Genomic DNA, 57,671 nt, shown 5'->3' on the forward strand with positions numbered 1-57,671 from the left:
ATACTCGCAGTCGCCGCACTTTTCGACACAGTCTCTGGTTGTATGCCAGCATTCTTTCAAAGGAGCACCAGTAAGAACGTCTCGGAGCGAAGTATGCAAGATGTTACCGCAGACCATGCTACGGGCAAAAATGCAGGGAATAACATCACCGGCTGCGGTGACAGCGATTTTGCCAGCAAGGCAAGGGTTTACTCGTTGGGCTTGAAAAAACGCTTCAGGATCAACGGCGAAGGGAGGCTGAACCGGTAACCGGCAATAAGTCTCAGGCAATAGACCCTCATCGTCGCCGCGTCCAGTTGGGCGCACAACATCAGGCGGTCCTGATTCAACCCCCAACTCCTCGCATAACCGCATGATGTTTTCAACTTCTCCCTCGTTGGGTTTCATAATGATTGACGCTATTCGCAAAGGAATACCTGCTGCGACAATGCTGCGGGCAGCTGATAACGTGCGTTCAAAACTGCCAGGATTCTTTGTTACAGTATCATGAATGGCGGCGTTGTCGGCGTAAATTGTTGTCGCTACTCGGACCTGATGGCGTTTGAAAAACTCGATATCTGATTCGCGAACTAGGGTTGCGTTGGTAAAAATCTCGATATACTCATACTTCAAAGAAGAGGCTTTTTCCACTAAATCACGCCATTGGGGATAGAGCAGAGGCTCACCACCGATAAGTTGTATGCCGGTCGCGCCTTCAGCGTGCGCTTCCTCAAGTAACTTTAACCAACGTTCATGTGGCACAGTCGTCTCTTCACAATTCATGTGGCTTTCTGAGTAACAATGCAGGCAGCGATTGTTGCATTTTGCAGTCAACTCCAGCCAAATAAACTCAAGTTTAGGTGGTGCAATAAGGGGATCATCTGCTCTAGCGGCAGGCTCAACCATGTAAAAGGAACCTAATTGTTTTTCCACTAGAGTATTTAAGAAAGTTTGAAAGACTGCCGCGTTGGGTAGCTCAGCGAGAACATCTTCAACCGAGCGCGCCTGGCAGGCGATAAGCAGGTCAGCGGCTCCGCCGTTGACAGACAAAACTTTGCCACTGTTGAGGTCATAGATGGCAGCCCGGAAAGCGCCCTCCACCAGTCGGCAATGGCTTAATAAACGAAAAAACATGTCGAATCCTCCCGGTCTGTCAGAAATGGCATCACTGGATCAATACATCATATGCATAGTGGTTATGTTCGGTGAATTATTACCGTATCAGCCCTAATCCTGTGTATACTGGCGGTGGCTTTTCCGCAAGACTGATTTGTCGTCAATCAGCATACGTCCGATATGCCTCACTCCTCCGCATTGTCTTGCAAAATCCCATCGCCGTTCTACTTACAGTTTTAGAGTTGACACGGTACTACAGAAAAAAATACAGAAGAGGTTGACAAAACACGACAGTCTGTGTAGAATATAAAAGTGCCCCAAACAGAATAAACAGCGATTGATGCGGAAGTAGCTCAGCGGTAGAGCATCGCCTTGCCAAGGCGAGGGTCGCGAGTTCGAATCTCGTTTTCCGCTCCATGAATTTGCCCCCAGCAGACTTGCTGGGTTTTTTGCTTATCACTTGTTTTTGGTGTACAATTATGGTAGTATATAGTGCATGACATTGCGCCCATGCTTTTAAACCTTCTTTCGGTACACTACGAAGGGCTAACTTGGAAGCTTACGGGCAGTAAATAAGGAGGCTATCTGTAACTGTGAGAGTAACTGCTGAGAAAATAGACAACCACAAAATCGTTCTGGAAGTGGAAATCCCCCAACCCGAAGTGGACAAGGCCTTTGATCGGGCTTATCAACGATTGGCCAACAAGGTCAATATCCCTGGGTTTCGTAAAGGTAAAGCCCCCCGCAAAATTCTTGAAGCCCGTTTAGGTAAAGAAGCTTTGGCTGACGAGGCCTTTGAATTGCTGGCACCCCAAGCGTACTCAAAAGCGCTTGATGAACAGCAGATCGAGCCAGTAAGCCGTCCGCATATTGATGTTGTTCAACTCGAACAAGGTCAGCCGTTCATTTTTAAGGCAACTGTTGTCGCTAAGCCGGAAGTTACGCTTGGCGAATATAAGGGTTTGAAGGCGGTCATGGCTCCGGTTGCAGTCAGTGAAGAGGAAGTCAATCAAAAAATTGAAGAATTGCGTGAACGTCATGCGAAAATGATCGTCGTGCCTGACGCTGCGCTGCAAAATGGTGATTTCTCGATCATCGATTTTGAAGGTTTTGTTGATGGTCAGCCGTTTAAAGGCGGCGACGCCAAAGGCTATCCGCTGGAACTGGGATCAGGCAGCTTTATTCCCGGTTTTGAAGAACAATTACTTGGCGCTAAAGCTGGCGAAAGCCGCGAAGTCAAAGTTTCCTTCCCAACCGATTATTTTGTTCCTGAATTGGCTGGCAAAGAAGCTAAATTCGATGTTGTTATCCAGGACGTTAAGCGGAAAGAGCTGCCAGAAGTGGACGCCGACTTTGCTAAAGACGCGTCTAACTTTGATTCTGTAGAGGAATTAAAGGCTGACATTAAGAATAAGTTAGAAGTGACGGCCAGTCAGAAAAGCGAGCGCGACTATCGTAACGAAATCATGAAACAAGCGGTAGAAGGCGTCAAAGTTGATTTGCCTGAGGTTATGGTTGAAGCCAAGATTGATCAGATGATCGAAGACTTGGATATCAATCTGCAGAACCGCGGTTTGAAGCTGGAGAACTATTTGCAGTACATGGGGACCGATGCAACCGGTTTGCGCGAGAAATATCGCGAGTCGGCTGATATCGCTGTCCGCACCGATCTGCTGCTTGATGAGATCGCCAAGGCAGAGGCTCTCAAGGTAGAGAATGAAGACTTGGATCAGGAAGTTCATGAGATGGCGCAAAGCTATAACGCACCAGTGGATGAAGTTCGCAAGATCGTGATTGAGCAAGGTCGCGTCGGGGCGCTTTCGCAGAATGTATTGCGTAAGAAAGCAATGCAAGTGATATTTGACAGCGCTGTAAAAGCAGAAGCTGGCGAATAATTTTCTGATAAAATGGTCATATAAAACTGGAAGAACCAAATCTTCCTTCAAGTGAGGTGTCTAGTATGAGTTTTGTTCCTATTGTCGTAGAACAGTCAAACCGCGGCGAGCGTGCATATGATATATACTCCAGGTTGTTAAAAGATCGTATTGTCTTTATCGGCGGTCCGATTGACGATACGATTGCCAATCTGGTCATTGCGCAGCTACTGTTCTTGGAGTCAGAAGATCCTGACAAAGATATCCATTTGTATATCAACAGTCCGGGCGGTGTTGTTACCGCTGGATTGGCAATCTATGACACCATGCAGTATATTAAACCTGACGTATCCACCATTTGCCTGGGATCTGCGGCTAGCATGGCTGCAATCTTATTGGCGGCTGGTGCGAAGAACAAACGGTTTGCTCTTCCCTACGCCAGAGTAATGATCCATCAGCCCCACGGCGGAGCGCGTGGTCAGGCGACAGATATCGAGATTCACGCCCGTGAAATCCTTCGGTTGCGTGAAATCGGTAATGAGATTCTAGCGCGTCATACTGGTCAAACCGTCGAGAAGATTCAACGCGATGTGGAGAGAGACTTCTTCATGTCTGCTGAGGAGTCCAAGGCGTATGGCTTGATTGACTCTGTCGTGACCCGGGCAGACCGACCTACAGATTCACAACCGAAATAAGGTTGCATCAGGCTGAGCTCGGCTTAGGCTTCAGGCTCACTGATCAGCGAACCGGAAACGAGGTGACGCCATGTTAAAGTTTGGGGATGACAAAGGGCAATTGAAGTGCTCCTTCTGCGGGAAGCTGCAGGAACAGGTGAAAAAACTGGTTGCCGGTCCCGGAGTCTATATTTGTGATGAATGTATCGAACTTTGTAACGAAATTATAGAGGAAGAACTGAACGAAGACATGGAGGTGGAGCTGCGGGATGTGCCAAAGCCTAAGGAAATCCGCAGTATTCTTGACCAATATGTTATCGGCCAGGATGAAGCCAAAAAGAGCCTGGCAGTCGCCGTTTATAACCACTATAAACGCATTAATCTAGGCGCTAAAATGGATGATGTCGAACTGCAAAAATCAAACATTGTGATGCTTGGGCCGACTGGCAGCGGCAAAACGCTGTTGGCGCAAACTCTGGCTAGAATTCTCAATGTACCTTTTGCTATCGCTGATGCGACCTCTTTGACTGAGGCTGGCTATGTCGGTGAAGATGTTGAAAACATCTTGCTGAAGCTGATTCAAGCAGCTGACTATGATGTGGAAAAAGCTGAAAAAGGCATTGTCTATATCGATGAGATTGATAAGATTGCTCGCAAGTCTGAGAATCCATCAATTACTCGCGATGTCTCCGGTGAGGGAGTTCAACAAGCTCTGTTGAAGATTCTGGAGGGTACGGTTGCCAGCGTTCCACCCCAGGGTGGGCGTAAGCATCCGCATCAGGAATTCATTCAGATAGATACCACCAATATTCTCTTTATCTGCGGTGGCGCTTTTGACGGAATCGATAAGTTGATCTCAGCCCGTACTGGTAAGAAAAGCATGGGCTTTGGCGCTGAAGTGAAGAGCAAAGAGAAAAAACTGGTTGGCGAAGTGCTGCGAAAAATCCTGCCAGAAGACTTGCTGAAATTCGGCCTGATTCCAGAATTTGTTGGCCGACTGCCTGTCATTGTGACGTTAGATGCGCTGGACGAAGACGCGCTAGTGCGGATTCTGGTTGAGCCGAAGAATGCTTTGGCCAAACAGTACCAGAAATTCCTTGAGCTTGACAATGTGCAGCTTGAGTTTAAGGATGAGGCACTGAGAGCGATTGCTGAAGAAGCGCTAAAGCGCAATACTGGCGCCAGAGGACTGAGGGCCATCATTGAAGCGATTATGCGTAACGTGATGTATGATATCCCTTCCCGCTCTGATGTGACCAAATGTATTGTGACAAAAGAAGTGGTCGTTAACAAAGAGGAGCCGATTTTAGTCACAGTTGATAGAAAATCGAAGAAAAAAGAAGAATCAGCGTAAGGGAAAGAGGTTTTAACCTCTTTCCCTTCTTTTTTGGCCATATTCGGAATGCTAACAATTTATACTCAGGATAAAATCAATTCGTCTGCCTATACTAATCTTGAACAAAGACGAAGATATTTTCGTTGCAATCGAGACAAGAGACTAGTGAAAAAGCTCCAGTTGCTAGGAATAGCGAGGCATGCGCCGCGCCGCGTACATAAATAAGGTACGCAAGCAAACGTAGTCGTGATTGCGCAACTCTTGGCGCTTTAGCGCCTTTCACCGCTCTGGCCATTCATGGCCTTCGCGGCACCTGACGTCCTGTCCAATGGAGTTGGCGGCATACCCCTTACGGGTGAAACGGTACGAACGCTATGTCATCCTTGGCGCATACGGCACTAACGCATCCATACGCGTCGCAGCTGGACTTTGCAACAGTCTCATAGGAGGTAGGACGAATGGATTACGCGATCAATATTATCACAGTGATCCAGTTTCTCTTCGCGGTGATCATCGGTCTGTATTTTTGGAATTTGCTGCGATCACAGCAGGGCAGTAAAGTAGCTGTTGAACGGGAATCGAAGAAGGAAATGGACAAATTGCAACGTTTACGCGACATCTCCCTAACTGTACCGCTTGCCGAAAAGACCCGTCCGACAACCTTTGCCGATATTGTTGGCCAGGAAGAAGGTCTTAAGGCGCTTAGGGCTGCCTTATGTGGACCAAATCCGCAGCATGTTATTCTATACGGCCCGCCAGGAATTGGGAAAACCGCCGCCGCCCGTCTGGTTCTTGAAGAAGCCAAAACAAATCCATTATCGCCATTTCGCACCACAGCTAAGTTCGTTGAGCTGGATGCAACAACAGCCCGCTTTGATGAACGCGGCATTGCTGACCCGCTAATTGGCACTGTGCATGATCCGATTTACCAAGGCGCAGGACCACTGGGCATGGCTGGCATACCGCAGCCAAAGCCTGGCGCAGTTACGAAAGCACATGGCGGCGTTCTGTTTATTGATGAAATTGGTGAACTGCATCCCATCCAGATGAATAAACTACTTAAAGTACTGGAAGACCGCAGAGTATTCCTAGAAAGCTCATACTACAGCTCAGAGGACACAAACGTACCGACCCATATCCACGACATCTTCCAAAATGGTTTGCCTGCGGATTTTCGTTTGGTCGGTGCAACGACTCGTATGCCTTCTGATATTCCCCCAGCCATTCGCTCCCGCTGTGTGGAAATCTTTTTTCGCCCGCTTATGCCTGATGAAGTTCGCCGTATCGCAAAAAATGCCGCACAGAAAATCGACTTTGTTATTGATGATTCTGCGTTAGAGACGATTTCCCGTTATGCGACCAATGGACGCGAATCTGTTAACATTGTTCAGATTGCTGCCGGGGTTGCACTTAATGAACGTCGTCAAGCAGTGACCGGGGCTGATATCGAATGGGTCGTAAACTTTGGACAATATAGCCCCCGCCCTGACCGCAAAATTCCGCCTAAGCCGCAAGTCGGTTTTGCTAATGGATTGGCTGTCTATGGCCCTAATGTCGGCACAGTTATGGAAATCGAGGTAACCGCCGACCTAAACCGCTTTAGCAACGGTCGACTAACCATTACTGGCGTAGTGGATGAAGAAGAGTTTGGCACTCCTGGTCGAACCATGCGCCGCAAAAGCATGGCAAAAGGGTCACTCGAAAATGTGCTCACAGTCTTGTCTAGCCAGTTTGGTATTGAATGGCAGAAGTATGATATACATGTCAACTTTCCCGGCGGCGGTCCAGTTGATGGACCATCGGCAGGCATCTCTGTCGCAACCGCCATTTACTCAGCCATCAAGAAGATACCTATTGATAATACTGTCGCCATGACTGGCGAGATATCGATTCGCGGATTTGTTAAGCCGGTTGGTGGTGTTTCGGCAAAGATTGCCGCAGCTATTCATGCAGGTGCGCGGAAGGTTATCATCCCCAAAGAAAATTGGCAAGAAATCTATAAAACGATGGACATTGAAGTAATTGCGGTGGATACCTTGGAAGAGACACTTCGCCATGCGCTGGTTAAAGCGGCCGACCCGGTTCGACTCGAGATTGTGGTGCCGCAGACAGATCTATTAACTGCAGCCGGCATTAAAATGTAGTTTCGGGCTTCGATATGACCCCATCTGCGTTTCTTCAATACGGCCCCGCAAACCCATTGCTAGCGTACTTCCAGTACGCGTCGCTGCTTGGTTTGCGGGGTCGCCTAGCACCTGGGGCCATCTCGACGCCCTTGATTCGACGAACCGAACTAAAACAAGATCATGTCGAAATTTGCAAAGGAATGATTTTCCCCGCTTGGCAAGAAGAGGATTTTTGCGATTGTCTGAGAATATTTATAAAATGAGAAGCTGAAACTAGAGAAGCATACAGTTTTTTTCAAATAGAGTGAACCGAAGGAGGCCTGACATGGCTACCAATACACGTCAAATACCAATGCTGCCGCTAAGAGGCATACTTGTTTTCCCGTATATGATTATTCATCTCGATGTCGGCCGTGAAAAATCGATTAGCGCCCTGGAAGAGGCAATGGTGCATGATCGTCTGATCATGCTGGCTACGCAAAAAGATGCGCAAAATGATAAGCCGGCTCCCGAAGATATTTACACAGTTGGCACAGTGGCCGAAGTCAAACAACTATTAAAACTTCCGGGCGGGACGATCCATGTCCTGGTAGAAGGACTGCGACGGGCCGAGATTGTCCGCTACACTGACCATGATTCCTTCTATATGGTGGAAATCGCTGAGCATGAAGAAACCGAACAAAAGACGCCGGAGATTGAAGCTCTGGTTCGGACTGCTGTGCATCAATTTGAACAATGGGTCAAATTAAGCAAAAAGATTCCACCAGAAACGCTGGTCTCAGTTGTCATGGTTGAGGAGCCTGGTCGCTTATCTGACCTCATTGCCAGCCATTTGACGCTGAAGATCGAAGACAAGCAGGCTTTACTGGCGGCTATTCCAGTCAAGGATCGAGTCGAAATTCTTTGCGATATCCTGGGACGTGAACTGGAGATTCTTGAGCTTGAGAAAAAGATTAATGTTCGCGTCCGCAAACAAATGGAGAAAACGCAGAAGGAATATTATCTGCGTGAACAATTAAAGGCTATCCAAAAGGAACTTGGCGACAAGGATGACCGAGCGGCAGAAGTTGATGATTACAGGCAACGTCTGAAAGAACTGGATTTGCCGAAAGATGTCGCCGACAAAGTGATCAAAGAAATTGAGCGTCTGGAAAAGATGCCGCCAATGGTGGCTGAAAGTGCGGTTATTCGGACTTATCTCGATTGGCTGCTCTCACTGCCATGGACAACGGAGACGAATGATCGTATCGATGTCGATCTGGCTGAAACCATCCTGAATGAAGACCATTATGGCTTGGATAAGGTTAAAGAACGCATTCTCGAGTATCTTTCCATCCGTAAACTAGCCGAAAAGATTAAGGGTCCGATTCTATGCCTAATCGGGCCGCCGGGAGTAGGCAAGACTTCTTTGGCTCGCTCTATCGCTCGGTCAATGGAACGCAAATTTGTCCGTGTCTCGCTTGGCGGGGTGCGTGATGAAGCAGAGATTCGCGGCCACCGCAGAACCTATGTGGGCGCATTGCCGGGACGTGTCATTCAGGGGATGCGTACCGCTGGCTCAAAGAACCCGGTTTTCTTGCTTGATGAAATTGATAAAATGAGTGCAGACTTCCGGGGCGATCCTTCAGCCGCGCTGCTTGAGGTGCTCGATCCGGAACAGAATAATAGTTTTAGCGACCATTATGTTGAACTGCCGTTTGATTTGTCTCGCGTGCTCTGGGTAGTAACCGCCAATGCGCTGCATAATATCCCCCGGCCGCTATACGACCGAATGGAAGTTATCACTATTGCTGGTTATACAGAGGAAGAAAAAGTCCAGATCGCTAAACGCTACCTGATTCCGAAACAAATGAGAGACCATGGCCTGAGCGACAAACAGATTATTTTCTCAGAAGGAACCGTTCAGAAGGTGATCCGTGATTATACCCGCGAGGCAGGTGTTCGCAGCTTAGAACGTAATATTGCCGGCCTTTGCCGTAAGGCAGCCCGGCAGATCGTGCAGGAAAAACGGGCTAGCGTCCGGCTGACTGCACAGAATTTGCATACATTTCTTGGCGCTCCCAAGTACCGTAAAACGCAAGCTGAAATGGAACCGCAAGTTGGCGTGGCAACAGGTCTCGCTTGGACTGAGGTTGGCGGCGACGTGTTGGCTGTAGAAGCTTCGATCATGAAAGGTAAAGGACAACTGACTCTCACTGGTCAACTTGGCGATGTGATGCGCGAGTCGGCTCAAGCAGGCTTTACCTATATTCGCACCCGGGTAAAGGAATTCGGCATTGCCGAAGACTTCCACGAGAAAACAGATATCCATATCCATCTTCCAGAGGGTGCTATTCCGAAGGACGGTCCTTCCGCAGGTATCACCATGGCGAGCGCTTTGGCATCGGCATTGACAGGTAAGCAACTGAGAAGCGATATTGCGATGACTGGGGAGATCACCTTGCGGGGACGGGTTCTGCCTGTAGGCGGTATTAAAGAGAAAGTACTGGCAGCCCATCGTGTGGGTATAAAAAAGGTGATTTTGCCGAAAGAAAACAAACGTGACATTGATGACATTCCAGTCAACGTGAAGCGTAATTTGGAATTCATTTTCGTTGAGCATATGGACGACGTTGTGAAAAACGCGTTTGTGCAAGAAAATGGCTGAGTTAACGCCTGATATTATTCAGGCCGATTATCTCGCTTCCGCTGTCAGGCAAGATCAGTATCCGGCCATTGACTGGCCGGAAATTGCCTTTGTCGGACGTTCAAATGTTGGAAAATCATCGCTGATTAACTCGCTTTGCCGGCGCAATGGGCTGGCTCGAACCAGTGGTACACCAGGCAAAACGCAGACTCTCAATTTTTATCGCGCCTTAGTGCGCTTAAATCCAGAGGATGACCGCCGGGAGCTCTGCTTGGTTGATCTGCCCGGGTACGGCTATGCCCGGGCCGGGCAGGCTTCAAAGAAACAATGGGGAAAGTTTATTGAAGAATATTTAAAGAAATCCACGCGTCTGAAACTAGTATTTCAGCTTATTGACATTCGCCATCCCCCGATGGATAGCGATATTGCCTCCTATTCATGGCTGGTTGCTCATGGACTGCCAGTGCAAATAGTTGCCACAAAGGCGGATAAACTTTCCCGTAGCCAGATGCAAAAACATTTATCTCAGATCTGTGACAGTTTAGGTGCAGCTCCAGCCGATATTATCGCCCATTCCAGTTTATCTGGGGCTGGGAAGGCCGAGCTGCTGAAGTTAGTGATTGAAGTGGCAAAGGAGTAGACAATGCTTACAGACTTCGACCGGCAGTTGCTGAATTTGGCGCAGACGGGATTAGCGTTGTCACCGAGACCTTATGTCGAATTAGCTCGTAAACTCAATAGTGATGAGCAAACAGTGATTGCCCGGCTGGCTTGGCTAAAAGAGCAGGGATATATCCGTCATATTGGCGCGTTTTTCGATTCGACTCAGTTGGGTTATATCGGAACATTGGTGGCTGTGAAAGTACGTCCCGAGTGCCTAGAAAAGGTTGCTCAGTCAATCAACTCCTATCCTGGCGTCACCCATAACTATGAGCGGGAAGGGGAGTATAATCTCTGGTTTACCCTGCTAACTCCTAATTTGACATCCCAGCAGCAAGCTCTGGCAACTGTCCGCGAACTCGATGGAGTCGAGAAGCTATTAAGCATGCCAGCAACGAAAAAATATAAGGTGAATGTATCCTTCAAATTATAATAGAGATGTTGAAAACTGTTCAAAGGCTAGGCGCCAGAGTCTGTGAGACCGGAGGCGACAACAAGAGTACGTTGAGGATCTCTCCAGCTTTGATGAAGTGGATATGACAGTTTACAACGCCTCCAGAGGTGATTTATGTTTGATTCACTAGATACAGCCATCATTGCCGCCATGCAAGTTGAATTAACGCTGACTGAGGAACCTTACCAGAAAATTGCTCAATCACTAGGAATCAGCCAGGAAGAGCTGCTTACCCGCCTTCAAGGCTATCGTAATGATGGTAAAATTCGCAAACTGGGTGCTGTTCTTCGGCATCGTAAGGTTGGCTTTTCCGCTAATGCACTTTGCGCCTGGATAATCCCAATGGAACGACTGGACGAGGTGGGCATCAGGCTAGCAGCTGAACCGTATATTTCCCATTGCTATGCGCGAGAGTCCCATCCTGACTGGCCCTATAATCTGTATACCATGCTGCATGCCCATTCGCGAGCCGAATGTGAAGCCAGCGCTCAGGAATTGTCCAGGTTGACTGGCATCACCGATTATGTCTTGCTTTATAGTCATAAAGAGTGGAAGAAGACCAGTATGCGCTACTTCAGTGAAAACGGGCGCTAAACCACAGGCTGGGTAGGAACATAACCTCGATCCATCAAAAATGACCGCCGTAGCGCTTTTTCCTTACGGCGGTTACTTTTTGACTGAAAACTTTTTGGCAGCAGCAGGAATTTCTGGCTACGAAGCGAATAAATTAAGCGGTCAGACCACCTTACCATTAGAGAATTGAGGCTTTTTTCGGGCAAATTATCTCAGGTATGGTTTGGTCTATCTTGCCAAGCTGAGTTGTATAGACTTTTTCAATGGATGTTAAAATGATCAGGAGGTGCTCTTATGGCCGAAGTTTCACTGAAAGGTGAACAACGTGTATTCATGACAGGCAATGAGGTAGTTGCCTGGGCTGCCGTGGCAGCCAAAGTCGACATCATGTATGGCTATCCAATCACTCCGCAGAACGAGATCATGCACTACTGGACTCGCCTTGCGCCGAAATACGGCAAAAAGTTTCTACAAACTGAAGATGAAATTTCTGCAGGCTTTACTACGTTGGGCGGTATCCTTACCGGACGCAAGGCGTTTACTGCTACCGCTGGTCCTGGCAATGTGCTCATGCAGGAATCTGCCGGTATGGCGGAAATGATGCGTATCCCGGTCGTTTATGTCATTCAACAGCGCGGCGGCCCCTCCACTGCCACAGTTATTTATGCGCAGCAGGAAACCACGCTGACAGCTTTTGGCGGCAATGGCGAAGGTCATCGCATTGTATATTCCACCGCAACCCACCAGGAACTGTTCGACTATACCATTAAAGCCTTTAACTCGGCTTGGACATATCGTTTCCCCACCTTCCTATTAGGCGACGGCTATCAAGCTAAAATGCGCGAACCGCTTACCATTTATGATCCGGAAGAAAAAGGCATGAAGCTTGTACCAGCCGAGGCGACTGTCGGTGATATGGCCGAGTCTGGACGTTCCTTCCGTCATCTGCGCAATACATACAATACAGAAGACGAACTATATGAAGTCGTTATGGCCAACCAACGCGACTGGGACGCGATGGCTCCTAAAGTTGTAGAATGGGAAGAAAAAGGCTGTGAAGATGCTGACGTTATTATCGTCAGCCATGGCATTGTTTCCCGTGCTGCGCTCGGAGCGTACAATCAGCTGCGAGCAGAAGGCAAAAAAGTTGGCTATTTCCGTCCAATCACTATTCGCCCCTTCCCCGGCGAACAGCTGACCAAAGCAATGAAGGGCGCTAAAAAACTGTTAGTCGCTGAATCCGCTTACGGCCAATTGCTCAAGATGGTTCAGAATGGCACCTATGACAACGCTATTGAGATTGCACCGATGCTGCGTCCCGGAGTTGGCATCACCACTGAAGAAATCGTGCAAGAATACAATAAATTGTAAGAATAGGAGGGAAACATATGCAAGAGCTCAAGGAAAACAATGTTCTGCAACCAGCAATGCCTACGAGCTGGAATGAGGAAACAAAGCCACATAAATTCTGCCCTGGCTGCGGTCATGGCATGATCTTGAAAGTTCTCGGCGAAGTCATCGATGAATTAGGCATTAAAGATAAAATGGTATTTGGCTGTGACATCGGCTGTTCACTTTTGTCTTGGGATTTCTTTGCCCTTGATACTGTGCAGACACACCATGGACGTACAACTCCAGTTATCACCGGCATGAAGCGCGCTAAGCCGGAGATCGTCGGCGTTGCTTATATGGGCGACGGCGGCGGCTATGCCATTGGTTCGCAGCACTTGTTTAACGCAGCTGTCCGCAATGAAAAAATCACGATTATTCTTTGCAATAACTGTAACTATGGCATGACTGGCGGCCAAATGGCGCCAACCACTCTGCCAGGCATGAAAACAGAGACCACTCCTTATGGCCGCGATGTCGAACAAACCGGATACCCTACCAAAGGACCGGAAATGGTTGCAGCCGTCGCTCCGGAAGGCGCCTACGTGGCTCGCGGCACTGTTGCCAATTTGCGCCAACTAAAAGGTTATCTTAAGAAAGCGCTTGAAAACCAGATCGCTGGCAACGGGATTTCGTTTGTTGAGTGTTTGTCTGGCTGCCCAACCAACTGGCGTACTAACGCTAAGCAAACCTGGGAATTCATTGAAAAAGATATGGCCCAGTATTTCAAAGTGGGCGAATTACGCACACCGCAGAAGAAGGAGGGCTAAGCACATGGCAAAAGTAGTGAAAATTGCCCTAGCTGGTGAAGGCGGTCAAGGCGTTCAATCCATTGCGGAAATTCTCGCTGAAGCAGCTAATGAGCAAGGCAAACAAGCTCTATATATTCCAAACTTTGGCGTCGAGCAGCGCGGTGGCGTATCCATCGCCTATGTTCAGATTTCGGATGGTCCGATTGGCGCTCCTAAATTCCAAAAAGCGGATATCCTGATTCCACTGAGCCCGCGTGCGGTCAAACGGACGACCATGCACGCCGGTCCGGAAACCATCTACATATATGACAGTTCGCTGGTCGCTGAAGGCGAGGTTAGCGATAGCATTGTGGGCATGCAGTATTTTGATGTGACTCCTCCCTGCCCGACTGTAGATGATCCGAATGATGACCTGCAGCAAGATCTGATTGCCGGTGAACCCAAAACCTGTTCCTTTACCCGTCCCGGTCCGGGCGTTGATCCAGCCGATATTCCCGAAGTCAAAAAGGTAGTTGCTATCCCGGCTAACGATATGGCGAAAAATGAGGAAGGCCTGCATCCGCGCGTATTCAATATTATTATTCTTGGCGCAGTCATTGCAGCTACTGAAGTACTGCCGCTTGATTGTATTAAGGAAGCGCTCGATACGAAGCTTGGCGATAAATTCAAGACCAACCCCAAACTCCGCGAAATGAACTTTAAAGCACTTGACCGCGGCTATCAACTCATTAAGAACGCTATGTGAGGAGGGGATAAAATGGCAAAAGTGAACTGGGAAAGCTCAATACACGAAAACGCCAAAGGTGAATGGGCCATTTTCCCTGGACTGTGCAAAGGCTGCGGTCTATGCATTGAAAAGTGTCCGGTGAAATGCATCAGTTGGTCTGACGATTTGGGTGTCTATGGGACACCGCGTACTCAGGCAAACATGGAAAAGTGCATTGTCTGCGGTATCTGTCAAATGGTATGCCCGGATTGTGCTATTCGTGTTGAGAAAAAGAAATAGCTTTTAAAGTAGAGTAGAAAAAACTAAATAATAGGAGCGAATGAAGTGGTTGTCAACAATGCCTTATCACTAATTGAAGGCGACCTTCGCGACCTTGAAACTGGGTTGCTTTCGGTAATTCGCTCCGATGTCAGCGACGCAACCGACATTTGCGTACACTTGGCACAGGCGGGCGGCAAACGCTTGCGGCCCGCCTTGTGCTTTTTCGGAGCGTATGGAGGAAACAACAAAGATCAAGTCATGAAAGTTGCTATTGCACTTGAAATCATTCATATGGCTACACTTGTTCATGATGATGTAATCGATCAGGCATCTACCCGGCGCGGTGTTCCTACTGTTAATACACTTTGGGGACCGCATCGCGCCGTGCTGAGTGGCGACTTTTTATTCGCAAGGGCATTCTCCCTGATTGCGTCAGCTGGGCTGACAGAAGTCATTCTTAAGCTATCCGACGTAGTCAGTTCCCTCTGTGAAGGCGAGCTGATACAGGAACATGACCTATTCAATTGCAATCAGCACGAGGAAGATTATTTTAACCGTGTCGGCAAGAAAACCGCTGACTTTATTGCCGCCAGTTGCCAGCTTGGTGCGTTGACTGCTGGTTTCCCGGCTGAACGAGTACTAAGCTTGCGCCAATATGGCTATGCGTTGGGCATGGCATTTCAGATTACGGATGATATTTTGGATGTTACCGCTACAACTCAGCAATTAGGTAAGCCAACTGGCAATGATCTTAAACAAGGCAACCTCACTCTGCCAGTCATTCACGCGCTGAAAGCTTCACCTCGGGGCGACGAATTGCGCGCTATTATCACTTCTCGCGATTTATCCACAGAAAGACTAGAACAATGTTTATCCATAGTCCGCGAGGGCGTATCTGTAGAGTATTCCTATGAGCGGGTAAATCATTTTCTCAAACAGGCGCGCGATTTTTTGCCTACAGACCTTGACTCCGAAGTACATACCGCTTTGGCGGCTGTAGCCGAGTTTATTGGCTTTCGTAAGTACTAGGGGTGGAGGGGTATAATGTTTAGTCCGGTAAAAACCAGAAAAGTATATGAAGAGATCGTAGGACAAATTAAACAATTGATCATAGATGGCAAGCTGCAACCTGGGGATAAGCTGTTGTCTGAACGTGAACTGGCTGAAAAGCTCAACGTCAGCCGTGCGTCTGTGCGCGAGGCATTTAGCGCACTGGAAATGATGGGCATCATCACAATTCGGCCGGGAGAAGGCAGTTTTGTGAGACAGGTTTCTTACGAGGGCATGCTTGAACCGCTTTCTTTTTTGTTACAGGTTGAAATTAGCGATATCACGCAGGTGCTAGAAGTCAGGAAGATTCTCGAAGTGGAAATGGCGGCTTTGGCCGCCAAACGCGCAACCCCGGAAACGCTAGACGAAATCCGTCGGTCGCTCGATTATATGAGTGAAGAACTTGAGGCCGGTGGTATCGGCGACCGGGCGGATGACGCGTTTCACTCGGCATTGGCGCAAGCGGCAGATAATCCGATTTTGGTCAAAGTCATGTCAACCATTACTGATTTAATGACAAATAGCTTTCGCGTGTCCAGGCAGAAGCTCTTTCTGATTGATCATATGTCAGACTATATTTATGATTCTCATTTACGCATTTATGAAGCTATCGCGGCCAGAGATCCCAAATTGGCGCGGTTGCGGATGCGGGATCATCTGTTGTTAGTAGAGAGAAACATGCTAGTACTGCAACAGGGCAGCATTCCCAGGCTTAATAAAACGCCAGGCCGTAGGGCGCTGCACACTCGCGCCAGCAAGAATCCCTCATAACCGTTCGGCGGGCTGAGGGATCTTGTCTTTTTAATTGTTTTTTGAAAATCGCAACGGTATAATGAGTACAGATTTATATTTACGTGAATAGTAGTAGAGCGTGTTTCAAAAAACACGCAACCATAAAAAAGGGAGGTTGTTAGAAAATGCCCAGATGCTAGGAACAGCGAGGCTTGCGCCGCGCCGCGTACATAAAGGTACGCAAGCAAGCAAACGCAGTCGTGACAACGCAGATGGGCGTTTTGTAACAGCCTCTAGTAGCGAAGTTTGGCGAAAGGACGTGAAATAGCTTGTTCAACTTGGGTATGCCGGAGCTAATTTTAATTCTGGTGATTGCGCTGGTTGTTTTTGGGCCTGGCAAGCTGCCGGATGTAGGTAAAGCCCTAGGGAAGGGTATTCAGGAATTTCGTCGTGCTACTAGCGGCGAAGTGAAAGAAGAGTCTCGCGTTGCTAGTACTGAGATCGGTGAGACCGCAAAACAAGGAACCGTGCCTGAAAAAAAGTGAGGACGATTTGATGCAACAGCCGGAACTAAATAATCAACAGCCGGTTGCTGAGATGTCAATGGTTGATCATCTCCAGGAATTACGACGTCGGCTAATTATTGCCAGTCTAGCGGTAGGCGTTGCTAGCATTGGCTGCTTTTACTTTGCCGAAGATCTGATGCGCTGGATCACCCGGCCAGCGGGCAAACTGTATTACCTAAATCCGGCTGAAGGTTTTTTCGCTTATATGAAAATTACCGTCTTTGCCGGATTTTTGTTGGCGTTGCCTGTTGTCCTTTATCAGGCGTGGGCGTTTGTCGTGCCAGCTCTGACCCGTTCAGAAAGGAAACTGGCTATCATCCTCGTGCCTGTATCAGTCGTATTATTTTTTGTTGGCTTAACTTTTTCCTATTTTCTAGTTTTGCCGGTAGCACTAAAGTTTTTCATGGGCTTTGCTAATGAAAGCCTGCAGCCGTTACTGTCCCTAGGGCAGTATCTTTCTTTCGTGCTATCAATGTTGTTGCCATTCGGCTTTATCTTTGAGTTACCGCTAATTCTTTTTGTCTTGGCCAAGCTGGGAGTGATTAGTTCCGCATTTTTGGCAGCCAAGCGCAAAATCGCGCTTTTGTTGGCGTTCGTGGCTGGCGGTGTCATATCGCCCACACCTGATTTGTTTGGACAAGTCATGCTTGCTGTGCCGCTGTTGCTACTGTACGAGAGCAGCATCTGGATGGTCAAGACTCTATTAAAAAAGTAAGGGAGGATCCGAGTGGCTTTTCAAGATTTACGGCAATTTATCGCCGCGCTCGAAGAACGCGGCTGGTTAAAACGTATATCACAAGAGGTTGACTGTAACCTGGAGATTACAGAGATTACAGACCGGGTTTCCAAGCTTTCGGGTGAGAAGAATGTTGCACTGTTGTTCGAAAATGTCAAAGGTTACACGACGCCGGTTCTTATGAATGCATTTGGCAGCATGGAACGCATGGCATTAGCGTTAGGGGTAGACTCACTTGACGATATTGCTAATGAGATTCGTCAATTGTTGAAACTCCCTTATATATCGCTGCAGAATAAACTGCAACTACTTCACATTCTGCCGCAGATGAAGCGGGCAATTAATTTTCCCCGCTATGTGAAGAATGCTCCTTGCAAAGAAGTCATCATAAAAGACAAGCCGTCCATCAATCAGTTTCCGGTTTTAAAGTGCTGGCCTGGCGATGCAGGGCGGTTTATTACTTTGCCACTGGTATTCACGAAAAATCCGGCTACTGGCAAGCGTAATGTCGGCATGTATCGGCTACAAGTATATGATGATACGACGACTGGCATGCATTGGCATATCCACAAGAATGGAGCGGACAATTTTCGCGCCTATCGGGAAAAAGGTCTTGAACGCATGGAAGTAGCTGTCGCGATTGGCGGCGATCCGGTGGTCACCTATGCCGCGACAGCGCCGTTGCCGCGCGATATCGATGAAATGGTGTTTGCCGGTTTTTTGCGTAAACAGCCTGTAGAACTGACAAAATGTGAAACCGTGGACATCGAAGTGCCAGCTCATGCCGAGATTATCCTTGAAGGCTATGTGCTGCTCGACGAGCGGCGGACCGAAGGGCCGTTTGGCGATCACACCGGTTATTACTCACTGGCAGACGAATACCCGGTATTTCATATCACATGTATCACCCACCGTAAAAATCCGATCTATCCTGCGACCATTGTTGGTAAACCGCCGATGGAGGATTGCTATTTGGCCAAAGCGACCGAACGGATTTTTCTGCCGCTTTTACAGCAAATGCAGCCGGAAATTATTGATATTAATCTGCCGCTTGAAGGGGTATTTCATAACTGTGCCGTCATTTCCATAAAAAAGACCTACCCGCAGCAAGCGAAAAAAGTGATGCATGCCATCTGGGGCATGGGTCAGATGATGTTCACGAAAATGATCATTGTCGTGGATTCGCATGTCAATGTCCAGGATCTCTCAGAAGTCTGGTGGCGAGTTTTTAACAACATTGACGCTCGCCGTGATGTTGTGTTGGCTGATGGACCGCTGGATGTGCTTGACCACTCATCCCCTATGCCCAAATGGGGAACAAAGGTTGGTATCGATGCCACCAAGACTTGGCCGGAAGAAGGCAATAGCCGTGAATGGCCGGACGAAATCACGATGTCGCCTGACGTCAAGGCACAAGTGGACGCCAAGTGGAAGGATCTGGGGCTGTGAACGGGCTCGGCAAATTAAAGGCACATCTCGATAATATTGCATTCTCACATTCTGTGTTCGCCTTGCCGTTCGCCTATATGGGGGCGGTACTTGCATCTGGCGGTTTGCCGCCTTGGCGCGATCTATTTTGGATTACGCTGGCCATGGTAGGCGCCAGAAGTTCAGCGCTGGCGATCAACAATTTAGTTGATCTGAAATATGACCGTATTCATCCTCGCTTTACCAAGCGACCGTTGGTTTCAGGGGTGATTGCTCGCTGGGAGGCTGTAACTTTTATCGTTGGCAGCCTGGCGGTATTCCTGCTGGCAGCGTCACGCCTGCATCCGGTGTGTTTGAGATTAGCTCCTCTGGCCATTGTCCCGTTCGTTATCTATCCTTATATGAAACGAATCTCCTGGACCTGTCATCTGGTTCTCGGATTGGCGCTCGCCTGTGCCCCGGTCGGAGCTTGGCTAGCCGTTCGCGGTGACATCAGTCTAGCGGCAATCGTGCTTGGGACAGCAGTAGCTATTTGGATCGCCGGCTTTGACGTCATTTACGGCTGTCTGGATGTTGATTTCGACCGAGCTCAGGGACTGCATTCGATGCCAGTACGCTTTGGAATCGATCAGGCGCTTGTTCTCGCAAAACTGATGCATAGTCTAAGCATTAGCGGGTTTATCGCAGTCGGCGTCATGTTAGGACTCGGTTGGCCCTATTTTACTGGCGTCCTATTGGCTGCAGGCGTTCTGGTTTATCAGCACACTATTGTCAGCGCGAGAAACCTGAGCGCAGTCACGCAAAAATACTTTATGCGCAATGGGCTGGTGTCAATTTTCGTCTTTTTGTTTACACTGATTAGTCTTGAGCTTCGATGAATGGAAAATGTGCCTGGTGTTAGTAAAGTGAAATCTTCTTAGCCTACTACGAGACGATGTCACAAAGGAATATTAGTAGACCACGCGTGCGACCTATGATCCATGTGCACTCTGACAATGAAGATTGGAGAGGTAAGTATGCAATATCAGATTCAAAAAAGCTGTGAGAATATTGATTGGCAGGCGGTTTGTAGGTTGCTACAGGAAGCAGGGTTGGCAACATATCCTATAGATCTGACGAGAAAGGCTTTTGATAACAGCTACTGCGTAGTATTTGTATTTGATAACAACTTGCTGATTGGGGTAGGCCGGGCGATTTCCGATGGTGCATATCAAGCGGCAATCTACGATATTGCTGTTCTTCCCACCTATCAAGGGAAAAAGGTCGGTAGACTGATTGTCGATGAAATTCACAAGGCTTTGCAAAAGATTAATATTATCTTGTATGCAAGTCCAGGAAAGGAACCCTTTTATAGTAAAATCGGCTACTGTAAAATGCTTACAGGTATGGCGAGATTTAGTAATGAAAGCGCAATGCGTGAAAAAGGGTTTATTGATTGAGTTATCTATCAACTATACGAAGTAAGACTCCCGTTTCTATAGAAGCCATTGCTTCAAGTGGGGTAGGCCCCATCTGAAGCCCCGACAATCAGCTCTGCTGAACGAGTTCACTATTGTATCCTAGAAACAGCAGGCACCCTAATGGGTGGCCTGCTCTGTTTTTATAACTAGTAGACAGAATAGTCAACAAAGTAACATAATGCGAGACATTACCATAAAATGTATTAGGCTGAGATGAAGGAGGTGTTGTGATGAACTGTTATGTTGGATATGAGGAGTATATGGATGATTACTGCCAATCTTACGGCAATTATGGAGGCTGCCTGTGCCGCAGATGTCAGCAGGGATATTACAATCATTCTTGCCTATGCCGTGTCAAATGAAGTATCGATGCAAATGTATGCGCCGTAGAGGTTGCTTTTAACGAATAAGAAAGGGGTCATGAAAACGTGCTAAGCCAATTAAAGGCCAATTTCGGTAAACGAGTCGGTCTCGAGTTGCTTAATGGCAGTAAAATTTTCGGGACAATAGTGGAAACCAATGAAAAATCATTCAGAATCGACACTGAAGAGGCGATCGTCCGCCTCATGGTTGACTCTGTTCAGATTCTTTGGGATGATCAGGAGAATTCGAGAGTGAAGCACCAGAACATCTAGGTTGGGGCTGCCGGGCTGGCGCGGCATCACTCGCTGTGGCGCCAAACGGTAATATTAGCCCCTGCTCGAAACTACTTGGATTAACTGAAGATAAAGGGAAATGCCTAGTTGGCAATGTGCATGATGGCATTGGTTATACATTACTAGAACCCTTTCAGAAACCAATCTGTCGGCAGCCGATCCGTAGCAAACACTGTATAAAACCATGTACAGGAGGCTCCTATGCAGTAAACTTTGAACAGACTGGCAATCACTTCACCCCGTCAGAAGATAGATAATCGCTTATACTGATGCTGTTGAGCATCATGCTGTCTCATCAGCGCATCGTGAAGCAATAAAGAAAACTAACTATAAGTTACAGGGTGGATAATGAGCTTGGTAAATGATTTTTCGTGCGACTTGATGCTATGATGCATCAAGTCTTTTGTTGTTTATTTTGAAATGGATAGACCTGACGCAGAGTTTTAACGGTACAAGACGAGTGAGAGATCTGTTTTTCGGTCTTATGGCTACGTGGAGTGGGTGCATCGCCATTATTTGGCACGGATATTGCTTACTGCATTATAACGGACGTATAAGTAGACTCGGGTAATTTGTTACTAAACTTTCAAAATGATAAGAGGGGGTTTGGGGATGTTCGATTTGAGGTCTTCGGAAGATCAAGAGCAAATTCGGCAAATGGTGAAAGAGTTTGTTGAAAAGGAAGTTGCACCAGGCGCTTCTGCGCGGGATGACGCAGAAGATATTGCAGCAGTCCATGAATTGCTGAAAAAAATGGGGAAATTGGGTCTTATGGGTCTCCCTTATCCGCAGGAGTATGGCGGAGCAGGTTCGGATCAAGTCACCTATGTGTTAGCTGGCATGGAAATCAATAAAGTCGACGCTTCTCTGGGCTGTGCATATTCTGTTCATATTTCGCTCGCGAGCTGGCCAATTTTCCATTATGGCAATGAAGAGCAACGCCGCAAATACTCCACGAAGATGTTCAACGGAGAATTTCTGGGCGCTTTTGGCTTAACTGAGCCTTGTGCAGGTAGCGACTCAGGTGCCAGCCAATGTACTGCAGTTCTCGATGGCGATCACTATGTACTCAATGGAACCAAATGCTTTTGTACTAATGGGGAAATCGCTGATGTGATTGTGATGTTTGCTATGACAGATAAGTCCAAGGGCACGAAGGGCATCAGTGCATTTATCGTTGAAAAAGGCACACCTGGCTTGAATTTCATTAAACGCGAAAGAAAAATGGGCATCCGGTCAACGGTTCAAAATGTTATCGAAATGCAAAATCTGCGAGTTCCCAAAGAAAACCTTCTTGGCAAAGAAGGTGATGGGTTTAAAATTGCCATGACTACATTGGACGGTGGACGGATCGGCATTGCCGCTCAAGGTGTGGGAATCGCTATAGGTGCGTATGAATACGCTCGCCAGTATGCGAAAGAAAGAATCCAGTTTGGCAAATCAATTGCAACCCAGCAAGTTATTGCTTTCAAACTGGCTGATATGTTTACAAAAATAGAAGCCGCAAAGATGCTGGCTCTGCAAGCCGCTTGGAAAAAGGATCAGCATATGCCATTTGGTACCGATGCCGCCATGGCGAAGCTTTTTGCGACAGACACCGCTATGGAAGTAACGACAGAGGCTGTTCAGGTTTTGGGCGGAACAGGATTTACCCGTGAACATCCTGTTGAACGCATGATGCGCGATGCCAAGATCACACAGATTTATGAAGGTACCAACGAAATCCAAAAGCTGGTTATCTCTGGAACGATTTTAAGGTAATTTACTGGTGCTTAGCCTTAGGCCTTATCCATTCGGGTGAGGCCTAAGGCTGGTTGCAAGCCCGATAAAAATGTGTTTCAAGAAAATAAAGCGCAAGCGGCCCTCGTATTTTGTGTGCGAGGGCCTTTACACCATTTGAGCACTAATTCAGTTTATTAGCACACGGGAGTTTACATTGCTAGCGGATCCGCCGCTAATGAGGGAGATAGGTGCCGTGAAAACTTTGGTGCTGATGCAAGAGGTATTGGCTGTAGAAGCAAGCGTGACTTTACGTGAGAATGGACAGATAGAAGACTGGGAACTGCAACACCATATTAACCCATATGATACATTTGCCTTAGAGGAAGCTTTGCAGCTTAAAGATCAATTTGGGGGGGAAGTTATAGTGGTTTCTGTTGGCAGAGCAGAATCAGAAACCACGTTGAGAAGAGCCTTGGCTCTTGGCGCAGATGGGATTACTTTGATTCTCTCGTCTAGCCAGGATGCAGTCGTTATCAGCAGGCTTCTGGCAAGAAGTATCCAAGACGAGGACGACTTTGATTTGATACTTTCCGGATGGATTTCTCCTGCTGATAATAAAGCAGAGATTCCCGGCAGACTGAGTGAATTGCTGAGAATTCCTCTGGTGAACCTGGTGACGAGATTCGAGGTTCTTGATACTACGGTCTTTTGCCGTAGAGAGGATGATGAGGTGCTGGAATGGGTTGAGGTTCCCTTGCCAGCAATGATTGCGGTAGATAAAAATATCAATGAGCCGCGTTTTCCAACTGTAAGAAATATATTACTGGCTAATCAAACGCCTATCCGGGTGATTGCGACGGTAGATGACGATAGGCAAAGTATGTGCTCGTATGTATATCAGATATCTTCGTGTAAAAGAAAAGGAATTGTGCTGGCGGGATGCACTCCCGATCAGGCGGCAAGCTTCCTGCTGACTCATTTGCTAGGGGAACGTGTTTCAAAAGACACGCAACTGTAGAAAAGTGAGGCTGTTAGAAAATGTTCAGATGCTAGGCGCGACGAGGATTACGCTACGTTGTTACCTATGCGACGTAACAGCGATTGTAGCCACCTGGTTAATTAGCATCACCGCGTACACAGGGTACGCAAGCAAGTAACCGCAGGAGTGATTGCGCAACTCTTGGCGCTTTAGCGCCGTAGTGTTGGCGGCATACCCCTTGCGGGTACAACGCAGATGGGCGTTTTGTAACAGCCTCTAGGAGAAACGGACACTGGATTCTGTCTAGGAAGTGAGTAATATGCTGAAACGGCTTTTGATAGTTCTTGAAGTCAAGAAGGGAATCGTCAAGACTCTATATCAGGAAATGGTGTATGCTTGTTGCCATTATGGCTGTAATTCTGGATATGCGGTGGGGGTTTTCCTTTACGGTGTGAGTATACCGCCGCGTTGCAGGGATGAACTTGCGAGAGCCGGGGCAGATGCAGTCTGGTATTTAGAAGATGAGAGCCTGTGCACTCATAACCCGGAGTTGATCCTCCAGCCGATTGTTGATTTGATCGGGCGGGAGTCTCCCCAGTTGGTGCTGTTAACCAATACATCTGCCGCTATGGATATTGCCCCCCGGCTAGCTGAGCGCTGTTCTTGTACGTTGCTGAGCAATGTCTGCGAGATTAAATTGTGTCAACAACCGCCATCCTTTACCCGTACGGTGTATGAGGGGAGGTTGTTGGAGACTTGCAGCCTCAAACTGCCGCTTACTGTTGCGACAGCTAGTCCGAATGCGATTCCGGTAGTTGCCAAAGTGAATTTACAGATCGGAAATATTGACCGGTCTATTGCTATCAGAAAGGTATCAGGCTTTCATACTGAGGAATTGACGTATCGGGTTCGGGAGACGATTACAAAATGTAATCAGATAAAGCCTCTTACGGAAGCGGATATTATTGTGAGCGGTGGTAAGGGCCTGAACAAGGCAGAAGATTTTGCCTTGCTGGACGAGTTAGCTCAAGTGCTGGGAGGCGCGGTGGGCGTATCAAGACCCGTAGTGGACTGCGGCTGGAGGCCGTATCAATGCCAAGTAGGACAAACGGGGACGAGAGTTAAACCCAAGGTGTATATTGCTTGTGGAATTTCTGGTGCTATGCAGCATATAATCGGGATGTCCGACTCGCGAATCGTCATTGCTATTAATCGAGATCCTGAGGCCCCTATTTTTCAATACGCTGACTATGGAGTGGTTGGTGATCTTTATGAAATACTTCCTATTTTCACATCAAAATTGCAAAGCGCACTGAATCTCTAGGTATCATAGAGCGACTTGACTGTTTTAAATATTTTAATTAAATTTCCTACTAAAGCAGTCAATTCCAATTTATGGTATAATTAGTAAACGTATACAGCAAGGTGAGAAAGGGGTGTTTCTTATTAATATCAGCCATTTTGATATTATACGGAATATTCTCCTTTATGAAGGGGATTCAGTGGAAGTAGCGTTGGAATGCGGAAGGGGATTACCCTATTGTTCTCTTCCTGTTGTAAGTACTAGCGGCTACTTTATTGGTTTGATCAGCATAAGAGCTCTTCTTCGTGAAAAGCCTACAGCTGAGAAGCGTTCGCTGGCGGCATACATAAAAAAAGTAACCGCCTTTTCAATTCATGATAATCCGCTTTCTTACCAGTGGCAGGGAAGTGAAGATATATTGCCAATTACGGATGAAAACAATCAATACATCGGATTTGTTTCTATGCACGAGTTTTACCGTATTCTTAACACTGAATACAAAAGTATGGCTGCTGAATATAGTCAGATCCTTAACTCGACCTATAATGGCATCATTGTCATCAACACCGAGGGCCAGATTGTTATCTACAATTCGGCGGCAGAACGAATCTTAGGCAAGAGCCGCGCGGAGATATACGGCAAGCATATGTCGGTTATTACCGATGATGGGGGCTTGATGGAAACCTTAGAAACCGGTCAACCATCTGTCGGTGTGAAGACTTTGCTTAATGGCTATAGCATTATTACCAATAGAACTCCGCTAATGGATGACGCCGGACACGTTGTCGGCGCTATGGGTGTATTTATTGATGTTTCTGATCTGGATCGAGTCAGTTTGGAACTGCAAGTGAATAAAGCACTTGCAAGTGAATTGAATGCGATCATTGAATCCTCGTATGACGGATTATATATCGCAGATAGAGAAGGAAAAGTTATTCGGGTGAATTCCTCCTGGGAAAAAATCTGTGGCTTCTCACGTCAGGAAATATTGGGTAAGACAGCGAAAGAGTTGGTAACAATGGGGCTTTATGATAACTCAGCTGCTTTGCTTGCTTTAGAAAAAAGAGAGACATCCACAGTGATGCTGGAAATTACTTCAGGCCCTAAGAAAGGTCAGAGAATTATCGCCACAGGGACGCCAGTATTTGCTGAAAGTGGAGACTTGGATTTGGTAGTTGTCAATGTCAGAGATATCACTGCGCTTGAACATTTGAAGGCTCAACTGGATGAAACCAGAGAGCTAAGTAGAAGGTATGCAAATGAGCTGAATGAAATCCGCCTCCAATGCAATAAATTTGATGATATTGTTGTCAAGAGCCGAGCGATGCAGAAAGTGATTGAAATGGTTATCCGTGTTTCACAAGTGGATTCCACCATTATCATCACAGGTGAGTCTGGCGTGGGTAAAGAAGTCATTGCCCAAAAAATTCACTTATTAAGTAACCGAAAAGACCATTCGCTAATAAAAATTAATTGTGGCGCGATCCCGGAGAATCTCCTGGAATCCGAACTGTTCGGCTACGAAGGCGGTGCATTTACAGGAGCCAGAAAAGATGGAAAGATCGGCATGTTTGAATTGGCCTCTGGCGGTACGTTGCTATTGGATGAAATCGGCGATTTGTCATTAAATCTTCAAGTTAAGCTATTGCGAGTATTGCAGGAAAGGGAGATTGTACGAGTCGGGGGAATTAAGACAATAAAAATTGATACAAGGATCATAGCTGCAACTAATAAAGATTTGGTCCTGATGGTTAGACAAGGCAGCTTTCGCGAAGACCTATTCTACCGCCTCAATGTGGTCAATATTAAAATACCTCCCCTTCGCAATCGAAAGGAAGATTTGCCGCCGCTGATTAATATGATTTTACACCGATTGAATACAAAATATCATCGCAAAAAACATCTTTCATCCTCAGTGATAGAACGGTTGTATTTATATGACTGGCCTGGGAATATCAGAGAACTCGAAAATACCTTGGAAAGGGTAATTGTATTGGCTTATGAAGATGTTATCCAACTAGAACATTTGCCTGACTTTTTGCAGAACAATGAGATAAAGATTGCTCCTGTCATCTTAAAGAATATTGTTCCTCTGAAGACTGCGATTGAAGAAACAGAATGTCAATTATTGAAAAAAGCGTTGAAAGAATATGGGACTACCCGCAAGGTGGCGAAGGTTCTGGAGGTTAACCAATCCACTATCGTTCGTAAAATGCAACAGTATCATATCGATAAGGATGATGCAGAAGAGCATCAGGAGGATGCGTATGCACATCTCTTGCGAATATAGTGCTTTGTCCGGAGTTTTGCTTAGGCTTCTTCTTGGCGTGATGCAAAATTCAATCAGCAGTCGTCAAATGCGGTAATCGGACGTTAGTAAACTCGACTTATTTAAGTCGAGTTTTATTTTTTTCACTGACGAAAATCAGCAGAGTTCTGAAGTAATGCGTTGTCAGGTCTGATTTTTTACTTTTCGAAGAGTGACGGCGGTGGTTGGCACAGTAATTGCAACTTTGGTTTGTAGGAATAAGGATTTCAGAAAGGAGAGGACTTATGGAAAGATGGCAAAGTATGTATCAGGAAAAGCTTGCTAATGCTGAAACTGTGGTCAAGGCGGTCTGCTCTGATGCCATTTGTGCTTCTACCTGCGCATTGGGTGAGCCGGTGGGATTGGCCAGTGCTTTGGCAGAACGAGTTGACAGAGAAGGGCTGACCGGAGTAACGCATCATCTGTTATTAACTTTGCAAAATCTCAAGTATTTAGCCCCGGACATGGCTGGTAAGATGAGCCATGTAGCTTGGTTTACCAGCGGCTTTGCTCGTAAGGCGGTTCAAGAAGGTAGAGCGGGTTTTATGCCTTGCAATTACAAAGATGCGCCTATGCTTTGGCGCGAATTGGTGCAGGCAGATGTGTTTTACGCGACAGTGTCGCCAATGGATAAACATGGGTGGTTTAGCTTTGGCGTTTCGGCCAGTGTAGCCAGAGCACAGATGTCACGGGCAAAAAAAATATTCTTAGAAGTCAATTCGTTTATGCCGCGAACTCATGGTTCACAGATCGTACATATTTCTGAAGTTGACGCTGTTTTCGAAAACAATCGTCCGTTATTTGAATTGCCGGATGGTCCGCTTACAGAGCAAGACAAAATGATTGGCAACTATATTGCGGATCTGATTCCAAATGGTGCGACAATACAGCTTGGCATAGGTGGAATGCCAAATGCTGTGGCGCAGGCTCTGCGGGTAAAACGAGATTTGGGCATTCACAGTGAAATGTTTACCGAAGGAATGGTTGACCTCATCGAAGCCGGAGTAGTTACCAACCGAAATAAACAAATCAACACGAATAAAGCGGTCGCGTCTTTTGCTGTTGGCACTAAACGGATGTATGACTTCCTGGATGATAATCCAGCGGTAGAATTTCATGCCATTGATTATGTGAATGATCCTAATATTATTGGACAGCATGATAATTTTGTGTCTATTAACGCGACTCTGGAGGTCGATCTCGTCGGCCAAGCCTGTTCAGAATCATTAGGACCACTGCAATTCAGCGGAACAGGCGGGCAGGTTGATTTTGTGCGTGGCGCAGGGTTGTCGAAGGGGGGCCAGTCGTTTTTAGCAATGTACTCTACCGCTAAACATGACACCATCAGCAAAATTAAAGCCGTGTTGACAGAAGGCTCACATGTAACTTGCTCCAAAAATGATATTGACTGTGTTGTGACTGAGTATGGTGTTTCCAAATTGAAAGGCAAAACAGCCTCGCAACGGGCAATGGCTTTAATTGCTATCGCCCATCCAAAGTTCCGCGAGGAATTATTGTTCTCGGCTAAAAAACTGTGTCTGATCCCATAAGCGTGGGTAATACGGACGATATTTAAAGGAGTGAAAGAAAATGGCGTTAATGAATGGTGAACAATATCGGGAAAGCTTGAGGAAATTGCGGCCTAATATTTACAAATATGATGAGCTGATAGAGGATGTTACGAGTCATCCGGCTACCAAACTGCATGTTGATTCTGTAGCCCATTCGTATGACATGTCATTTGATCCGGAGAAAGGGAAAATCTATACCGCGGTATCGCATCTAAGCGGCCAAAAAGCGCATCGCTGGAACACGCTGAATCAGACGGTATTTGATCAAGTAGGAAATTCCGATATGAAGCGCGACCAATTCCGGTGGTCAGGGACCTGCCAAGGCGCAACCTGCGCCGGCTGGACGGGTCTGAATGTGCTGTGGGCTGTGACGTATGACATGGATAAAGAACTCGGCACGAACTATCATGAGCGCTTGAAAAAGTACTTTCAATACGTGGAAGACAATGCCCTGGCCCTGGCGGGAGCGATTACTGATGCCAAAGGAAACCGTGCTTTGAAGCCCTCACAGCAAAAGAACAAAGATACTAACCTTCACATCAAAGAAATCCGTGAAGACGGGATTGTAATCCGGGGCTATAAGATTCAGATCTGCGGCGTGGCGGCGGCGCATGAAATTATTGCGGTTCCGGGCAGCGGCTATGGTGAAGAAGATAAGGATTTCTGTCTGGCAGTGGCTGTTCCCAGAGATGTAGCGGGTTTAACGATTGTGGAAACCCGCCGTCCCAGTGACAGCCGTGCTGAGGAAGAGGGCTGGGATTCCCCGAAAGTCGGCATTATTACGCAAGCCTATCTGTTATTTGATGATGTGTTCGTTCCCAATGACCGTGTGTTTATGTGCGGCGAGTTCAAGTATAGCGGCAAGATTATCGGCAATTTTGCAGCCGTGTATCGTGCGGCAATTGGCGCCTGTGTCGCCGGGCAGGGAGATGTCATGTGCGGCGCTGCTATCAACATGGCGCGAGCTAATGGTCTGTCCTCCAAGACTTTTCAGGATAAGCTGAATCAAATGGCCATTAATAATGAAATAACCTATGGAATAGGCCTTGGCGCGATGTTAAAAGGAAAACAGCATGGATCTGGTCTATTTGTCCCGGATGCTTTGCTGGCCCATGTCAACAAGACTCAGGTGGCGAAGCTTCCTTATGAGACTAAGGTGATTGCTCAGGACATCAGCGGTGGCATTGCAGAAACAGGCTGTATGCCAACTTATCAGGACTTCCAGTCTGATCTCTACGGCAAACAGCTCCTGGAATGCCTAGAAGCAGGCACTGACGGTGAATCTCGTGTGCGTGCTGCCCGTTTAGTCGAGTGGCTCACAGTGGGTGGCGGTGTACCGGGATGTATGCATGGCGGTGGATCTCCCGACGGAGCCAAACTTGTTGTAAGAGCGCTATCACAATGGGAAAAATATGCTGAGGATGCTAAGCGTATCGCCGGCATAACTGGCGAAATAGCAGAACCGCCCAAAAAGAAATAAGGTTTAGATTGTATTCGGCCTTTCACCTTCGGGGAGAGGACCGTAATCTCTGGGGGTCCCTGCCTTTTGCAGGCGGGGACCCAACAGAGAAATCTGCAAATTCACTTTGAAGGGGGATGTAAATGGAACCGACAATTCAGGAACGTGCGAACAAAATGCTGCGGTACCGTTGGATCTGTTTAGCGACTCTGTGGTTGGTCTATTTTTTTGTTTACTTTGACCGAGTTGCCCCTGCTGTTGTTGCCCCCGAGCTAATGAAGACGTTTAATATCAGCGCCACAAGTCTTGGTCTGCTGTCCGCAGCCTATTTTTACCCTTACGCCGCTATGCAGATTCCTTCGGGTGTGTTGGCCGATTTTCTCGGGCCGCGGCTAGCGGTAACTATCTTTTTTGTTGTTGCCGGTATCGGCACAGCGCTATTCGGTATTGCTTCAAGCTACGAATGGGCACTGGTAGGCCGGGTTATGATGGGGGTCGGCGTAGCTGTTGTCTATATTCCTATCATGAAAATCCAGGCTCAATGGTTCAGGCATTACGAATTCGCCACACTGACAGGAATTTTGCTGACTGTTGGCAATATCGGAGCATTAGGCGCAGCAGGTCCGCTCGCGCAGTTTGTTGCCCTGACCGGTTGGCGTGAGGCGTTTTATTATTTGGGAGCCATTAGTATTGGCCTCGCTGCGTTAACGTTTTTCTTGGTTCGCGACAAACCGGAGGATATGGGATATCCTACTATCAATGAAATTGACAATATAAAAGTTGATATTACCCAGACAGCGAAGGACGACGGCATTAAACTAAGAGAAGCGATTAAAATAGCAGTTACCAACCGGAACTTCCCTTGGCTGGCCGTGTATGCATTCTTTGTGTATGGTCCAATGATGGGATTCCAAGGGTTATGGGCGGTTCCTTATATGATGGATATTTTAGGATTTAGCAAGCAAGTTGCCAGCAATGTTCTTTCCTGGTGGGCTGTTGGGATGGTTGTCGGCTGTCCGCTTTCAGGCATTATTTCCGACCGTGTGATGCAGAGCCGGAAAAAGGTTGTTATTCCCGGAGCGATTGTCTATACATTAGGGTGGTTATATATATCTCTTAGTCCGCAAGGATGGAGCCCGGTAACAATGTCTATATTCTGTTTCATCATGGGTGCTTTTGGTGGTGCATACATCACTAATTATGCGCATCTGAGCGAGCGTTTGCCACGTAAAGTAGTAGGAACAGCAATAGGAGTCTTTAATCTGTTCTATTTTGTCGGCGGTGCTTTCTTCCAGCAATTTATGGGAACAATGCTGGACGGGTATGGCAAAGTGGCTGGTAAGTTCCCGGTGGAAGCCTATACTGCGACATTCTGGCTGTGTTTCGGTGGAATGGTTGTTGGTACAGCAGCTTTATTTTTTACCGTTGAAACATATATCAAGATTGATAAACCGGTGAAACCGGCCAGCCAGACTATTAAAGCATAAGACTGTTTGAGAGCGGTAAATGAAAAGTTTCTTATAGCAGACAAGTAAGAGCCCTCGGAATACAAGGGCTATTACTTGTCTTGAATTATTGCTTTTGATTATTAGCGGATTTGATTTATGGCAAGGAAAGGTCCATCCTTCCGTGTTAATCCCCACGTATTATCCGTAACACTCAAACATAAGTCCTGTGTTTATTCGCCGACTAAAAACGTAAAGCGCCATTTACCAATGAGGCCTGTTTTACTGTAGTAGTCTAGATATTCTGGGAAGGTTGCCAATAAGAGATCTTCCTCTCGCTTAAATCTCATTACCAATAGGACGATATGCCCGATCGATATGGCAAGCATTGGCCAGGAAGGAAACATCATCATGTTGGCAATAGCCCAGACGATATAGCACATATATAAGGGGTGCCGCGAATACTTATAAACGCCGCGGGCAACTACACTGTGGGCTTCAGGAATAATTGTTAGACAATCTTTGAGACATAAAAGTGCCCATAGTATAAAGGGATAAGGCAAGAGGGCAATGACTTTTCCCAGGTCGTGTAGCACTATTTGCCCTGGGAATTGTAATACGGGATAGTTGATTACTAATGCGCTAAGACAAAAGACCAAAGAAGCACTCACGCTAATCAATATGGTTGAAGTACTCGTGTCGGCACGCTTAGGCTCGCGTAGCATGCTTTTAGTCAAAAAGTAAATATCAAGCAGCGTAATTAGCAAAGCCGGTATCCCCCAAAGCCAATACTCGCTAGAGGTAGAGAACGACATAAGACGGCTTACGATTAATAATAAGGAATATAAGGTGATAATTCCGTTGGCAATAATACGTATGGTTTTTAATGACATATATTCATTGTCCCCATTTCCGCTCTGATTGAGATCATATTAGCACATTATAACGATTATTGTAAATAATTAGATATTTGGACTGTGTGAGTCTATACGCGGCAGGGGTTGCTCCGGAAAAGATTAAGGAGGTATTGCGAGTTGGCGAAGAATGAGGAACCATGAGTTGTGACGAAGAGTTGGATTTGGACAAGACTATTCGACCGGCTCATCATGAGAGGAGGCTTTGGTATGATGAAGCGGAGAATAGATTAATGTACTTCAGTGCTTGACAATCCTTAACATAAATCATAAAATATAGTCTATAAGCTGACTGGAAAACCAGAGGCGGATGGCGTGGGACGCTATACGTCTCTTTTGTTTTAAATGTAGAAGAAATGAAATTTCAGAGGAGGAAAATTCTTGAAAAAAGTAGTTGCTTTGTGTCTCGCTTTTTTTGTTGCCGCATTGATCGGTGGCTGCGGGACAACTGATAGTACGAAAAAGGAAGACAAGGTAATCAAGGTTGGCGTTACATCTGGTCCACATGCCGAAATTATGGAGCAGGTGAAAAAAGTTGCAGAAAAACAAGGTTTAAAAATTCAACTCGTTGAATTTAATGACTATGTCCAGCCTAATGCCGCGTTGGATCAAGGGGAAATTGATGCCAATGCTTATCAGCATCAGCCGTTTCTTGACAATCACGTCAAGGACCGGGGCTATAAATTGGTGTCTGTTGCCAAAACTGTTATTCTTCCCATGGGGATTTATTCCTCCAAGGTGAAAAATTTGGCTGACCTTAAGGACGGAGCAATTATAGCTGTACCTAATGACCCGACAAATGGGGGCAGGGCACTTTTACTGCTGGACAAGACCGGATTGATCAAGTTGAAACCTGGTGTTGGTATACTGGCAACTGCCCTGGATATTGTTGAAAATCCAAAAAAACTACAAATCAAGGAATTAGAAGCGGCGCAAATTCCCCGCTCAATGGCTGATGTTGATATTGCCGCCATCAATACAAGCTATGCACTGAAAGCTGGTCTGGTTCCTACCCGGGACGGCCTGGCTGTCGAAGATTCCAGTTCGCCATATACCAACGTGATTGCTGTTCGTCAAAAGGACAAAGACAATCCTATGTTTCAAAAACTAATCAAAGCTTATCATTCAGAAGAAGTTAAGAAATTCTTAGTAGAGCATTTTAAGGGTTCGGTTTTGCCGACTTGGTAACGGCTGATTTCGACTAATTCGACATTGCAATAATTCTATAACGAAGTAACAAAGCCTTGATTGGGGGGGCAGAAACAATTCCGCCCCCCATCAAGGGCTTTTCGCATTTTACTGCTCGGCGCTGCAATAGTCTTGAAGCTGCTCTAATCGAGATACTTGAAGGGGAAGCATTATGAAAAAAATTTGGGTAGACAAGGAAAAATGTTTGGGCTGTAAGTCCTGCGAATTGCAGTGCGCGATCGAGCGGGACTCTGTTAGCAGAACGTTATTGGGAGCCGCTCAGGAAACGCCTAAACCAATCGCGCGGGTTGGCGTGCATGGCAGCACAGGGGCAAGTTTTCCTATCCAATGCCGACATTGTCAGGATGCGGCTTGTTTAAGGGCGTGTCCATCAGGCGCTATCCAGCGCGATGAAGCAGAGGGCGTTGTATTTATTGAGCAGGCGCGGTGCCGTGGATGCTGGATGTGCGTTATGTCCTGCCCTTTCGGTGCTATCGTTCCGGCTGGAGCTTACAAAGTGGCGGTCAAATGCGATGCCTGTCTACATATGGAAGAGCCAGCCTGTGTTAACTCATGTCCCACAGGTGCGATGATCTATGGCGAAGATATGGATTTTCGCAAGGTGCTGCTTGAAAAACGTGGGCGTTTAGCCGTATTTGCCTGCCAGCGACCGGGGTCGGATGCCAGTGTAATTAGCCTTGATATTGTAGGAGAGGATAGAAAGCCATGAAGCAAGTACAAAAAAAGTCAATCGATAAGGCTGTAACCCAAACGCTGCTAGCGGCCCGCCACCGTCGGATTCCTCTTGCCTGGGATCGCGCTGAGACGCAGCAGCCGCAATGCGGCTTCGGCAGATTGGCTATCTGTTGTAATGATTGCCAGGAAGGCCCTTGCCGCGTGAATCCGTTTGGTGATGCCGGCCAGAGTACCATCTGCGGACGGGAAAGGAATGACCTGGTAAGTAGATATTTATTGAATAAAGCGGCTGATGGAGCGCTTGCGCTGGCGAAACTCGCTGATGAATACGGCGGTGTTAGCAATGAACTGCTGAGAAGCATCTTGATTGCTGATGATGAAATGCTGCTTTCCAGGAACTATGATGAGCGTCTTATCATGATAGGTCAGGACACAGCCGAAATTCTCGCGACAATTTGCCAATCCAAACACAGTATATTTGGCAACTGGCAGCCGGGTATCACTGAGACTAATTTGGGAATATTGCAAGCTGACGCAATAAACATTGTTTTGCATGGGCATGTTCCTTCAAGAGTAGTGGCAGGCATAAAAGCTGCAGCCGAGGGGTTGCAATCTCCGGTTGTTTTTGGCTCTATTTGTAGCAATGAATGGAACGGCGGATTTAGTATACCGGCATTGACAAACTACGATTCTCAAGAAACGCCGTTACTGACCGGCGCCGTGGATTTGTTGATAGTTGGCAGTCAATGTGTAATGCCGGCTGTTGTCAAGTTGGCAGACAATATGGGGGTAGCGGTGTCTAGCGCGGCGGCACTGAAAGATTTTGCCGATTATGCGGCTATAGCAGATAGGGCGCAAAATGCCTTTAAACGCAGAGTAAACAAACCCCCCGTCATCCCGGCAGTTAAAGCTCGAGTCGATGCTGGCTATACTGCGGACAATACCGCAGGGCTATTCGAACTACTGACTGAAGGACACGCTGGCGAGAAGATAAAAGGAGTTGTTTATCTGGGAGGCTGCGGCAGCATTACCAACACGCAGGATTCGCAGCCGGTTGCTCTTGCGACTGCTTTTATCGAAGCAGGTTATCTGATTGTATCGTCCGGTTGCGCAGGCGTTGCCTTGGCAAAAGCGGGAATGTGCCAGCCGGATTGGAATGATGGTCAGTACAAGTTGAAAAGTGTATTGCCAGATGGAATTCCGCCTGTTATCAATGTTGGCTCATGTCAGGACGCCGGGGAATTCCTAAGAATGGCCAAATGCCTAAAGCAAAACAATATACCACTAGCGGCTATTTTCCCTGAGGTCAATCACAATAAAGTGCTGGCAACCGCGATTAGTTTCGCTGTCGCCGGTATTGACTCATGGATGGGTTTTGATCCTGTTTTTGCCGACAGTGCGACCACCGAGTGGCTGAATACAGAACTATTCGCCAAAGTCGGCGCACGGGTTATGCCGCTGGCAGAACCGGCGGAAATGCTGCAGATTCTGGCCGAAACAGCTAGCAATAAGAGTCTGTTGCAAAAGCAACAGACTTCCAACGAGTAACGAGACTAGTTGAAAAAGCTTCAGATGCTAGGAACAGCGAGGCTTGCGCGGCGCCGCGTACATAAGGGTACGCAAGCAAGCAAACGCAGTCGTGACGACGTAGATGGACTTTTGCAACGGTCTCCTAGATAGCCGGAGGGCTGATTGATGTATGTTATTATAGGGCAAGGCACGGCTGGCACAGCGGCCGCTAATGAACTGCGAAAACTGGATAATAATGCTCAGATTACGGTGCTGACCAATGAAACTGACTGCTTTTACAGCCGCATTGACTTACCAGACATTGTCGCCGGCAAATACCGGCCGGAAGATGCTGTGTTGCAGACGGCTGAGCAATTTAAGGCTAAAGAGATACGCTGTATCATGGGCCATTATGCAACCCGGATTCTCCCGGATGAACGGATTGTTGAGCTTTCCTCAGGACAGCGGCTGGGCTACCGCAAACTGTTGCTGGCGACAGGGGCGCGCCCTGTTGCCCCAAAGCTGGAGGGAATTACTGCCCGAGGTGTGTATAGCTTATGGACCATGGCTCAGGCTGCCGGGATAATAGCTGCGGCGGCTGTTGCGAAATCAGCCGTTGTCATTGGAGCAGGCTTGATTGGTTTAAAAACAGCGCTGGCGTTAACAAAGCGCGGTTTGCGAGTTACTGTGATTGAAAGAATGGATAGAGTGCTGCCGCAACAACTTGATGAAGCCGGGGCAGCTATCGTTGAGACCGGCCTAGGCGCGGCAGGGGTGGATTTGCTTACCGGTGTTCAGGTAGATGCTGTGGAGACACGTAACGGCAGCGTAATTGGCGTGAGGATGGGTGGGAAGATACTGGCGTGCGATATGGTGATTGTTGCCGCTGGTACCAGACCTAATACCGATTTGGCACAGGCATCTGGCATCAAAATAGCTGCTGGTATTATCACGGACGAATATCTACAAACTTCAGAAAGAGATATATATGCGGCTGGTGATGTCGCTCAAGTGACTGATCTGATCAGCAAACAGTCGATTGTATCAGCTACCTGGCCAGCGGCTGTCGAGCAAGGGGAGGTTGCCGCCCGTAATATGGCAGGTGATACAACACCGTATCACGGCTATCTGACAATGAACAGTGTAGAAATAGCAGGTATCCCATTGGTTTCAGCCGGCGATGTCACCGGCAGTGACGGAGATGAGATTGTGGCTGTGCGCAACGAGAACCTTTATAAACGGCTTGTACTTAGGGACAATGTGCTGAAAGGCGTTTTATTGATCGGAGATATCAGGCAGGCAGGAGTATTGGCCGGCGCTGTCGCTTGTTCAACCAATCTGCAGAGGTACGCGCCGCTTGGAGCATCATTTAGCTTCGTTGACTTGTTAACATTATAGGAGGGACGGTATGCGGATCGATAAAGATAAGTGCGCCGGGTGCGGGCAGTGTATTGAATTCTGTACGTTGGGCAATATATCGTCCCGGCGGCGTAATCCGAAGAATTCGAAGCTGTATTATGAAATTGATGAAGACGACTGTGTTGACTGTGGGGTTTGTTTACGAGCGGCTGTTTGTTCCGCAGACGCTTTGTTTATGCCAAACTATGAGTGGCCACGCACCATCCGGTCAGCTTTTAGCGACCCAACGGTGGAACATCGCGAAACCAAAGTGGCCGGGCGGGGTACGGAAGAGATAAAGACGAATGAGATAACTGGGCGGATCAAACGCGGTTTTGTCGGCATCTCCTGCGAGATGGGGCGGCCAAGTGTCGGCGCTCGCTTTTCCGATATCGAAAAAGTAGCTACAGCGCTGGCAAGTCTGGGAGTGGAGTTTGAATCTAACAATCCGTGTACAAGGTTGATGGCTGATCCGAAGACCGGTATTTTTAAAGATGAAGTGAAGAACGAAACAGTCCTTTCTGCGATTATTGAAATGCTTGTACCGCTGGAGAAAATGGCTGAAGTACTAGAAACTATTCGCGGGATAGCCAGCCAAGTTGACTGCGTTTTCAGCGTGGACTTGATTACCGTTCTCGACGAGGATAATTCAATTCCTACGCTTCCCATTCTGCGCTCTCTGAACTGGCCAGTCCTGCCTAATGGTAAGATGAATACCGGTCTTGGCCGACCACTGGCGAAGGAGGTTTAGCTTATGTCGCATACGTTACACCGGCGGGGTACGCCGGAAAATTTGGCCAACGATTTTCCTATGCATGCCATGCCGGCCCGCGGGTTCAATCATGACGGAGCCAGACCCAAACTGCAGAAGTTTTTGCGGATAGCTCACAAACATCATCCGGTTAATCTCGGGGATGTTAAACTGGGAAACCAGTTTGTTACCGATTACGATGATCTGCATGAAAATCTTACTATCAGCAGTACCCATGTCGTTTTAGCTGATGCCAATGATCTTACCGCCCTACTGAGGGAAGTTAAAGAGGCTGAGCTGGGTATGTCTCTTACGGTATCCGGCCTTTTTGATAAATTATTCGAGTGCTGTGCACAGGCAGGGGTCAAACCCCATGCAGTCGAACATTCACTTGGTGTCCTGGGGAAAACAGAAAAAATGCCGGAAGAAGATATCTCTCAGGTGACAACCATGTGTGGCCATGGAATGGTGGCCCAGGGACTGGTCAGACGTTTGATCAGAAAAGTGAAAAAAGGGGAGTTGACACCCGAGAAAGCGGGGATAGAATTAGCTAAACCGTGCCGGTGCGGTATTTTCAACCCTGTTCGGGCAGCTGAACTGATTGACGATTATTGTGCTTTGTTTAGTGTATCGGTGAAGTAGGTAAGTGCTAATCAAACGTGCCGGTTTGAAAATAAAAGAACCATTTCGCCGCTGTATTCGGGAGAAATGGTTGTTTCTCTTAAAAAGTAACGGGAAATAATAGTGGAGTGCTTGACAATCTGAATTTTCGTGATAAAATATGAACTTGTTAAGTACCATATATTACTACATACTTGGGCAAACTTACCGAAAGGTAAGGACGCAAAGCCATGGGTCTACGGACAAGTGTCTACGACTGCCAGGTTGCTGATTAATTAGCACCAGTCTGTCGACTGGTGCTAATTTTATTACATTTTGTGCAGTGGAGGATACCCAGTCGTTTTAGCGGAAGGTAAAGGGAGAGCTCTTTATCAGAATCAGAAACAACTATGCTGTTTGTGGCCTGGAATAACCATTCTAGGTAAAAGCAAATTTGCATCTAGTTTACGGACTAGGTGCATTTTAATTTCCAGATAGCAAGCCACTCTAAGACTTTCGCTACCGTAAAGGGGAGTAAAAACTCAGGAAGAAACCAAGTAATTTCTTTCCGACAGTCAAAAGATGAATCGTCTCAATTAGAAGATCCTCGGCTTCCACCCGGAGTCCAAGCTGTAAGCTGAAGTGTGGATTAGGCAATAAGAGAATTGTGTAATTCTTAAACCAGAAGAAAAAGGTGCGAATTATTAGTTAGAATGGAAGTGAAATTAGATGGGGCGAGCTAGGAAATTGTCTATCTTTACCGCTAGGCCAGGTATGGTTCTGGCGAATGATATTGTCACAAAAGATGGACAAGTTCTCCTTACGCACGGAATTCAGCTCACTAACCAAAAAATTTATTATCTACTAAAGAGGCGGATTCCTTTTGTTGATGTCGTTTGTGACAACTGGTTGAGCACAGAGGCGGATTCCGGAGATAAAGCGCAGATCAGTAATCAAACTGATTATTACTTGTTCTACCAGGAAACTTTGCAGGCATTTAAGCATGCCTTTGAAACGGCTCGCTTTTCAAAACAGCTTCCTCTAACACTAATTACTAAATTGGTTGATTCGCACATCGGACCTTTAATTAATGCACGCTGCTCCATTGGTTACCTCCAGAGAATCCAAGTTCACTGCGATTATACGTATCGACACTCGATTAATGTCTCCATCATCTCTGGGATCTTAGGAAAATTGGTAGGTATGACTAAGGGGAATTTGAAAGATTTAGTTACGGCTGGCCTTTTACATGATATAGGCAAAGTATCAATTCCTACAGAAATTTTGAATAAGCCAGGCAGGCTTACCGACCGAGAGATGTTAACGATTAAGACCCATCCTTCTAAGGGGTATGAACTGTTATTGCAATCTGACCAAATTGCTGCCGAAATTAAAATCGGGGTTTTGCAACACCATGAACGCATTGACGGCAGCGGTTATCCATTCGGGTTAACTGAAAATCAAATAGGCTACTATGCTAAAATCATTGCGATTGCAGACATTTATGATGCGATGACTAGTGATAGAATATATCGCAAGCGGCTAAGCCCTTTTTGTGCCGCAGAAACAATCGTTCAACAGATGTATACACAACTGGATCCGTTATTGTGTTTAACTTTTTTGCGTCACATCAAAAATTACTTGTCAAGTAGTATGGTATTGTTGAGTAACGGGCAAAAGGGCGAGGTCGTGTATCTGAACGATCTTTTTACTAGTAAACCAACCATAAAATTGGTAGATGGCACTTACTTAGATCTGCGAGAAAATAAAACAGTTGAAATAATGGATATCGCAAAGTAGTCCTGGGTAGTAAAGTTTGACCAATGTAAGGAGTGTTATAAAAATGAAAATCAAAAACATACAAACCCGATTACTATTTATCTTGTTGCCCCTTATTATCGTGGTATTAGGCGTGCTGTCCGGGGTTAGCTATTATCTCTCACATCAATCATTAACAAGAAGTATTGATGCCACAGCCAAGGCGGTGGGAGCAGATTACGGTCAGCGGGTGTATAGTGATATGGAACTTCTGATATCGCAACTGGAGGATCTAGCTAATATCCAAATTATCCGTACAGGTAGTGATAAGGGCCAAATTGTTACTGTCATGGCGGAGGCTCAAAAAAGGCTTGGCACTTTTGATGTCATTATTTTCGCTTCGCCTGATGGTTCAGGCGTTGTCAACACGGGAGCGACCGCTACATACAGCGAGCGCGATTATTTTAAAAAGGTTATTGCCACAAAGAAATTAGTTGTCTCGGATCCATTAGTTTCCAAAGCAACCGGTAAACTTGCTGTTGTTTTGGCTGTGCCGGTTATGAACAATGGACAGTTGTCCGGGGTCCTGATCGGAACATTTTCTATGGAAAGACTGAGCGCTGCGATTGCGGAACTGAAGTTTTTGGATACAGGGTACGGTCAACTCGCCGATGATGGCGGCACGATTATTGCCCATCCCGACAGCTCTGAGCTTGTCGGAAAGTTAAACCTTCGCGAGAAGAAGATCAATGCTGAACTTAAGCTGCAGCAGAGCGAACTTGACGACCGTCTGATCAATCTGTTTAAGGCGGCAGCCGAATCGGGGAAACAGATGCTGGGAGAATACGCCTTTGTTGACGGCATTACGAGGATCGCGGTAGTCACGCCGGTCGACTTACCAGGCGGTCAACGCTGGGTGATGACGGTTGCAGCCCCCAAAGCAGAAGCCACCCAGGAAACTGATACTCTGGCCCGAACGATGCTGATACTTTGTATTGTAGCTTTACTTATCACCGTAGTCGCTATTGTCATCATCGCTAAACGGTTCGCTAAACCTATTACGGTGATCAGGGACGAATGTCTACTCTTAGCTCAGGGCGATTTACGGGAGCGCGTGGCAGAAGTTACTTCAGAAGATGAAATCGGCCAACTAGCGAAAGGCTTCCGGGACATGAGGACGAATTTGCGAGAGCTGGTCGCCAAGGTGAATAATCAATCCGAACAGCTTGCAGCTTCTTCAGAAGAGCTGACTGCCAGCGCCGAACAATCAGCCATGGCAGCAAATCAAGTAGCGGTATCGATCAGCGAAGTGGCAACTGGAGCTGACAAACAAGTTCATGCGATTGATGAAACGACGGCAGTAGTAGAGCAATTGTCGGCTGGCATCCAACAAGTGGCTGCCAATACTAACCTTGCGGCAGGAAAGTCGACTCAAGCTGCTGAAACGGCTAAAGCAGGCGGCAATTCTGTTGAGAAAGCTGTTAGCCAAATGACCCAAATTGAACAGACAGTCAATAATTCTGCGCAAGTAGTTGCCAAGCTCGGTGAGCGATCCAAGGAAATTGGACAGATTGTTGATACTATATCAGGAATTGCCGGACAGACAAATCTGCTAGCGCTTAACGCCGCCATTGAGGCTGCAAGAGCTGGAGAACAAGGACGAGGCTTTGCTGTAGTCGCCGAAGAAGTCCGTAAGCTTGCCGAACAATCACAAGATGCGGCGAAACAGATCGCTACGCTGATCGGCGAAATTCAAGGAGACACAGACCAAGCCGTTGTTGCTATGAGCGCCGGTACACGTGAGGTTAAAGTTGGGACAGAGGTTGTGACGACCGCTGGTCATGCCTTTAGCGAAATAGCGGTTCTGGTGACAGAAGTCTCAGGTCAAGTGAAAGAGATTTCCGCTGCCATTCAGCAGATGGCAAGTGGAAGTCAGCAAATTGTATCATCAGTGAAAGAAATCGATGAACTAAGTAAAAATGCGGCAGGGGAAGCCCAAACAGTATCAGCGGCTACAGAAGAGCAATCAGCTTCGATGGAAGAAATTGCTTCATCTAGTCAGAGTCTTGCCCATTTGGCCCAGGAACTCCAAGAAGCTGTTAGTAAGTTTCGTGTTTAGTCGATGATTTAGCAAGAAAGAATATTTGATAAAGTAAAATGCCCATGACCAACTTTGCTAACAGTAGGTCATGGGCATTTTATGTTTCTTATCGTCCTGCAAAAGAATCGCCAGAGCCTTCTAATCTTAGCAGAGACTTTGTTTGTGCAGAACCGAACTCGGTCATGTATTTCCAGTAACGCTTTGGCATATGACTCATGCGACAGGTAGGATTGTGACGTCCCTGAATCTCGATCGTATCATAGAAAAGTCGCCACAGGTCGCGAAAAGATTGTTCCTGCTCATCTGGTTCGGGCAGCTCGAGAGCATCAATGGGGATAACGGCAGACTGATAGGGTTGGTATGCTAGTGCCATGGCATGAGTTCTATCATAGATTAAAAAACGTTCTTCCGGATAGCGTTCGCAGAAATGCTGCGTGAGCAGGGGGAGTACGTAATTCTTCGGCTCCATTTCAGCCACGAGGACGTTGTTGCAGACAGAAAAACGCAGAAAGCCTTTCAGCAGGTGACTTTCATTGTGCAAGTGCTTGACAGCTTTATTGAGCGTATTGACCACATCGTCAGTCAGCATGCTCATCACCGACGGACCGCAGCGGTAGCCCATGCGCAGGAATAACAAGATGTGAAGTTCCTTTTGAGTAAGACAGGTTAAAAAGGCATGCCGTACGAAGTCTAATGCAGCAATGCCCATTTTCTTTGGAATAGAAGCAAGCACCCGGTTTGATTTTTGAAAATCAGTCGTAATCTCTTTTGCAGGGAAAAGTAGGGTCTGGGGTGTGTCTGGCAGAAGAATATCGGTTGGAATCTCTTTTTTATCATAACTTTCAAACACGCAGCACAGCAGTCCGTCAAAGCTTCCATCATAACGATACATCAGATTGGAATTGCTAAGCATTTTCGTGTGTCCTCCTGTGATGATATAGACGACTGGATCATCAATGGTTGCTCGAATAGAGAGAGCTGTTCTGACGTTGACTGTAGGGGGAAGCTTTGGTGAACCATAGCCAACGTCTTTTCAGATAGTAACGACCGCAGCACCGCATCCTGCGAGATTTTCAAGTCGGCCGCGGCTTTGCCGCCGCAGGTGATAAAATACTGCGCTCGCTTAAGGACAACCCCCAGCTTTTTCAAATCATTGAGACTGAGGGTAGCTGTGCGGCGGGCTGTAACAATTCGCATTGCGCTATTTACACCGATGCCCGGCACCCGCAGTAAGTCACCATAGGGGGCTCGATTTATGTTCACCGGAAAGAATTCCCGATGATTGAGCGCCCAGTTGCATTTAGGGTCGATATAGGGATTAAAAGTTTGGTTATTCTTGTCTAAGAGCTCGTTTGCCGCGAAGCCATAAAATCGCAGCAACCAGTCAGCCTGATAAAGCCTGTGTTCTCGCAAAAGTGGCGGTTTGGTATCTAGGGTCGGTAGCAGAGCATTTTCGGTCACAGGCATATAGGCAGAGAAAAAGACGCGCTTAAGCTTATATTTCTTATAAAGACCTTCAGTTAAATTTAAAATTTGCCAATCGGTGTCTGGCGTAGCGCCGACAATCATCTGGGTACTCTGACCGGCAGGAACAAACTTTGGCGCATGCCGATACTTGATGATATCTGTGGAACTCTCTTGTATCCGATTTTTGATATATCCCATCGGCGCCAAAATGGAATGCTTTGACTTGTCGGGTGCAAGCAGTTGCAAACTGCGTTGGGAAGGCAGCTCGATATTTACGCTCATGCGGTCTGCCAACATGCCAAGCTGGGCGATTAGCGCGCTGTCTGTCCCGGGAATGGCTTTTGCGTGGATGTATCCGGAAAACCGGTATTCCTGCCGCAGGATGCGCAGCGCCTCAATCATTTGCTCTGAGGTATAGTCAGGATTTTTCAGTACACCAGAGCTCAAGAAAAGTCCCTCTATGTAATTGCGCCGATAAAAATTGATGGTCAGCTCTGCCAATTCGCGTGGCGTGAAGGAAGCCCGCGGCGTGTCATTTGATTTACGGTTAACGCAGTATTTACAATCATAGGTGCAAGCATTGCTCATCAGCACCTTTAATAATGAAATGCAGCGCCCGTCCCCGGCAAAGCTGTGACAAATACCACTGGCTGCCGCGCTGCCAATTCCTCCGGCTGTCGCCTTTTTATTCACTCCGCTGGAAGTGCAAGCAACATCATATTTAGCTGCGTCGGTCAAGATTTTCAACTTGTCAAAAACATCCACGCAGAACAGCTCCTTATTTATCCGATGACCAAATCACTCTAAGGCTTCCTTACATGAACGAGTGCCCCGAAAAGGGAGCTTCCGGCTTAACAAAATCATAGATTTCGGGCCTTAGTCTACGAGCGGCTAGGTGTCACTTATTTATATTATAGAACATATGTTCTGGGACTGCAAAGGCTTTTTAGAAAAATTTTCTTGGCAATTATTTAAATAAAGTATATGATTAATTACTGGACAGACGTTTGATTGGAGAAGTGAAAACGGGGGCTGCCCCCTGAAGAAGCGGGGATAGAATTAGCTAAGCGGTGCCGGTGAGGTATTTTCATCCTGCTCGTGCCGCGGCACTGATAGGCAAATACTGTTTCGTGAAGTAGGTAAGCGAGCCTACTGTAATAGATGTCCGGTTCTGCGAGGGCGTGCATTTGAAATGCAGAAATACCTATGACTTACTTTACAGCAGTAGGTCATGGGTATTTTAGCTAGTAGACTTCGGGATAATGGAAAGACGTTATCTCTTTAGGAGGATCCTCGAATGGCACAGTTACCAAGATGAATCTGAAATTGTGTGAGTTATCCGAATGAAGGGTTCCGAAAGAAGAGGGTCGATACACTCAGTGCAGCAGCTTTTAGATATCAAATGCCTCGCTGTCATCCTGACTTCCTTGGTGGATGATCGAGTCATAGAGGTTAATGAAAAATATTTAACCACCTTCGGATACACACGAAAAGAGGTCATCGGTAAAACAACTACCGAACTGAACATTTGGGCTTGCCCACAAGACCGCGAAACACTTGTGAATATGTTATCTAAAGACGGAAAAGTAGAGAATTTCGCGTCAAAATTATGTGCAAAAACCGGTCAAATCATTACGTATCGATTGTTTGTGGAATATGGGGCTTTTGATGGCCAAAAGTGCATCGTCGGGCTTGTCTATGACGCTACTGAAGCTCTCTGTGAAAGCGAAAAGAAATATCGGGACATTATTGGAGATGCACAGATCATCATTATGAACGTCGATGAAACAGGGCGGATATTGTTTATTAATAAGTTTGGTTCCAATTTTTTGGGTTATCAGTCATCGGATTTGATAGGCTATACTCTTAAAGACACTCTGCTGCCAGAATTCGAAAGCACAGGGCGTAACTTGTGGAAATATTATAAAGACCTATTTGACAACTCGGCAAACTATAAAAAGATTGTATGTGAAGTTACGAAAAAAGATGGACGAAGAGTTTGGATTGAGTGGATGAACTGCTTCCAGAAAGATGCTGTGACCGGGCAAGCAAGTGTTGTAACCGTTGGCATCGACATCACTGCGCGTCGGCGTGCAGAAGCATTAGCAAGAACAATGTATGAGCGGCGCCAACGTGACAAAATGTTAGATGATGTGATAGAAAACCGTATTACAGAGGAAGAGTTTTTTAGTATGGCTGAAGAAAACGGCCTGCAGATAGCGCCACCTTTGGTTTGTTGTATGGTCGTACTTGACTGCTCGGATGACCGGCTAAAGTTTTTAAAGAAGGATTTGGAAGAGTGGCAGGCTTGGGTTGACACAGCAGTAGACCTGATCTATGCTCGTCTGGGAGGATTAGCCTGGCATACGGAACATGGCATTGTCATCTTGCACCATAGTTCAAAAAAATCACGTGCTAGATCAATTCACGACGATGCAACATGGGTGGAGAAAATTTCGAATGTCATCAAGGATGTTTTTCGCGGCATTCATTATATGATTGGAGTTTCAACAACACATACGGAAATAAAAACTGTATATACACAAGCATACGAGGCGGTTAGGGTTGGACCAGTTTTTCATCCTGAAAAATACATACACCATTGGCGAGATTTAGGAGTTAATCGACTTCTTATCGAGCAAGCAAAGTCCACTGCGGGAATAGCGTTTATCCAAGATTATTTAGGCCCTCTATTAGAAAGACCTTCGTCAAGAAACGAAGAATGGTTTATGACCTTGCAGGAAATTATATCTGGAGATTCTATGAACGCAATGGCAGCACGTTTGCATATCCATCCTAAAACGTTAGCCTTTCGGAAAATTAGAATTAAACGATTACTGCAATTAGAAATAGATGACCCCGAGGAACGGCTGAATATTGCCGTGGCATTAAAATTGAAAAAATTGCGAGAAAAATTGTAAACTGACATGTAAATTCCGCACGCGCTTATTGTTATCCTAAGCAGATAACAATAAGCGCGTTTTTTGTCGAAAAATTATCCATTTTAGCAAATGCCTTTTAGTTCTCACTGTTGAAGTTACATAAAATTCATAAAAATATATAATCTTAAAAAAGGGGGAAATACGTTGAACTTCTTTAATAACATGAAAGTAAGCCTGAAATTAGGTGTCTTAATTCTTGTCGCATTCATATCATTAGGTGCTGTGGGAGGTATTGGGTATTATTATCTCCAACAGGCAAGCAAGGATATGAACACTATGTATGCGGAGCGATTGCTGCCCGTTAAGCTTTTAAATGAAAACCGTGCAATTGTTAATAGACTGAATGCAGCAGTACTGGAATTGATGCTCACTACGGATGCGAAAAAAAATCAAACGTTAAAAAAGACAATTGATGATGGAGCAAAAAGATTTAATGATAATCTCGTAGAAATTGAAAAGTCTCATTTGGATTCCAAAGCCAAGGAATTATTGGCTAAAACGAAATCGTCTTTACAGAAGTATCGCGAGGTCAGGGCTCAAGTTATAAATTTAGCACTAGAAAATAAAAATGCGGAGGCTTATGCAATATATGTTACGAGTGTAGATGCGCTAGCCACTGAAACTACTGACAATTTAAATAATCTTTCCGATTATTATGCGCAACTATCAACACAAATGGACGCTGACACCCAAGCAGCAGCCGCAAAGGCTACGCAGATTACGATTGGACTCCTTGTGGCAGCATTCTTAATATTAGGTCTAAGTGGGTTTTTCATTGCCAGGATGATCACAAAACCCTTAAATTTTATGGTATCAGCTTGTGAAGAATTCGCAGCCGGAGATTTTCGTGATAAACCGCGCCAGATGCTTAGACAAGATGAAGTTGGCCAATTAGCCGATGCGCTGGTAACCATGCGGGGTAGTATCCGTACAATCCTTAAACAGGTCCATGAGTCGGCTGAACATGTGGCCGCCTCTTCAGAGGAATTGACCGCCAGCGCTGAACAGTCAGCTCAGGCTGTAACTCAAGTCGCCGGATCAATTAGCGATATTGCACAGGGCGCAGAAAAGAGCTTGGTTGCAGTAGATGAAACATCCGCCGTGGTAGAGCAGATGTCAGCTGGCATCCAACAAGTGGCCGCTAGTGCCAATCAGGTAGCCGGCAATTCGTTTCAAGCGGCCGAAAGGGCAAGGGAAGGCGATAAGTCTGTGGAGAAGGCGGTCAGTCAAATGGCGCACATTGAACAGACTGTCAACAATTCCGCACAAGTTGTTGCTAAGCTGGGCGAGAGATCGAAAGAAATCGGGCAGATTGTCGATACGATATCCGGGATCGCCGGGCAGACAAACTTACTGGCGCTTAACGCCGCTATTGAGGCCGCCAGAGCGGGCGAACAAGGCAGAGGGTTCGCTGTTGTAGCGGAAGAAGTTCGTAAGTTGGCAGAGCAATCACAAGATGCGGCAAAACAAATCGCCACCCTGATTGGCGAAATTCAAGGGGACACAGATAAAGCCGTTGTCGCTATGAGTGAAGGTACTCGCGAGGTTAAGGTTGGGACAGAAGTTGTAACAACGGCAGGCCAAGCATTTAAGGAAATTGCGACGTTGGTAACGCAAGTATCTGAACAGATGAAGGAGACCTCTGCAGCCACGCAGCAGATGGCCGGTGCCAGTCAGCACATTGTGACGTCTGTGAAACAGATTGACGAACATACTAAAGCAGCCGTCGGGAAATCACAAACGGTATCGGCGGCCACAGAAGAACAATCAGCCTCCATGGAGGAAATCGCAGCCTCGAGCCAAAGCCTTGCCAAGCTGGCCCAGGATCTCCAGACAGCCGTCAGGCAGTTCCAGGTTTAGTATTTGTATGAAAGGCTGGGTGGTAAATCGTGGCATCTGAACAATTAGTTGTTTTTCAGTTAACAACCGAAGAATATGCCATTCCTATATCGCAGGTCAAAGAAATTATTCGCTATAACGGCGCTACTAAACTGCCTAATACGCCCGGATATGTGGACGGAATTATAAATCTTCGGGGCAAAGTAATTCCTATTATTGATTTGGCAGGAAAGTTTGCATTACTGACTGCAAAAAACTCTGATAAACAAGCGCTTATCGTGGAAGCGGCAGGGCAGGACATGGGGCTTGTGGTTGATGCGGTTACAGAAGTAATACGACTGGAAGAGACTTTAATAGAAGCAGCCAACGGAATTGCGCAGTCCAATGAGTTTATCAGATCCATCGGCAAAGTGGATAAGCGGTTGTTGATCATTTTGGATTTGGACAAACTTTTCAGTCAAGAAGAAATGATAGTGATGAGAGAAGCAGGATGTCAGAAGTGGGGGGATTGACAAACGAACTTACAAGCTTTATTAAATTCGCCAAAGCGATAGACGCCAGAAATAGTTGCAATGGGAAACATAGTGAACGTGTGGCAAAATTAATGGTCGATTTTGCGGAACACCTTGCGTTCTCTAGGGAAGAGATAAACTTGGCATATTTATCTGGCGTGATGCATGATATCGGTAAAATTGGCGTTCCTGAGATCATTTTGAACAAACCAGCGCGGCTGACGAAGCGTGAGTTCGCTATTGTCAAGCGGCATCCTGGTGTCGGAGCAGAGATGCTTTCGGGAATCAGCGGATTCGAGAAAATTGCCGAAGCAGTTCGGTATCATCACGAAAGGGTTGATGGTAAAGGATATCCCTATGGACTTCAAGGCCAGAGAATACCATTCTTAAGTCGGATGTTGGCACTATGCGATGCATATGATGCAATGACTACCATAAGGTGTTATCGCAAACCATTTACGTCTGATAGGGCTCTTGGGGAGATTGCGCAGTTAAGCGGGACGCAGTTTGACCCTGAAATTAGCAGGGAATTTACAAGTATAGTAGTGGACTCCCAAGGTGTCTGAAAATTTGTTTAAAATATAATTGCTGATGATCCTCTCTAGTCTGCGTTCGGACTGAAGAAATCGCCGTCACCAGTGATACGGAGAACCATATCACTGGTGACGGCGAACACTCCTGCCAAATTTTGTAGAATTGGCAGGAGTGTTATGTTTTTAGGAAACCTGAAATTGCAGCTAAAGGATACTTCGTGTCGTGGTGGCTTAATTTGGCGGCTTGCTGCTGTTGCCTAGATTGTAGTGTTACTTGGCTGCATTGGCCGGGAAGGCAAATCGCCACCCTAAGTGAAATCTAAGGGGATACAGATAAAGCCTTTGTGACCATGAGTGAAGGCACAGTTTGGCGGCAGCACACTAACTAACAACTTATTCTAACGCGTCATACCTGTACCTCTGATGATTAGGAAACGTATTTCGCAGATGGTTGAATAAAGTTCGCATTAATGACTGAGAAAAGTTCTGCTAAACAAGTGTTTATCTCTTTTATGGAGGTTTATGGAATCTTTCGTAGAACGTTTTGTAGTGGAATATGACCTTATGCCTTTTCTGTCTTTTGTTTACGCAAATTATTCTTGTTGCCTAATTAGGAGGTGGAACGTAATGTATGATGTTTGCATTATCGGAGCAGGTGTAGTTGGCATGAATATTGCCAGAGAATTGTCGCGCTACAAACTACGAGTCTGTGTTCTGGAGAAGGAAGCGGATGTAAGCTGCGGCTGCTCTAAGGCTAACAGCGGCATTGTTCATGGCGGATATTCCGATGAATCCGGCAGCCTCAAGGCAGAATTATGCGTTGCCGGTAATCGCTTGTATCAGCAGCTTGACGCGGAGTTGTGCTTCGGCTATAGACAGACTGGGTCGATGGTATTGGCATTCCGGGAAGAGGACGTCGCGAAACTCGAAAAGCTATATAATCAGGGTTTGCGAAATGGAGTACAGGGCTTAAGTGTTATCAGCGGCGAACAGGCAAGAGAGATGGAGCCACATCTCAGTCGAGAAGTAAAAGCCGCTTTGTACTGCGAGAATGCGGGTGTAACGTCGCCTTATGAGTTTGTCATCGCTTTGGCGGAAAATGCTGTGGAAAATGGCGTCGAACTGCGGCTTAACACTGAAGTGACCGCCATACAGCCGTTTGACGGCTGGTTTACGATTGTCACCAGCGCTGGCGAACTAGTGGCAAGAACTGTCGTGAACGCTGCGGGCGTATACAGTGATGCAATCGCCAGCATGATTGGTATTGACGATTTTCGCATCACCCCGCGCCGCGGCCAATATCTTCTATTAGACAAAGACCAGAATTACCTTGTTAAATCAGTCATTTTTCAGGTTCCGACTGAACTGGGTAAAGGGATTTTGGTGACTACCACCTATCACGGAAATTTGATGATCGGTCCGAATGCCGAAGATATCGGCGACAAGGCTGATGTAGGAACAGATGAGGAAACAATCAGGCGTATTGTGCTTGCAGCCAGAAAATCGGTACCTGGCTTTGATATGAAAAAGGCGCTGACTTCATTTGCCGGCAACAGACCGATTGCCAATCGAACGGATTTTGTCATCGAAGCAAGCAAAGTTAAGGGCTTTATTAATCTCATTGGCATCGATTCTCCTGGTTTGACGGCTTCTCCGGCGATTGCTTTGAAAGTGGTGGATATCCTGGAAATGGCTGGTCTCGAGTTGGTGAAGAAATCATCCTTCCAGCCCTGCCGACAGCCAATCATCAGGAAAAAATCTGCTGATTTTAACGGACGGATTGATTCGCCTGATCCTGAGAATCATATCATCTGCCGCTGCGAGCAAGTAACCGAAGCAGAGATTATCGACAGCTTGCACCGGGGGATTCCGGTGCAATCCCTTGACGCTGTTAAGCTGCGCACCCGGGCGGGGATGGGTAAATGCCAGGGAGCATTTTGTGGTTCGCGGGTAAGACAATTGCTGGCCCGCGAGCTAAACATTCCGCTCGAGGAAGTGACGCAAAGGGGCAAGAGATCATCAGTCTTAGCGCAGCGGGCAAAACGCGGCGACTATATGAATTTGTAAGAGTTTAAGGCCGGGTCGTTTTACTTACGCTTAGTCACACCTGCGTGAAGGACGCGAATTTACTTATCTCTTCCCGCCATTGACAAGATAAAAGACAGTAGAATAAGATTAGATTTGAGGAGGGGAAAATCATGCGTCTTGAAACATTACTCATCCACGGTGTAGAAGGAGACTCGGCAACCGGAGCGGTAAATACGCCGATTTATCAGACTTCGACCTTTCGACAGCATACAGTAGGCCAGCAAGGTGGTTACCAGTACTCTCGAGGCAATAATCCAACCCGCCATGCGCTGGAAGAGCAAATGGCTTTGTTAGAGGGCGGAGCCCAAGGGTTCGCCTTTGGCTCAGGGATGGCCGCCTTGACAGCAGTCTTCCATTTGTTTCGTGCCGGTGACCATGTCATTGCCAGTCAGAATCTATATGGTGGAACTTCGCGCGTGCTGGATAAAATCTTTAGCCGTTTCGGACTTTCGGTTGACTATGTAGAGTTCGGGAATTTGGCAGATATTAAAGCCGCGATTAAGCCGAATACCAAAGCATTGATTATTGAAACTCCATCTAACCCGACGCTGATGGTTACCGATATTCGGGCCGTAACGGCGCTTGCATCACAGCGAGGGTTGCTAACGGTGGCAGATAATACGTTCATGTCGCCTTACTTACAGCGCCCGCTTGAACTTGGCGTAGACATCGTTGTTCATAGCGCTACTAAATTTATTGGCGGGCACAGCGATGTGTTGGCAGGCGTGGTGGTAGCTAAAGATGCTAAAATTGCGGAAGAACTGCATTATGTGCAAAATTTGACCGGCGGCGTATTAGGCCCGTTTGATTCCTGGCTATTGCTGAGAGGACTCAAAACGCTTGGCGTGCGCATGGACCGACAGTCACAAAATGCCTGCGAATTGGCTGCATGGCTGCGGTCACGGCCTGAGGTGAAGAAGGTTTATTACCTTGGGCTTGAAGATCATCCTGGTTATCATCTGCACCAGACTCAGGCCAGCGGCGCCGGTAATGTCGTTTCTTTTGATGTAGGCGATGGAGAGCTCGCCCGCCATATTTTGTCGGGAGTGAAACTCTGCGTGTTAGGTGACAGCCTCGGGGGAGTAGAATCGCTGGTAAATCTTCCTGATGTGATGTCACATGGCTCTGTTCCCGCTGAGCGAAAAATACAAATGGGAGTTACGCCCAGCCTCATTCGGCTATCCGTGGGGATTGAACACCCGGCTGATATAATTGCCGATCTTGAACAGGCTATGCAACGTTAAAAACATTTTGAGAAAACATCTGCAAAGTTTTACGACTTTGCAGGTGTTTGTTTATGAAAAGGTGTTTTGGCTTTGGGAAATCCCCAAACGCGAATCACCGGCGGCGGGGGCGAAAGAATGCCTAGCGCCAATGAACTGGCTGCAGTAAATTTTCAAGGAAAACATGTGACAACAATAGCAAAAAAACTTTGTCAATAATAGAAAAACTGCGGTGGCGTAAAATTCGCCGCAGTTCTGCTTATTTTATTTGCGGGAATTAGTTTCTTGAAGGGACCCGGTGATCTTTGCAGGAGTTTTGTAATCATGTCAGAATCTATTGGTCTAAGACGACATAATGGGAAGGAGACTTTAAACTGAAGATATTATTTTGGGATATTGACGGTACGCTGATTAAAACAGGTAAAGCAGGGCTGTACGCGTTCGAACAGGCCACTGCCGAGATATGGTCTCAACCAGTGGACTTTGCGCAAATCAAGACATCAGGCATGACAGACTTCTCGATTGCGGCGGAAATCATTGAAACTGTGACAGGTCGCGGCGCAACTCCGGCTGAGGTGATAACACTGGCCAAACGGTATGAGCAATTGCTGCCTAATCACCTTGATGTCCGCGAGGGCCGGGTTCTGCCTTCTATTCGCGAGATTCTGGACGCACTGCACCAGCGAAGTGACTGTATGTCACTTTTATTAACAGGCAACAGTCGCTTGGGAGCCGAACTCAAATTGCGCAAATTCGGTTTGGATCACTATTTCAATTTTGACAACAGCGCTTTTTGTAACTGCAACTTAACTCGCGATGAAGTCGCAGCTGGCGCGTTAGCTATAACACGCTCAATGACAACTCAAAACATACAATCTGTTTTTGTTATTGGCGATACGCCAAATGATATTCGTTGCGGCAAGGATATTGGCGCATTTACACTCGGAGTGGCGACAGGCACATATAGTCTGCAACAACTTCGAGAATGTTCTCCTTGGTGGGCGGTTGAAAGTTTGCCATCTGCAGCGACGTTTATGGCCAGACTGGAAGAAGCACGAAGTTAGTCTGTTGTGAAGAAATATTTACCATTCCAAAACTCCTGCAAGGCAATTTTTGAGGAGTTTTGCCTGTAGAAGCAGAAACAACTCTGTCATATTTTACAGAAACCATTCTTGATAAGTCTCTGCATGGCGTTCCCTGTATTGCCAGAGCTGCGGCATACGCAACGGCCATGGCGAAGTGATCGGTTCATTGATTCTGACTCACTCAACGGAACGGCAATACAAATTGAAGGAAGAATTGCGGGCGATGGCACAACACCTGGAACAAATCGCAGACTCACTGTGATATGTACACTAAGGTAAAAATTGCCTATCTTTTTGTTGATTTGTTCCTTCCCTTAGCTACTGGTTATCTTTGTCGCCGACAACATAGAGTCGGTGACGATTTTTTTCAGAACATGATGCTGAAATTGTGCTGCCACTGCAGATACTGGTGTTGTAAGGCAGTAAACTTAGGCACTGCCTCATGTCAGCTATATGGCGTCTGTCCTTGACATTTTTTAATGTAAAAGCTATATTTAACATATATATTTATACAGGCTATGATGAGAAGCAGTATGCTGTTCCCCGCCGGCTCAGAGAGGAGGCCCTTTGGTTGTGAGGTCTCTCTGGCGGTCAGCAGAAGTCGTCTTAGAGCCGCTACGCTGAATACAGTAGGCGTGGCCGTTGGCGTCGTTACCGCCATTAAGCGCCCGGTTAGCCGGGAAGCAAGGTGGCACCGCGGAAGAAAAGCTCTTTCGTCCTTATTGGATGAAAGAGCTTTATTTGTCCTTCGCACGGCCTGTAGACCCCGCCCTCTTTTAGGTCGGGGATAACAGGCCGTAGCTCGAATCCCCTAAAGGGAGCCTTCGGCTTAACGAAATCGTAGATTTCGAGCCTCAGTCTAAATTCAACTAAGCATGGTGGAATTAAAAACCACTTAATGCAAGTCTACATTTATATTTTTGTCGCATTGCGGCTAGGAGGAAGAACCATGACAACATCAGAGACACCTGAAACCAACAACGCACAAGAAAACAATATCCCTAAAGTCTATGATCCAAAATCAGTTGAAGAGAAATGGTATCGTTTCTGGGAAGAGAATCACCTTTTTCACGCTGCCGTTGAGCCGGAGAAACAGCCATATAGCATCGTCATTCCGCCGCCCAACGTCACCGGCCAACTGCACATGGGCCATGCGCTGGATAATACGCTACAGGATATCTTGATTCGCTGGCGGCGGATGCAAGGTTACAATACGTTATGGATGCCTGGCACTGACCATGCAGGCATTGCCACTCAGATTAAAGTAGAAGAGAACCTCGCTAAAGAAGGAATCTCGCGCTATGATCTGGGACGGGATAAGTTCATTGAGCAGGTTTGGGATTGGAAAGAACAATATGGTAGCCGGATTCTTAACCAGCTTAAACGGTTAGGCGCTTCCTGCGACTGGGAGCGTGAACGCTTTACCATGGATGAAGGCTGCTCAAAGGCAGTCCGCGAAGTCTTTGTCAGTCTTTATGAAAAAGGCTTGATTTACCAAGGAAACCGCATCACCAACTGGTGCCCGCGCTGTAACACGGCGCTTAGCGACATTGAGGTGGAACATGAAGAACGCCCCGGCCACTTGTATCATGTCCGCTATCCGGTTGAGGGAGAAGACGGACAATATGTAACAGTTGCCACTACTCGCCCAGAAACTATTCTCGGCGATAGCGGCGTGGCAGTGCATCCAGATGACGCCCGCTATAAAGATCTGGTTGGCAAGAATCTGATTTTGCCGCTGCTTGGGCGCAAACTGCCGATTGTCGCAGACGCATATGTTGATCCGACATTTGGAACCGGAGCGGTTAAAGTTACGCCTGCTCATGATCCAAACGACTTTGATATGGGACTTCGTCATAACCTGCCACAAATTGTAGTGATTAACCTTGACGGGACGATGGCTGCCGACACCGGCAAATACGCCGGCATGGATCGCTATGAATGCCGCAAAGCCTTAGTGGCTGATTTGAAAGACGCCGGTTATTTGGTGCAGATCGCTGATCATAGCCATGCTGTTGGTCAATGCCAACGCTGCACGACTGTTGTTGAACCACTTATTTCCCGGCAATGGTTTGTCAAAATGGCGCCGCTGGCTGAGCCGGCGATCGAGGCAGTTACATCTGACCGCATCTCCTTTGTGCCTGATCGATTCACTAAAGTCTACACCAATTGGCTGGAAAACATCCGGGATTGGTGCATTTCACGTCAAATCTGGTGGGGGCATCGTATCCCCGCCTGGTATTGCCAGGAGTGCGGCGAAGTGACCGTGTCTCGCACCACTGTTACCGCCTGCGCCAAATGCGGCGGCGCGGTCGAACAAGATCCGGATGTGCTCGATACCTGGTTTAGTTCTGCTCTTTGGCCGTTTTCGACCATGGGCTGGCCAGATCAGACGGCCGAGTTAAAACAGTTTTACCCTACCAGCGTGCTAGTGACAGGGTATGATATTATCTTCTTCTGGGTGGCGAGGATGATCTTTATGGGCCTTGAATTCCAGAACGAAATTCCCTTCCGCCATGTATTCATCCACGGTTTGGTGCGAGACTCGCAGGGCCGCAAAATGTCGAAGTCGCTCGGCAACGGCATCGACCCGCTGGAAGTGATCGAGCAGTATGGAGCGGATACGCTGCGGTTCACACTCGTGACAGGCAATACGCCGGGTAATGATATGCGCTTTTACTGGGAACGGGTGGAGTCTGCACGCAATTTTGCCAACAAGATTTGGAACGCTTCACGGTTTGTGATGATGAATCTCGAAGGCTTTGATCCAAAGGCAACGCCTGGCGAATTCACCCTGGCTGATCGCTGGATTCTCAGTCGCTATGCCCGCACAGTGGCTGATGTGACGGAAAACCTGGAGAAGTTTGAACTGGGTGAAGCCGCAAGGGCAAGCTACGAATTTATCTGGAACGAATTCTGCGATTGGTATATTGAATTGGCTAAGAGCCGTCTCTATAACAAGGAAGACCAGGCAAATCGGGCGACTGCACAGTATGTCATCTGGTTTGTCTTGAGTAATACGATGAAGCTGCTGCACCCGTTCATGCCGTTCCTGACTGAAGAGATATGGCAGCATTTGCCGCATGAGGGTGAGAGCCTAATAAT

At 46.9% G+C, this 57,671-nt stretch carries 48 protein-coding genes, 1 tRNA gene, 1 riboswitch and 1 other annotated feature (2 of these 51 cut by a window edge); of the genes, 45 read left to right on the forward strand and 4 right to left on the reverse strand.

Features of this window, described 5'->3' with window-relative positions; translation table 11 throughout:
• Positions 1–1,113, reverse strand: partial view of a radical SAM protein gene (locus AXX12_RS12050; RefSeq protein WP_066242763.1) — the 5' portion only. It extends 126 nt beyond the left edge of the window; only the first 1,113 of its 1,239 coding nucleotides appear in the window; the start codon lies at positions 1,111–1,113; the stop codon falls past the left edge of the window.
• A 324-nt stretch (positions 1,114–1,437) separates the two neighbouring features.
• On the opposite strand from AXX12_RS12050, the gene AXX12_RS12055 reads away from it, so the two are divergent.
• The 29 genes from AXX12_RS12055 to AXX12_RS12190 all read left to right on the forward strand — a co-directional run bounded on the left by AXX12_RS12055 (position 1,438) and on the right by AXX12_RS12190 (position 32,004).
• Positions 1,438–1,512, forward strand: a tRNA-Gly gene (locus AXX12_RS12055).
• 176 nt (positions 1,513–1,688) lie between these two features.
• The gene (tig, locus tag AXX12_RS12060; protein WP_066242766.1) at positions 1,689–2,990 is read left to right on the forward strand and encodes a trigger factor; all 1,302 of its coding nucleotides are present in this window, start codon (positions 1,689–1,691) and stop codon (positions 2,988–2,990) included.
• Positions 2,991–3,055: 65 nt separating this feature from the next.
• A complete protein-coding gene (clpP, locus tag AXX12_RS12065; protein ID WP_066242769.1) occupies positions 3,056–3,664 on the forward strand; it encodes an ATP-dependent Clp endopeptidase proteolytic subunit ClpP in 609 nt (202 codons plus the stop codon).
• A gap of 70 nt (positions 3,665–3,734) precedes the next feature.
• Positions 3,735–4,997, forward strand: a complete 1,263-nt coding sequence (gene clpX, locus AXX12_RS12070; RefSeq protein ID WP_066242771.1) for an ATP-dependent protease ATP-binding subunit ClpX — start codon at positions 3,735–3,737, stop codon at positions 4,995–4,997.
• Between the two features lie 440 nt (positions 4,998–5,437).
• Positions 5,438–7,123 (forward strand): ATP-dependent protease LonB, encoded by a 1,686-nt coding sequence (lonB, locus tag AXX12_RS12075; protein ID WP_066242774.1) that lies wholly within the window; start codon positions 5,438–5,440, stop codon positions 7,121–7,123.
• Between the two features lie 307 nt (positions 7,124–7,430).
• The gene (gene lon / locus AXX12_RS12080; RefSeq protein WP_066242776.1) at positions 7,431–9,752 is read left to right on the forward strand and encodes an endopeptidase La; all 2,322 of its coding nucleotides are present in this window, start codon (positions 7,431–7,433) and stop codon (positions 9,750–9,752) included.
• Complete coding sequence (gene yihA, locus AXX12_RS12085) at positions 9,745–10,371, forward strand: ribosome biogenesis GTP-binding protein YihA/YsxC (protein WP_066242779.1); 627 nt, start codon at positions 9,745–9,747, stop codon at positions 10,369–10,371. Before lon ends, yihA begins: the two co-directional genes overlap by 8 nt.
• 3 nt (positions 10,372–10,374) lie before the next feature.
• Entirely contained in the window at positions 10,375–10,824 is a 450-nt protein-coding gene (ahbA, locus tag AXX12_RS12090; protein WP_066242780.1) for a siroheme decarboxylase subunit alpha, read from the forward strand.
• Positions 10,825–10,959: 135 nt separating this feature from the next.
• Positions 10,960–11,439, forward strand: coding sequence for a siroheme decarboxylase subunit beta (gene ahbB, locus AXX12_RS12095; RefSeq protein WP_066242782.1), 480 nt, complete (start codon positions 10,960–10,962; stop codon positions 11,437–11,439).
• A gap of 273 nt (positions 11,440–11,712) precedes the next feature.
• A complete protein-coding gene (locus AXX12_RS12100) occupies positions 11,713–12,789 on the forward strand; it encodes a ferredoxin oxidoreductase (protein ID WP_066242785.1) in 1,077 nt (358 codons plus the stop codon).
• A 17-nt stretch (positions 12,790–12,806) separates the two neighbouring features.
• Positions 12,807–13,577 carry a thiamine pyrophosphate-dependent enzyme gene (locus AXX12_RS12105; RefSeq protein ID WP_066242788.1) on the forward strand — a complete coding sequence of 257 codons (771 nt, stop codon included), beginning with the start codon at positions 12,807–12,809 and terminating at the stop codon, positions 13,575–13,577.
• Between the two features lie 4 nt (positions 13,578–13,581).
• Complete coding sequence (locus tag AXX12_RS12110) at positions 13,582–14,304, forward strand: 2-oxoacid:acceptor oxidoreductase family protein (protein WP_066242791.1); 723 nt, start codon at positions 13,582–13,584, stop codon at positions 14,302–14,304.
• A gap of 12 nt (positions 14,305–14,316) precedes the next feature.
• Positions 14,317–14,565, forward strand: a complete 249-nt coding sequence (locus tag AXX12_RS12115) for a 4Fe-4S binding protein (protein WP_066242794.1) — start codon at positions 14,317–14,319, stop codon at positions 14,563–14,565.
• A gap of 45 nt (positions 14,566–14,610) precedes the next feature.
• Positions 14,611–15,576 carry a polyprenyl synthetase family protein gene (locus AXX12_RS12120; protein WP_066242797.1) on the forward strand — a complete coding sequence of 322 codons (966 nt, stop codon included), beginning with the start codon at positions 14,611–14,613 and terminating at the stop codon, positions 15,574–15,576.
• Positions 15,577–15,591: 15 nt separating this feature from the next.
• Positions 15,592–16,368 (forward strand): FadR/GntR family transcriptional regulator, encoded by a 777-nt coding sequence (locus AXX12_RS12125; protein ID WP_066242801.1) that lies wholly within the window; start codon positions 15,592–15,594, stop codon positions 16,366–16,368.
• Between the two features lie 290 nt (positions 16,369–16,658).
• Complete coding sequence (tatA, locus tag AXX12_RS12130) at positions 16,659–16,874, forward strand: twin-arginine translocase TatA/TatE family subunit (RefSeq protein WP_066242803.1); 216 nt, start codon at positions 16,659–16,661, stop codon at positions 16,872–16,874.
• Between the two features lie 10 nt (positions 16,875–16,884).
• Complete coding sequence (gene tatC / locus AXX12_RS12135; protein ID WP_066242806.1) at positions 16,885–17,610, forward strand: twin-arginine translocase subunit TatC; 726 nt, start codon at positions 16,885–16,887, stop codon at positions 17,608–17,610.
• Between the two features lie 12 nt (positions 17,611–17,622).
• Positions 17,623–19,080 (forward strand): menaquinone biosynthesis decarboxylase, encoded by a 1,458-nt coding sequence (locus AXX12_RS12140; RefSeq protein ID WP_066242809.1) that lies wholly within the window; start codon positions 17,623–17,625, stop codon positions 19,078–19,080.
• Positions 19,059–19,937 carry a UbiA-like polyprenyltransferase gene (locus AXX12_RS12145; protein ID WP_231881873.1) on the forward strand — a complete coding sequence of 293 codons (879 nt, stop codon included), beginning with the start codon at positions 19,059–19,061 and terminating at the stop codon, positions 19,935–19,937. The genes AXX12_RS12140 and AXX12_RS12145 overlap by 22 nt, the downstream gene beginning before the upstream one ends.
• Positions 19,938–20,075: 138 nt before the next feature.
• A complete protein-coding gene (locus tag AXX12_RS12150) occupies positions 20,076–20,498 on the forward strand; it encodes a GNAT family N-acetyltransferase (protein ID WP_066242810.1) in 423 nt (140 codons plus the stop codon).
• 285 nt (positions 20,499–20,783) lie between these two features.
• Complete coding sequence (locus AXX12_RS20020) at positions 20,784–20,909, forward strand: hypothetical protein (RefSeq protein ID WP_269448402.1); 126 nt, start codon at positions 20,784–20,786, stop codon at positions 20,907–20,909.
• A gap of 38 nt (positions 20,910–20,947) precedes the next feature.
• A complete protein-coding gene (locus AXX12_RS12155; RefSeq protein WP_066242813.1) occupies positions 20,948–21,154 on the forward strand; it encodes a hypothetical protein in 207 nt (68 codons plus the stop codon).
• Positions 21,155–21,787: 633 nt separating this feature from the next.
• Entirely contained in the window at positions 21,788–22,936 is a 1,149-nt protein-coding gene (locus tag AXX12_RS12160; RefSeq protein WP_066242816.1) for an acyl-CoA dehydrogenase family protein, read from the forward strand.
• Between the two features lie 214 nt (positions 22,937–23,150).
• Positions 23,151–23,915: an electron transfer flavoprotein subunit beta/FixA family protein gene (locus AXX12_RS12165; RefSeq protein ID WP_066242817.1), complete on the forward strand. Its 765-nt coding sequence runs from the start codon at positions 23,151–23,153 to the stop codon at positions 23,913–23,915.
• Between the two features lie 280 nt (positions 23,916–24,195).
• Positions 24,196–25,200 carry an electron transfer flavoprotein subunit alpha/FixB family protein gene (locus AXX12_RS12170; RefSeq protein WP_066242823.1) on the forward strand — a complete coding sequence of 335 codons (1,005 nt, stop codon included), beginning with the start codon at positions 24,196–24,198 and terminating at the stop codon, positions 25,198–25,200.
• A gap of 178 nt (positions 25,201–25,378) precedes the next feature.
• A complete protein-coding gene (locus AXX12_RS12175) occupies positions 25,379–27,469 on the forward strand; it encodes a sigma 54-interacting transcriptional regulator (RefSeq protein WP_156478646.1) in 2,091 nt (696 codons plus the stop codon).
• A gap of 263 nt (positions 27,470–27,732) precedes the next feature.
• A complete protein-coding gene (locus AXX12_RS12180; protein ID WP_066242830.1) occupies positions 27,733–29,037 on the forward strand; it encodes an acetyl-CoA hydrolase/transferase family protein in 1,305 nt (434 codons plus the stop codon).
• A 40-nt stretch (positions 29,038–29,077) separates the two neighbouring features.
• Positions 29,078–30,538: a 4-hydroxyphenylacetate 3-hydroxylase N-terminal domain-containing protein gene (locus AXX12_RS12185; RefSeq protein WP_066242833.1), complete on the forward strand. Its 1,461-nt coding sequence runs from the start codon at positions 29,078–29,080 to the stop codon at positions 30,536–30,538.
• Between the two features lie 122 nt (positions 30,539–30,660).
• Positions 30,661–32,004 carry an MFS transporter gene (locus AXX12_RS12190; RefSeq protein ID WP_066242836.1) on the forward strand — a complete coding sequence of 448 codons (1,344 nt, stop codon included), beginning with the start codon at positions 30,661–30,663 and terminating at the stop codon, positions 32,002–32,004.
• A 191-nt stretch (positions 32,005–32,195) separates the two neighbouring features.
• On the opposite strand, the gene AXX12_RS12195 is transcribed toward AXX12_RS12190, so the two are convergent.
• Positions 32,196–32,855, reverse strand: a complete 660-nt coding sequence (locus AXX12_RS12195) for a methyltransferase family protein (protein ID WP_082816827.1) — start codon at positions 32,853–32,855, stop codon at positions 32,196–32,198.
• A 447-nt stretch (positions 32,856–33,302) separates the two neighbouring features.
• Between AXX12_RS12195 and AXX12_RS12200 the strand changes: the two genes are divergently transcribed.
• The 8 genes from AXX12_RS12200 to AXX12_RS12235 all read left to right on the forward strand — a co-directional run bounded on the left by AXX12_RS12200 (position 33,303) and on the right by AXX12_RS12235 (position 42,895).
• Positions 33,303–34,064, forward strand: a complete 762-nt coding sequence (locus tag AXX12_RS12200) for a MetQ/NlpA family ABC transporter substrate-binding protein (RefSeq protein ID WP_269448404.1) — start codon at positions 33,303–33,305, stop codon at positions 34,062–34,064.
• A 172-nt stretch (positions 34,065–34,236) separates the two neighbouring features.
• Positions 34,237–34,794 carry a 4Fe-4S dicluster domain-containing protein gene (locus AXX12_RS12205; protein ID WP_066242844.1) on the forward strand — a complete coding sequence of 186 codons (558 nt, stop codon included), beginning with the start codon at positions 34,237–34,239 and terminating at the stop codon, positions 34,792–34,794.
• Positions 34,791–36,308, forward strand: a complete 1,518-nt coding sequence (locus AXX12_RS12210) for an anaerobic carbon-monoxide dehydrogenase catalytic subunit (protein WP_066242847.1) — start codon at positions 34,791–34,793, stop codon at positions 36,306–36,308. The genes AXX12_RS12205 and AXX12_RS12210 overlap by 4 nt, the downstream gene beginning before the upstream one ends.
• A 147-nt stretch (positions 36,309–36,455) precedes the next feature.
• Positions 36,456–37,667 (forward strand): NAD(P)/FAD-dependent oxidoreductase, encoded by a 1,212-nt coding sequence (locus tag AXX12_RS12215; protein ID WP_066242850.1) that lies wholly within the window; start codon positions 36,456–36,458, stop codon positions 37,665–37,667.
• Between the two features lie 10 nt (positions 37,668–37,677).
• Positions 37,678–38,418, forward strand: coding sequence for a 4Fe-4S dicluster domain-containing protein (locus AXX12_RS12220; RefSeq protein WP_066242852.1), 741 nt, complete (start codon positions 37,678–37,680; stop codon positions 38,416–38,418).
• A 3-nt stretch (positions 38,419–38,421) separates the two neighbouring features.
• Complete coding sequence (locus AXX12_RS12225; RefSeq protein WP_066242855.1) at positions 38,422–39,060, forward strand: hypothetical protein; 639 nt, start codon at positions 38,422–38,424, stop codon at positions 39,058–39,060.
• 166 nt (positions 39,061–39,226) lie between these two features.
• A riboswitch (cyclic di-GMP riboswitch) is annotated at positions 39,227–39,311 on the forward strand.
• A gap of 454 nt (positions 39,312–39,765) precedes the next feature.
• On the forward strand, positions 39,766–40,818 hold the full coding sequence (locus tag AXX12_RS12230; protein ID WP_197470699.1) for an HD-GYP domain-containing protein: 1,053 nt from the start codon (positions 39,766–39,768) through the stop codon (positions 40,816–40,818).
• A gap of 43 nt (positions 40,819–40,861) precedes the next feature.
• Positions 40,862–42,895, forward strand: a complete 2,034-nt coding sequence (locus tag AXX12_RS12235) for a methyl-accepting chemotaxis protein (protein ID WP_066242858.1) — start codon at positions 40,862–40,864, stop codon at positions 42,893–42,895.
• A gap of 88 nt (positions 42,896–42,983) precedes the next feature.
• On the opposite strand, the gene AXX12_RS12240 is transcribed toward AXX12_RS12235, so the two are convergent.
• Together AXX12_RS12240 and AXX12_RS12245 are read right to left on the reverse strand one after the other, a co-directional pair.
• Complete coding sequence (locus AXX12_RS12240; RefSeq protein ID WP_066242860.1) at positions 42,984–43,790, reverse strand: TIGR03915 family putative DNA repair protein; 807 nt, start codon at positions 43,788–43,790, stop codon at positions 42,984–42,986.
• Positions 43,769–45,109: a putative DNA modification/repair radical SAM protein gene (locus AXX12_RS12245; RefSeq protein ID WP_066242862.1), complete on the reverse strand. Its 1,341-nt coding sequence runs from the start codon at positions 45,107–45,109 to the stop codon at positions 43,769–43,771. Before AXX12_RS12245 ends, AXX12_RS12240 begins: the two co-directional genes overlap by 22 nt.
• A 614-nt stretch (positions 45,110–45,723) precedes the next feature.
• Here AXX12_RS12245 and AXX12_RS12250 point away from each other — a divergent pair.
• The 8 genes from AXX12_RS12250 to AXX12_RS12285 form a co-directional block, all read left to right on the forward strand.
• Positions 45,724–47,265, forward strand: coding sequence for a PAS domain S-box protein (locus tag AXX12_RS12250; protein ID WP_066242864.1), 1,542 nt, complete (start codon positions 45,724–45,726; stop codon positions 47,263–47,265).
• A gap of 165 nt (positions 47,266–47,430) precedes the next feature.
• Entirely contained in the window at positions 47,431–49,146 is a 1,716-nt protein-coding gene (locus tag AXX12_RS12255) for a methyl-accepting chemotaxis protein (protein WP_066242866.1), read from the forward strand.
• A 29-nt stretch (positions 49,147–49,175) separates the two neighbouring features.
• Entirely contained in the window at positions 49,176–49,637 is a 462-nt protein-coding gene (locus tag AXX12_RS12260) for a chemotaxis protein CheW (protein ID WP_197470700.1), read from the forward strand.
• Positions 49,634–50,203: an HD-GYP domain-containing protein gene (locus AXX12_RS12265; RefSeq protein WP_197470701.1), complete on the forward strand. Its 570-nt coding sequence runs from the start codon at positions 49,634–49,636 to the stop codon at positions 50,201–50,203. Before AXX12_RS12260 ends, AXX12_RS12265 begins: the two co-directional genes overlap by 4 nt.
• Before the next feature lie 594 nt (positions 50,204–50,797).
• A complete protein-coding gene (locus tag AXX12_RS12270) occupies positions 50,798–52,237 on the forward strand; it encodes an NAD(P)/FAD-dependent oxidoreductase (protein WP_066242876.1) in 1,440 nt (479 codons plus the stop codon).
• A 131-nt stretch (positions 52,238–52,368) separates the two neighbouring features.
• Positions 52,369–53,502 carry a trans-sulfuration enzyme family protein gene (locus AXX12_RS12275; protein ID WP_066242877.1) on the forward strand — a complete coding sequence of 378 codons (1,134 nt, stop codon included), beginning with the start codon at positions 52,369–52,371 and terminating at the stop codon, positions 53,500–53,502.
• Between the two features lie 359 nt (positions 53,503–53,861).
• A complete protein-coding gene (locus tag AXX12_RS12280; protein WP_269448405.1) occupies positions 53,862–54,545 on the forward strand; it encodes an HAD family hydrolase in 684 nt (227 codons plus the stop codon).
• A 530-nt stretch (positions 54,546–55,075) separates the two neighbouring features.
• Positions 55,076–55,290: a binding site (T-box leader), on the forward strand.
• Positions 55,291–55,515: 225 nt separating this feature from the next.
• Positions 55,516–57,671 carry the 5' portion of a valine--tRNA ligase gene (locus AXX12_RS12285; protein WP_066242883.1) on the forward strand. The gene runs 523 nt beyond the window's last position, so only the first 2,156 of its 2,679 coding nucleotides appear in the window; its start codon is at positions 55,516–55,518; the stop codon falls past the right edge of the window.

This window comes from Anaerosporomusa subterranea (assembly GCF_001611555.1).
Taxonomy (GTDB): domain Bacteria; phylum Bacillota; class Negativicutes; order Sporomusales; family Acetonemataceae; genus Anaerosporomusa; species Anaerosporomusa subterranea.

Bases quoted from the DNA above. Each gene is read 5' to 3' on its own strand.
- clpP (WP_066242769.1), top strand. From the start codon at position 3,056: ATGAGTTTTGTTCCTATTGTCGTAGAACAGTCAAACCGCGGCGAGCGT.
- clpX (WP_066242771.1), top strand. From the start codon at position 3,735: ATGTTAAAGTTTGGGGATGACAAAGGGCAATTGAAGTGCTCCTTCTGC.
- lonB (WP_066242774.1), top strand. From the start codon at position 5,438: ATGGATTACGCGATCAATATTATCACAGTGATCCAGTTTCTCTTCGCG.
- lon (WP_066242776.1), top strand. From the start codon at position 7,431: ATGGCTACCAATACACGTCAAATACCAATGCTGCCGCTAAGAGGCATA.
- yihA (WP_066242779.1), top strand. From the start codon at position 9,745: ATGGCTGAGTTAACGCCTGATATTATTCAGGCCGATTATCTCGCTTCC.
- ahbA (WP_066242780.1), top strand. From the start codon at position 10,375: ATGCTTACAGACTTCGACCGGCAGTTGCTGAATTTGGCGCAGACGGGA.
- ahbB (WP_066242782.1), top strand. From the start codon at position 10,960: ATGTTTGATTCACTAGATACAGCCATCATTGCCGCCATGCAAGTTGAA.
- AXX12_RS12100 (WP_066242785.1), top strand. From the start codon at position 11,713: ATGGCCGAAGTTTCACTGAAAGGTGAACAACGTGTATTCATGACAGGC.
- AXX12_RS12105 (WP_066242788.1), top strand. From the start codon at position 12,807: ATGCAAGAGCTCAAGGAAAACAATGTTCTGCAACCAGCAATGCCTACG.
- AXX12_RS12110 (WP_066242791.1), top strand. From the start codon at position 13,582: ATGGCAAAAGTAGTGAAAATTGCCCTAGCTGGTGAAGGCGGTCAAGGC.
- AXX12_RS12115 (WP_066242794.1), top strand. From the start codon at position 14,317: ATGGCAAAAGTGAACTGGGAAAGCTCAATACACGAAAACGCCAAAGGT.
- AXX12_RS12125 (WP_066242801.1), top strand. From the start codon at position 15,592: ATGTTTAGTCCGGTAAAAACCAGAAAAGTATATGAAGAGATCGTAGGA.
- tatC (WP_066242806.1), top strand. From the start codon at position 16,885: ATGCAACAGCCGGAACTAAATAATCAACAGCCGGTTGCTGAGATGTCA.
- AXX12_RS12150 (WP_066242810.1), top strand. From the start codon at position 20,076: ATGCAATATCAGATTCAAAAAAGCTGTGAGAATATTGATTGGCAGGCG.
- AXX12_RS20020 (WP_269448402.1), top strand. From the start codon at position 20,784: ATGATTACTGCCAATCTTACGGCAATTATGGAGGCTGCCTGTGCCGCA.
- AXX12_RS12160 (WP_066242816.1), top strand. From the start codon at position 21,788: ATGTTCGATTTGAGGTCTTCGGAAGATCAAGAGCAAATTCGGCAAATG.
- AXX12_RS12170 (WP_066242823.1), top strand. From the start codon at position 24,196: ATGCTGAAACGGCTTTTGATAGTTCTTGAAGTCAAGAAGGGAATCGTC.
- AXX12_RS12180 (WP_066242830.1), top strand. From the start codon at position 27,733: ATGGAAAGATGGCAAAGTATGTATCAGGAAAAGCTTGCTAATGCTGAA.
- AXX12_RS12185 (WP_066242833.1), top strand. From the start codon at position 29,078: ATGGCGTTAATGAATGGTGAACAATATCGGGAAAGCTTGAGGAAATTG.
- AXX12_RS12190 (WP_066242836.1), top strand. From the start codon at position 30,661: ATGGAACCGACAATTCAGGAACGTGCGAACAAAATGCTGCGGTACCGT.
- AXX12_RS12195 (WP_082816827.1), bottom strand. From the start codon at position 32,855: ATGTCATTAAAAACCATACGTATTATTGCCAACGGAATTATCACCTTA.
- AXX12_RS12205 (WP_066242844.1), top strand. From the start codon at position 34,237: ATGAAAAAAATTTGGGTAGACAAGGAAAAATGTTTGGGCTGTAAGTCC.
- AXX12_RS12210 (WP_066242847.1), top strand. From the start codon at position 34,791: ATGAAGCAAGTACAAAAAAAGTCAATCGATAAGGCTGTAACCCAAACG.
- AXX12_RS12215 (WP_066242850.1), top strand. From the start codon at position 36,456: ATGTATGTTATTATAGGGCAAGGCACGGCTGGCACAGCGGCCGCTAAT.
- AXX12_RS12220 (WP_066242852.1), top strand. From the start codon at position 37,678: ATGCGGATCGATAAAGATAAGTGCGCCGGGTGCGGGCAGTGTATTGAA.
- AXX12_RS12225 (WP_066242855.1), top strand. From the start codon at position 38,422: ATGTCGCATACGTTACACCGGCGGGGTACGCCGGAAAATTTGGCCAAC.
- AXX12_RS12235 (WP_066242858.1), top strand. From the start codon at position 40,862: ATGAAAATCAAAAACATACAAACCCGATTACTATTTATCTTGTTGCCC.
- AXX12_RS12240 (WP_066242860.1), bottom strand. From the start codon at position 43,790: ATGCTTAGCAATTCCAATCTGATGTATCGTTATGATGGAAGCTTTGAC.
- AXX12_RS12270 (WP_066242876.1), top strand. From the start codon at position 50,798: ATGTATGATGTTTGCATTATCGGAGCAGGTGTAGTTGGCATGAATATT.
- AXX12_RS12275 (WP_066242877.1), top strand. From the start codon at position 52,369: ATGCGTCTTGAAACATTACTCATCCACGGTGTAGAAGGAGACTCGGCA.